Raw genomic sequence first — 57,671 nt, 5'->3', positions numbered from 1 at the left:
GAACCGCTAAAACGAACGGTTCTTCTAAATAGTCCTTCTATTTTGTTTTATTGGCGAATTTTACAATAATGTTTTCAAGCTCCTCGATATGGTGTTGTGCTGCTTTTTGTGCTTTTTCTGCATCCCTGTTGGCAATGGACTCAAGAATCTGTTGATGTTCTGAAAGAACTTCTTTTGATTGATTGTATTCTACAAAATAAGTGATTCTAAATCGTTGCACTTGCTCTTGTAATCCTTGTGAAATCTGAATAAGCTTTGCATTACGTGTAGAATAAAGAATCGCATCATGAAATTGCATATCCTTTTCGATCATCCCATCCGTATCTCCACTTTCTAGACATCTCTTAAAATGATAGGATATTAATTCTAGTTTCTCTAGTTCTTCTTCTGCCATCCTCTCAGCAGCTAAAGAAGCTGCCAGACCTTCTAGCACACTTCTTACTTCTAGTACATCTAAAATATCCTTTATAGATACATCTGCCACATAAGCACCTTTTCTTGCAACCATAATCACAAGACCTTCTAATTCTAATTTCCTAATGGCTTCTCTAACAGGTGTTCTACTTACTCCTAGCTGCTCTGCAATTTGAACTTCCATCAATCTCTCACTTGGTTTTAAATCTCCATTTAATATGGCATTTCTCAAATTTTCAAAAACTACATCTCGAAGGGGTCGATAATTTTGTAGATTCAATTCACTCAACCTATTCATTAGCATATCCGTCCTTTCCATCATAAGTTTTGACAAGATAGATTTGATTATATACCTTACTCAAATTTTCATAAGCATTTTTCGCTTTGGTATAATCCTTATATATACCAAATACAGTAGGGCCACTGCCACTCATTAAACTTCCTAAAGCATGATAGGCTACCATTTTTCTTTTGATATCTCGTACGATAGGATGCATCCCCTCCGTCACAGGTTCTAAAACATTACATAAATTTTCTACAACTGTTTGCACATCTTTATTTTCTAATGCTTTTAATATTTTATCTGTTTCTGGATGCTTCTCAATATGATTTACATCTAAAGCTTTGTATACACTTGCTGTAGAAACACTTATATTAGGTTTACAAAGCACCACCCATTGATCAAGACCTTCTATCGATGTTAATTTTTCACCAATCCCTTCTGCAAGCGCAGCGCCTTCCAATATACAAAATGGAACATCTGCGCCTAATTGTATGCTTAAATCCATTAATTCTTTTTTTGTAGCACCAATTTTCCATAATTTATTTAATCCTATCATTACAGCTGCTGCATCTGTACTTCCACCTGCAAGACCTGCTGCGACAGGAATATTTTTATGGATATATATTTGTATTCCTTTATCTATATGAAAAGTATCCATCATGAGCTTCGCTGCCTTATATGCAATATTCCCTTCATTGTTTGGAATAAATTCGCAGTTCGTTTCTAATAGGATTCCATTTTCTCTACTTTCTAATAGTATTTCATCATATAAATCTATCTGTTGCATAATCATCTTCACTTCATGATATCCGTCTTCTTTTCTTCTTAAAACATCTAATGAAAGATTTATCTTCGCTCTCCCTCGTACTTTTATTTCATTCATTTGTTTCACCCCTTGTCTTTCTTTCATTATATTTTATCATTTTTGGTTATATAATTGTGTACAATGTATTATATTAATTTAAGAAAAAAGTCAGTGGTTTCCCACAGACTCTCTTTCTTAAAACTTATATTCAAATGTTTTTTGAATAATAATCTGATCCCCTGATGTAAGCTTATCTGGATTTTGTATGGTATTTGTTTCAACCAGATTGGCTACAGTCGTATGATATCTTTTTGCAATCTTCCAAAGGGTATCTCCTGGTTGAACATAATAGATTGTAATACTTGGTCGTCCACTCAAATCTACCGCTTCATCCAATTCTTCTGCATCTACCAAAACTTCCATTTCTATTTTTTTACTTGCATTACAGTTCGCTCCTACATTTACCTTAATCTCTACTTGCTCAGGATTAATCAAGCTATAATCTACATCATTTATATGTAAATCTACGTCTGTCTTCATGCCCTCTCTTACCCCATCAATCTCTACAAAATGTCTAAATGGTATTTCTTGATGGAAACTGTGTGCTTGCTGATCCTTATCTTTAGATAAATATAATACATCCGCTTCAATAACTCCCTCTATAATAGTTTTATCTTCAACCAAACTCGCATCTGTAATGATTGGTTTTGCATTTACACTAAATATTTTGAAAATCTGCGGCTGATTCGAGGGAATATCTACCATTTCCTTTACCACCATATTTGATGTATTTCTCCCCACTCCTTTATAAAAGGCTACTACTTTTTTATCCATCTTTAATCCGTGACTTGGTGAATATGCATCTACCACAACATTTTTCTCTTCTACATCACTTACAGTTGCATCTATTTTTACCATTGCCTCTATTTCAAATATTTTCCGATCTCCATCTATATTTTCTTTCACATCCGTATATACTTCATCTGCTTTGAGCGTTACCTTGCTGTCCATATCCTTCATAGTCCCTATAATTTCAACAAAGTGCGTAAAAGGAATTTCATGTTTCAATAAAAATAAAGAATTCCGATCATCATCTGCTACATAAAGGGTATTTGTTTTAACAATACCATTTATAATAACTTTTCCATCTGTTACCTGCTTTTCTTTTTCCACTGCAAAGGCATCACATTTTAAGATTTCAGCAATTTCTGGAAGGTTTTCGTCTATTTCAAAACTTTCTCTTATAATGGTTTCAGATTTATTGCTTCCTACAATATCATTATAGTAGATACTGTTTGTTAAAACCTGAAGATCTTCTAATCCTTCTACCGCTCTTAATACCTCTATTTTTGAGACATCCCTACTCTTTCCGCTAAGATTTACTACTGTTTTTACTGAAATTTTTCTCTCATTTATAATATCAAAGTCAATATGTTCTATATCTGTTCCTACATCAATGTCCATATTCGGAACAGTACCAGCTATATCAATATTTTGACTAAATCCTGCACTCGCATTCATACTATAAATTGGATAATCTCCTACCTCTGATACATATAATATCTTGAAATTTACTACACCATCCACAACGATTTTATCCGATACAGCTTCTTTGCTCGTAATGTTTATATTCCCATCTACAGATAGTATTCTTGAAATATCCGGCTTAACATCAGGTACAAGAATTTCACCTTCTACAAGTGCTTGGGTATCCCCTTCTCCTATAATTTGATCTATCTTCAGTAAGTCTCTCATTACCTCAACGGCCATTGACTTTCCTCCTCCTCTTTTTTCGTCAGCCAATCCAATTTATTTTCATCTAGTTTCCTATCTCTTATTTAATCTCAAGATCATAAACTAGATAAATGCTTTCTACTATCCAGTGACAAAATATATGCTCCATGGATTCAAATTTGACTTATATATATTTATGCCGTAATACATAAAAAAAGAAGTGAAAAATATTTTTTTCACTTCTTTTTTTATTCATATAAAACCAAAACATTATTTGTACTTTTATGTCTTTAAGCAATGGTAGCAACCATTATTGCTTTTATGGTATGCAATCTATTTTCAGCTTGGTCAAAGACTACGGAATATTTGCTCTTAAATACTTCATCCGTTACTTCCATTTCCTTTAATCCAAATTTTTCAAATACTGCTTTTCCTGCCTTCGTTTCTAAATCATGAAAGGCTGGTAAACAGTGCATAAAAATCATATCTGGATTATTTGTTTTATGGATCATATCCATATTCACTTGATAGGGAAGGAGTTGTTTAATCCTTGCTTCAAATTGTTCTTCTTCTCCCATAGATACCCATACATCTGTATAAACTATATCTGCACCCTCTACGCCTTCTATATCTTCTGTCAACGTAATAGTAGCACCTGTTTCTTTTGCAACTATTTTCATCTCTTCTACTAATTTTTCTTCTGGGAATAATTCCTTCGGTGCTAATGCAACAAAATTCATTCCCATCTTAGCAGCGCCAATCATCAAAGAATTACCCATATTATTTCTTGCATCTCCAACATATACAAATTTTATTTTATTAAGGGGTTTATCTACATGTTCCATCATTGTTAAGAAATCTGCTAATATTTGTGTTGGATGATATGCATCTGTAAGTCCATTCCATACAGGTACCCCTGCATATTTCGCCAAATCTTCTACTGTTTCTTGCTTAAAACCTCTAAACTCTATCCCATCATACATACGACCCAATACTTTTGCCGTATCCTCTATAGATTCTTTTTTCCCTATATGACTATCATTCATTCCTAAAAATGTAGCCCCTGCACCTTCATCCATTGCTCCAACTTCAAAAGAACATCTTGTTCTTGTAGATTCTTTTTCAAATAGTAATAAAACATTTTTTCCTTGTAATAATTTTTCCTTTCCCCCTATTCTTTTTTTATTCTTTAAATCCTTCGATAGGGTTAAAAGATACTGTATTTCCTTTTGTGTAAAATCTTTTAATGTCAAAAAGTTTCTCCCTTTTAGATTGATTGCCATATATACACCTCCTTGTATGGGTTTAAATATTTAAAAAATCCTTTGCCGATTTAATCATCTTTTCAATACTTCCTTTAGCTGTAGATCCTTGTGATATTTTCGATGCAATACAACTTTCTATCTTTATTGCATCCAGGATATCTTCAGTGAGTATATTCGAAAAAATTTTGAACTCCTCTAGTGTTAAATCATCAATTCCTTTACCTTTTTGAATACAATAAAGGACCATTTTTCCCACTACTTCATGGGCACTTCTAAAAGCCATCCCTTTTTTCACAAGATAATCCGCCACATCCGTAGCATTCATGAATCCTTCTTTCGTTGCTTTTTTCATATTTTCTTTCTTTATTTTCATTGTCTTTACCATCTCATTGAAAATCTCTAAACAAACCTTTACATTTTCAACTGTATCAAATAGAGGGGGTTTATCCTCCTGCATATCTTTGTTATAAGCCAACGGTAAACCTTTCATAAGGGTAAGTATATTAAAAAGATTTCCATAGATTCTTCCTGTTTTCCCACGAATCAATTCTGCTACATCTGGATTTTTCTTTTGAGGCATAATGCTACTTCCTGTACTATAGCTATCATCCATTTCAATAAAATTAAATTCAGCAGAATTCCAAAGAATCAATTCTTCACAAAATCGACTTAAATGCATCATAATCATAGATGCGCCACTGATAAATTCAATCACAAAATCCCGATCACTTACTGCATCTAAAGAATTTTCGCAGATTTCAGAAAAACCTAATGTTTCTTTTAAAAATTCTCTATCTGTAGCATAAGTGGTTCCTGCTAAAGCCCCTGCCCCTAGCGGCATTACATTTACTCTTTTATAGCAATCCTCAAGTCTATCATAATCTCTTTTAAACATTTGAAAATAAGCCATTATGTGATATCCTAAAGTAATTGGCTGTGCTCTTTGAAGGTGTGTATATCCTGGCATAACCGTTTCTATATGCGCTTCAGAAATCACTACAAAAGTTCCTAACAACGTCTTTAATTTTTCACAAATTTCCTTTATTTCGTCACGAAGAAAAAGTCTTATATCTACTGCTATCTGATCATTTCTACTTCTTGCTGTATGCAGCTTTTTCCCTACTTCTCCAATTCTATCTGTGAGCAATTTTTCAATATTCATATGAATATCTTCTAAGCCTATTTCAAATGCTACTTTTCCATCTTCAATATCTTTTAAAATCTCAATAAGTCCTTGTATAATCTTTTGACTTTCTTCTTTTGTAATAATATTAGATTGACCAAGCATTTTTGCATGAGCAATGCTGCCCATGATATCATGCTTATAAAGTTTTTGATCAAATACAATAGACGCATTGAATTGGTCTACAATCGATGCTGTGCTTTTTTCAAAACGCCCTCCCCATAGCTTCATATTGTATCTTGCTCCTTCTTTGCTTTTTTCTCATTCATAATTGCACGAATGGTTAATGGCAATGCAAACAAATTGATAAATCCTTCTGCATCTTTTTGATTATACACATCATCTTCTCCAAATGTAACAAATTCTTCGTTATATAATGAGAATGGTGAATCTGTTGCAACAGCTGTACAATTTCCTTTATAAAGTTTCATTTTCACTTTTCCTGTTACACATTCTTGAGTGCTGTCTACAAATTTAGAAAGCGCCTCTCTAAGTGGTGTATACCATAATCCATCATAAACTAATTGGGCATATTTTTGCGCTACTGTCTTTTTAAAGCTTAACGTATCTCTATCTAATGTTAATTTTTCTAAGGAATTATGTGCTTTAAAAAGTATTGTTCCTCCTGGCGTTTCATAAATACCACGTGATTTCATTCCCACTAATCTATTTTCAATAATGTCAATGGTACCCACACCATTTTTTCCAGCCAATTTGTTTAATAAATTTACCATTTCTACTGGATTATATTCTTCCCCGTTTACCTTTACGGGTATTCCTTTTTCAAATTCGATTTCAACAAATTCTGGCATATCTGGTGCATTTTTAGGTGAAACACTCATCATATATATGCTCTCATCATGTTCATTCCATGGATCTTCAAGATTTCCACCCTCATGACTAATATGCCAGATATTTTGATCTCTACTATAAATCTTTTCTTTTGTAACCGCTATTGGAATATTATGTTTCTTCGCATATTCAATACAATCTTCTCTAGATTTTAAATCCCATATTCTCCAGGGTGCAATAATCTTTAAATGTGGATTTAATGCTTTAATGGTTGCTTCAAAACGTACTTGATCGTTTCCTTTGCCTGTAGCACCATGCGCAATACCAACAGCCCCTTCTTTTTCTGCTATTTCTACCAATTTTTTTGCAATTAACGGTCTAGCAAAAGATGTTCCTAATAGATAATCGTCTTCGTATACAGCAGATGCTTTAAGCGTTGGAAAAACATAATCTGTGATAAATTCTTCTACTACATCAACAACATAAGCGCTTGTAGCTCCCGTAGCTAGTGCTTTCTTTTTCACTTCATCATAATCTTCTTCTTGACCAACATTCACACATACTGCAATAACCTCTACCCCATAAGTTTCTTTTAACCATGTAAGAATCACAGAGGTATCTAATCCTCCAGAATATGCTAATACTACTTTTTCTTTTTTCATTTCCTTATCCTCCTCTGAATTATTATTATAAATATATTATAACAGGATTTTATATTTATTCAACATATTTATTCTTTTTTTTAAATATTTATTCATAGTATTTTGTTTTTATTTCCTTGTTTTTTTAGTTTTTCACTCTTTTAATGATATCAAGTGGGAACTTTTTCTTTTTCGTTTACTAATCATAAATACGTGGAATATTTTCTTTGAGTTTTTATTATATTTATGCATTTTTCTTATTGTATCATTTGCATATGTATTCATATTTGCGCAAATATATTTATTTTAATTGCTCAAAAAAGCATAAGTTTTAATCTATGTATAATTGCATACGCAGTTACACAAAAGACTAAAACTTATGCTTTATTTCTTTTTTATTATCTGAACTATTTTTTCTTATGCCTAGATTTTAAATCTACTTATTTCATTGTTTAATTTTAAAGCAAGATCATTTAGTTTATTAGATGCATTTGCAACTTCTTCAACAGCCATAGATTGCTGCTGCATGGATGCACTTACTTCTTCGGATGCTGCAGCCGTTTCTTCTGATACAGCTGATATATTTTCAATGGCGCCTACAATCGCGTCCTTATCCTTGTTCAATTCATTCACATATTCACTAATAGATTCAATTTTTCCTGCAATATGATCTATAGATTTAGAGATTGTATCAAAAGAAACATTTACCTCATTCACTGCATAGGCTTGTTCTCTTGATCTTTCCTTCACTTCTCCCATAGCCTGCACAGTATTATTACTATCATTTTGAATATTTATAACAATTTCCTTAATTTCATCCGCTGCTTCTCTTGAGCCTTCTGCAAGCTTTCTTATCTCATCAGCAACAACAGCAAATCCTTTTCCATGTTCTCCAGCTCGAGCTGCTTCTATGGATGCGTTTAACGCCAGTAAATTTGTTTGTTCTGCGATTGAAGCAATGGTATCTAATATACCACCTATATATTTGGTTTTGCTATCTAGTTCTGTTATTGCACCTTCAATCTTTTCCGTAGCATCACTATTTAATTTTGTTTTATTCTTCAAATCTCCAATCACTTTTATCCCATCTAAATTTGCTTCCATTACTTCATTTGCTGAGCTTAACATCTCTTTCGTATTGTTGTTTAGTTCAACAAATTTATTTGAAAGCCTAGCGGTAAGCATCGCTCCCTTTTCTGCATCAGCTGCTTGCTCCGTTGCACCTTTTGCAATTTCTTCAACTGTCTTAGCCACTTCTTCAGCCGATGCACTTGTTTCTTCAGAAGTTGCTGCTAAATTCTCAGCTGATGCACTAACTTCTCTCGAAGCTGTTTGTACATTCTTCACAAGCTTGCCAACCTCATCAATCATAGCATTGAAGCCTTCTCCTAATTTTCCTATCTCATCCTTTGATTTGATATCAGAAAGTATCGTAAGGTCTCCATCTTTTATTCTCTCCATATCTACTAGGAGTAGTTTTATATGTTTCGTTAATCCTTTAGAAAATAGGTATGAAATAAATAAGGCAATTAATAACGAAATTATTCCTATGAGTAAAGTATTCCAAAGCAAACCATCTAAATCTTCTTTAATTTCATCTACATAGATAGCTGAAAAAACCGTCCATCCTAATTTCTCTAATTTTGTAAATGCCGCAAACTTCTGTTCCATTTTCCCATTTTCTTCTCTTTTATAATCTATAACCCCTTCATTTTTTTCTTTTACTGCTTCATCTAGTTCTTTAACACCTGTCGGTTTTCCAATAAGTTCTTTATTTTTATGGGTCATGATATTTAAACTTCTATCTAAAACAACAGGATAACCTCTTTTTCCAATTTGAATAGCATTTACCTTTTCTGCTAAAGTTTCCAAAGAAATATCTACAGCTAAAACGCCTACAAATTCATTTCCATTAAAAGAATTATATACGGGTTTCGCCACTGTTATAATTTGTTTTCCTGTAGTAGCATCTATGTACGGATCTGTCCATATTAAATCATTTTTCCCCACAGCATCCTGATACCATGGTCTCTGTGTAGGGTCATACCCCTCATCAAATTGTGCATTAGGAAAAATAAACATATCTTTATTTTCCGTTCCCAAATAAATAGATTCCGCATCTGGATGTGCTTTTATAAAGCTTTGAAAACTTTTCATCATCCACTGCACGCTATCTTCTGTTGCTATTGCTTGCTGCACATTTGCTTCGTCAGACATTTGTATCGTACTTTCTTCAAATCCTTTCATCAAATTGTTAATAGAATCTTTTATCTCATACGTCAATTGAAGGGATGATGTTTTTAAGTTGGTTTCCATAATTTTAACAGATTTTTCATAGGAACTAATACCTAATACACATAGCGGAATAGCTATTAATAAAATAAAGGCTATGGCTAATTTTGCTCCTATTCCCATTTTAATTTTTTCATGTTTTTTCAATTTTGACCGCCTCCTTATAATTTTTAAAAGTTTTAACATTTTTCTTCTTATTTCGACATTTTTCCCTATCAATCCTCTTTTTTTGTTTATGGAATATACTTCTATTTCAACCTGCATAAATATTTAGCGTGTCTTTTTCTTCTTTTTTAAAAAAACAACCACTTAGCGGATGCTATGTGGTTACAAATCTAACTAGCTTGGATTTTCTTTTCATTATCACACAAAGTAATTTCAACTGTTTCTGTAAGTATATCTGAATAGCTGTAGGATACTCTTCTTACCGTATTGTATCCCCCGTCAATGCATACCACAAAGATGTTAGGGTAAGTTTTTTCAAGAATACCTTCCTTCACGGATATCTTCTTTCTTCCTTTGTTGGCTTTTAATCTAACCTTTTCTCCAACAAGGTGTTCCACATCTCTTCTGATTTGAGCTAAATCATTATTTTTAGCCACTGAATCACCTTCTTTCAAAGTATACACCCTAATCATACCACATAGTAAAACAATTGTCAAATATATGACCTATTATTATACAATGTATATACAATCTTGTCAATAAATCTTGAAAAATCCACAAGGAAAACATTTGCATATAAATTTTTCTATTGTCTATCCATAACGATAGTATCTTATCAATGCATTTGCAATAGCTTCTGTTGCTTGATCTTTAAATTTTTCATCTCTCAATTTTTCCTCTTCATCAGGATTCGTGATATAAGCAACTTCAATCTGCAACACACTACTTCTTACTTCTCTAAACAAATAGAAATTTGCAACTTTTGTACCTCTTCGAGCAGTCCCTAATGCATTCCATAATTCTTCTAAAATAATATTTGCTAAGTTTTCACCTTCTTTATCTCCTCTATAATGATAAATCTCACTTCCTGATATGTTTGGATTTGAAAAGAAATTTTGATGTATGCTTAAGAAGAAATGGGGTTTTACTTCATGCGCTAAATTTGCTCTTTTGCTAAGGGAAACATACGTATCTTTTGTTCTTGTTTCATAAACTTGCGCGCCAGCATTTCGTAAAAGTTGTGCTAATTTTAAAGATATAGATAGATTTACATCTTTCTCTCTGAGCCCAGTAGGTCCTGTTGCATCTTCTGTATTATTACCACCATGCCCTGCATCAATTACTATTATTTTCCCCGCTAAAGGCTTTTTTATACTAGGTCTATCAAATTCTTTAATTTGTATCCCTGTAAAATAATAATTCAAAATTTCTTCCGCATTTTTTCCTTCTAAAGCCATGGTATTCGCGCCATATTGGCAAAGTCCTAAACCTTCCCCTTTTCCCTGCATTTCAATTTGAAATGTAATAGGCTTCCATCCAAATCTTGTTGAGTTTAACCCCAATAATTTCATTATTTCTGTTCCTTTTAATTTTTTTCCACCTATTTTCACACTAACGATTCTTCCTTCATCATCCCTTTCAACATCTTCTATAATTCCGTCAATATCAGGTCCTTTTAGCGGAGATGATTCAAGGATTTTAATATTCAATTTTTCTTCTATTTCTTCCAATGTCATTTTCAAAGAATGTTTATAATAGGGAGAATTTCTACAATACTCACACAGTACTTTTCTTAGGTACAAGGTTTTATTTCCCTCTATATTTTCAGAATTTTCCGTAGCGCCTCCACAAGTATGATGGAATCTCGCATCTATGGGTTTATTCTTCATTGTAATAATCTTTCCTTCTGTTTCATTTACAGCTTTGTCAAGTTTTTCCCAATTCTTTTTAAATTCAGATCTCCATTTTTTCTGAAACACTTCTTCGGTCATAAATTTCCCACAATGTCCATCTGTGCATATATCTGCCTCCGGATGTACTGAACATCCTTTTCCTCCAAAGAATTTCATATTTCTAATGATAAAGGTTCTTGCTATAATACTTTGCGCCTTTAAAGCTTCTATTTCAAAAGATATAGGTATTTGAGACGCAACCATCCTTTTAATTAATTGTGGCATTGGTTCTAAAACAACCTTATTTGCAATATGATCATATATTTTAACATAAATTAATATATTTCCATCATCCAATTTGTTACCCTCCTTTAACAAAACATTTTTTGTCTCTCTAGGCAGTTTTTTTCTTTCTTAGCGAATTTATATCCCAAATCAAGTATTTACTCAAAACTTATTGATAAGGTGACTTTGGAAATCCACGTCTATATTTCCCTCTTGTTTGTAATCCCCCTACTCCTTGAATTCCTGTGATAGTGTTTTCGAAAATTTCTTCAACAGGCACGTATTGCGCTATATTTGTATAAGCAATTTTTTCGCATATAAATACAGGGTCTAAACAATGGATTAGTATAGAGTGTAGAGAATGGAACAAATAAAAAAAGATGTTGATTTTTCTTCAACACCTCACATTCCTTCTTTAAATAATTGTCTTCAATTTTTCCATTACTTCCTTAAGTGTCTCACTCACTCCCTGTTCTATATATTCTCTCATTATTTGTATTCTTAATTTTCCTGCTTCTTCTATATCAAAAGCTGTATAAACAAACCATGATACCAATCCTGTATCTAAAAAATCTTCTGTAATTAACCCCCTCATAAAAAAAGCTGATTCCATAGTAAATATACTATCAATCATTGTTTGTCTTTGAAATCTAGTCATTTTCTTATTTACTTCAAAATTTTTGCAATAGTCAATTTTATGATCTACCACTTCTTTTGGTAAAAGGATCTTATACTTATTTTTGAAGAATTTCATGTTTTGGATATTTTGACTTAAAACCCTTTTATAGTTTTCTTCATATTCATCTTCTGTTAAGTGTCCAAAACTCCTACACACAAGAGGTCTATAATTATAAATGCTACACATGCCTTCATCATCCAAAAATGGACAATGATTTTTTTTGACCATTTCCAAAAAATAATAGCCTATGATCTTAGGAAATAATTTTTCATATAACGCTCTTTCGTTCGTCATATGCTGAAATATATTCAAAAACTCAATGAAGTGCGTAGGTACTGATTCCACACAACATCTTGTACATCCTAAACACTTTCCTTGTGGAATCGTTTCATATATTCTATATAGATCATCAAAGTAGCCATTGCGTTGCGCAGTTTTTATGCCGTTATCTATACTTTTTAAATTTAACTTTTTCATAGTATACTCCTTAAATTGTTATTATTCTTATAGTATTATAGCACGAAGTGTTGTAAATATTTAGAAATAAAAAGTTAGATTTTATCAATCTAGCTTTTTACTCCTTTTCGCTTGTTTTTCCTTTGCTTTTATTTCATCACTAGTCATTTCTACTAATAAACTTTCTACATTCACGTCTGCTCCTTCTTCTACATATATCTTAGATATTTTGCCTGGTATTTTACTATTAATACTTATTTCCTTAGCTTCTATCATTCCTTGAACAACCAATCCATCCTCTTCATTAAATAACTTTACTGCCTTCTCACTTTCACACCTAATCATATTAGCTAAGACTAACATGATAAATATCATGGTCACCACTACTTTTCTATCGACCAACCCAGTAACATTTGCTTTTGTTACAAGCATTCATTCCCCTACTTCAGATAACATAATTCCATTTCTTTGCTCTTCATATAAAATTACGAGTAAATTGAATTTCGTATTAGATATACCGTATTGCTGAAAGAACATATTGTCTTAAAAATAAAAAATAGGATACTTAAAGTATCCTATTTTTGTAGTTGTTTTATCTATTTTCTTTTAACAATTACAGATGTTCCCATTCCTCCGCCAATACATAGCGTTGCTAACCCATGTTTTGCATCTCTTTTTTCCATTTCATGTAGCAGGGTCACTAAAATTCTCGCACCACTCGCACCAATCGGATGTCCTATGGCAATTGCTCCACCATTTACATTTACTTTTTCCATATCAAAGTTAAGATCTCTTGCTACTGCAATAGATTGCGCTGCAAAAGCTTCATTTGCTTCAATTAAATCCATATCTTCGATTGTAAGATTTGCTTTTTCTAAAGCTTTTTTAGAAGCTGGAATAGGTCCTATTCCCATGATAGAAGGTTCCACCCCTGCTGTTGCATAAGATACGATCGTAGCTAGTGGTTCAATACCTAGTTCTTCTGCTTTTTCTTTAGACATAATAATTAATGCTGCTGCACCATCATTAATCCCTGACGCATTTCCTGCTGTTACCGTACCGTCCTTTTTAAATGCTGGTCTTAATTTTCCAATAGCTTCTGCTGTTACACCATCTCTAATAAATTCATCTTCTTCAAAAACAATTGTTCCTTTTTTTGATTTTATTTCTACAGGGACAATTTCATCTTTAAATCTTCCTTCTTTTTTTGCTTTTTCTGCTTTGTTTTGACTAGCAGCTGCAAATATGTCTTGTTCTTCTCTGGTAAGACCATATTTTTGCGCAACATTTTCAGCTGTCATACCCATATGATAATCATTAAACACTTCCCACAATCCATCTCTAATCATAGTATCCACAATTTTTCCGTCACCCATTCTATGTCCCCATCTTGCCTTCTCAAGAACATATGGTGTCGCACTCATTACTTCTGTTCCTCCTGCAACTACAATGTCATTATCTCCTGATAGAATTGTTTGCGCTGCAAGAGATACTGTTCTTAGTCCAGAACCACAAATAATATTGATTGTTGCAGCTGGAACTTCTACAGGAATACCTGCTTTTACTGCTGCTTGTCTTGCAACCCCTTGCCCTTGTCCAGCTTGTAATACACAACCAAATAGTACTTCATCTACTTGCTCAGGCTTAATTTTCGCTCTATTCATCGCTTCCTTCATAACAATTGTTCCTAATTCTGCTGCTTTAAAACCTTTTAAAGTACCTCCATAACTACCCACGGCTGTTCTCACCGCACTTGCTATTACTACTTCTCTCATACATCTTCCTCCTTATATTATTTAAGTATTTAATAGATTAAAAAATAACACAATCGTTAGATCTTCAATTTTTTTAAATTGAAAACTTTTGGGTTTTACAATTCCTCACACAACTGTATTGCATGCAAATATTAAGCCAACCTTGTACAAACTGATCAATTATTCTTGTATACGTCTTATATAGCCCTTTCCCTATTTGTTATACGCTATTTTGTTATCTATATTAAAAAAATGATTGTTTACTTTCTTGTACAAATTTGACAAATTTTTAACAAGTACCATTTTAAGGTATTCTCATTTATATATCTCAATCCTTGCATTGTCTAAAGTTCATATGTACGATCTAAATTGTTTGCTTTTCCACACGCACTGTATTATTTTGTGTACAGTTTTAATAACCTCTTCACAACACGCAATTCATCATTCTATTCCAAATATATACGTTATGATGCCCTCCCGATTTCTAAATATTTCAATTTTTTTGACCAATTTATTTAAGGTCATACGATCCAAAGTTTCAAACTTAAGTATTTCTTCTATAACTTCCTTGTAATGTCCTTCATTTTCTTTTAATTCTTTTGAGATTTTTTCCTTAGTTTCTCCTAATAATCTTTTTTGTCCATTTATTTCTTGTATTTTTCTTAAATAAAGTTTTTCCTCTACCCGATCATCTATGCACATATCTAAAAGTCTACTTTTTTTTTGATCCAATTTTATAATCAATTTTTCTATTTTTTTTATTTTTTCCTTTCCATTATAATTTTCCATCCCTTCTTCGACTTCCTTTACAATCGTATTGCTACAGATCTTCTCATAGATGATTTTCCTTAATTCGTTACAAACAACTTCTTTCAATACACTTTCTTTAATATACGTTCCTTTACAATAATTTTTCCCCATTTTATTTAACTTGCCACAGATATAAGCTTCTTTTTCTTTTTTATAATGCATCTTACTACCACATTCTCCACAAACCAAAATATTAGAAAAAAGATGTTTTTGATTCCCAGTCCTTTTCTTTTTCTTTTCACTTAGTATTCTTTGGACCTCTTCAAAAGTTATTAGATCTATGATTGGCTCATGGGTGTTTTTTACACATACGATTTCTTCTTTATTCACTTTTCGTTCTCCAGTAATTGCATTTACTGTACTACTTTTATTTTGAATCATATCTCCTACATAAAATCTATTGGAAAGTATTTTTCGAATGGTGCTTTGATGCCAAATAAAACTACTATTTTTTTTCTCTGCTACTTGGCTCGGTGTTGGATAACCGTTCTCATTTAATTCTTTTGCCATTTTATACAATCCTTTTCCCTCTAAGTACATAGAAAATATTTTTTTAACAACATACGTCGAAATATCTTCAGATGAAATAATTTTATACTTATCAATTTTTTTGTAACCATAGGGTGGATTGCTCCCATTGTAGTAGCCCCCTTTTGCTCTACATAATTTGCCAAATTTAATACGCTCACTCATTTTTTCAGATTCTTTCTGTGCAATAGAAAGGAGTAATGTAAACATAAATTCATCGTATTCTTTTGAATCAAATCCATCCTCGATTGTGGTAAATCTTATGTTTCTAGCTCTGAAATCTCTAATAATCGTTAAACCTTCTAATGTATTTCTGGCAAAACGAGAAATACTTTTTGTAAGAATACTGTCAAACTGATCCTTTTTACTATCTTCGATTAACGCTTGTAACCCTTCTCTTTTCTTTATACTTGTTCCACTTTCAATATCTTGGTAAACTTTAACCAATGTCCATCCTCTATCTTTAATGTATTTCTCAAAGAAAATTCTCTGATGTGCAATACTCGTCTTTTGGGTTTCCATATCTGTAGAAACTCTAACATATACAGCACACCTCACTTAAAACCCTCCTATTTGTTTTTTAACTGCAATAGAACCAATTCCTTCAAAATAGCTTTTAAATTTTTTTCTCCTACGAATTTATTTGTTATTTTAATTATATTCTTCATCAAATCCCCCCTTAAAGCTAATCCAAATAAGTTCACTAATCTTTCAAGTTATTTTTTTTGTTATCTCTTATTATATATGTAAATTTAATAATAAGTATTCATACTATCCACTCCATTAGTACCCTGTGTGGTGAACTTGCAAAGTTTGCTCCGGCGTTGAGTATTTCTTCATAATAAGATTGACATCCCCCAGCAAAAATTACAAGGTCATCCATACTGGGCTCATACTTTCTGGCTTGTTTTACAGTTTCTATAAAATGCCGAGAATTTTTATAATTATCCGCATTTTTAAAGTCTTTATGCCCCTTTAAAAAACCATCATGACCTGTTATAACCAATATATCTGGTCCATATGTTTGCAACAACTCTAATACAGCTTTTGGTTGTTCTTCCTCTCCGATCTGTTTACCAACAACATCTATCTCTAATTGTTTATAGACTTTTAGGCAAACATCTAGGTATTCCTTATCTCCATCTAAATGAAGTACTTTTCCTGATTTTATGAAATAATCCTTTTTTTCATCTTTTTCATTTCTCTTCTTCATAATTTTATCTATTGTTTTTTCAATTTTTTTTTCAAATGATCTTGTAAAACTATCTATTTTTTTTAGAGATATTCGATATAAATCCTTTTCAGGAGAATCTGCTATAATTCTTAAATCTACACCTTTTAATATGACAATTTTCTCTTTATGAAAAGTTTCTATCATATCAATAATCTTAAATAATATATCAAAACCATATGATCTTCTAGCTACCAGATCTCCTATTCTTAAATTCATCATACACTATGTCCTCCTATAAGCAATTCACCAAAACTAAGCACAGTATACAATCATATAACTTCTAACGAATTTGCCTCGTATGATAGAATCTACTGTAATACATAATATGTATTGTTCATACCCCTTGTGCATAATCATTTTTAACGGATATGAAAATTGATGAGGCATACGCTTCACCAATTTTTTATAGAAACTTTATTTATTGTTTTATTTATGCTTTCTAAAGAAGGATTGTTTCTTTTGAAGGAATATTGCAAATCGTGATGCATCAATAGGTTTACTAAATAAATATCCTTGCCCCATATCACATTTATTTTCTTGCAAGAACCTCAATTGATCCTCTGTTTCTATACCTTCTGCCACTACTTCCAAGTTCAAACGTTTTGCCATCGCTATAATCGCAGCAGTAATGGCCGTATGGTTTATCTCTTTATGAATATCCTTTACAAAAATTTTATCAATCTTTAATTTGCTAATAGGCAATATCTTTAATTGTCCTAAAGATGAATAACCTGTACCAAAATCATCAATAGATAATGTCACGCCTAAATCATTTAATTTTTTAAATGCATTTCCTATATTATGGATATTTTCTGCAGAAATGCTTTCTGTTATTTCTAGTTCTAAATACTTAGGATCAAGGCCCGTTTCATTCAATATATTTTCAATCCTATTTATAAAATCTTTTTGTTCTAATTGTCTAACAGATATATTCACTGCTAAATATATCGGCATATATCCAGTCTCTTGCCATTGTTTATTTTGTCTGCATGCAGTTTTTAACACCCATTCTCCAAGAGGTACAATCAATCCATTCCTTTCTGCAATGGGTATAAACTTATCTGGTGGGATAAACCCTAATTTTTCAGTCTTCCATCTTAGTAAACTTTCAGCACCCATCATTTTTCCTGTTTTCATATTGATAATCGGTTGATAATAAAGTGAAAATTCATCCCTCGCCAATGCATCCTTAAGAAGATTTTCTATTACAAATCGTTCTTTTTCTTTTTCATTTAAAATATCAGAAAATCTTTCTACTTTATTTCCTTTACTCTCTTTCGCTTTATACATCGCCATATCTGCATGAATCATTAATGTGTCTGCAGTTTTGCCATCATCAGGATATATGGCAATACCTATACTAATATCTACATATAATTTATTCTCATTTACATAAAATGGTTTCTCAAAACCATCCACAATCCTTTTTGCAATATACATAGGATTTTCTACATCCTCCATTTGGGAAAGTAATAGCACAAATTCATCTCCTCCAATTCGTGCAACAATATCACTTTCTCGAACACATTGCTTGATTCTTTTTGCTACTTTTTGTAGTAATTGATCTCCTGCTGCATGGCCTAAATGATCATTAATATTTTTGAATCCATCCAAATCTATAAAAAGAATACCTATCTTTTCTTTTTTACTACAGGCATTCACCAGTGTATAATTTAACTTTCTAATAAAGAATGCACGATTATATAATCCTGTCAAAAAATCTCTAAAAGCCAGATAATTAATTTTTTCTTCTTTACTTTTACAATCCGTAATCTCTGTAAAAGCATGATTCGTCCATACAATTTTCCGCTGTCTATCCCCAACCAATACGCCTTCTGTATTATTTTCAAAAACTTTCCCAAATAACTTAAATTTTTTTTCAGCTTCTTCACACCTATTTTCATCCACAATATCATAAACAATAGAAAGGATAACCCTTCTATTAAATAATGTCAGCCGATACATATACACTATAACACACATCTCTATCCCATTTTTTGATACTTGTACCATTTGATTTATACTATATCCCTTTTCTAAAATTTCTTCTTTAAATTTTGATGTTTTATTCAAAGTTAGTTGTGCCATCACATCTTTCAGTGTCATCATTTGCAATTCTGCTTTCGTATAACCAAGTTTTTCACATGCCATATCATTCACTTCGATAATTTTACCAAATAGTTCCTCATTTTTATATTCAGATAGAAAAATACGTTGGTTCACATTTTTACCTCCTAATAAAAAATGTTCTTCCCATAATCAGTATATGCATTGAGTGTCCTATGTGTAAAAAAACGTATCCTTCTATCTTACCCAATCATTTCGCCAACGAAATTTCTTGAAAAATATTTTATAATAAAAAGTGACCTACAATACAGTAGATCACTTTCTATAAATCCTGTTTTTATTTTGATTGCATATAAGCAACTAATTTTCTAATCATCGACTGTTCTCCTTCAATAATTAAATAAGCAGATGGAATAATGTATAATGTAAGTAATGATGAAACCAACATACCAAATATAATAGCCGATGCCATTGGTGCCCAAAGAAGTCCTCCCGAAAGCCCTAATGGGATCAATGAAATCACGGTTGTAATCATACCAATCATAATAGGTCTAATTCTTGTAGCACAAGCTTCTATAATTGCTTCTGTTAAAATTTCATGTTCTTCTTTCAACAATTTTATATAATCCAACAGAACAATTCCATTATTTACAACAACGCCCATCAAACTAATGGCGCCAAGCAATGCCATAAACCCTATTGGATATCCTGTGAGTTTCAATCCCCATATGATTCCTATAAAGGATAGCGGAATAGTCCCCATAATAATAAGTGGTTCTCTTAAATCTCCAAATTGCATTACTAATACTAGGTAAATTATAGCTACTGCAATAACAGAAGGAATTTTCATAGAGGTAAAAGCATCATTTCTTTCTTCACTTGCTCCACCAATCTCCATCGTATATCCTTTTGGCCATTGATAATCCTTTATAGCTTCTTCGATTTTTTTCTGAACATTTTCCGTATTATATCCTTCTTTTACAAACAATCCTATTGTAATAGTTCTTTTTGTATTTCTTCTTATAATTTTATTCAAAGCAAATTCATTATCTATCGTAGCAATTTGGTCGATTGCTACATTTTTTCCTGTAATAGAGGATGTAAAGAATAGATCTTCTAATATTTCCTTGTTGTGTTTATCTTCTTCTGGAATCTTCATAATCACAGAAAGATCATCATCATCAATATGGTCTTGCTTTAATTTTGTAACATCATAGCCATTGATCGCCATTCTGACAGTAGCAGCAATATCCTGATTACTAAGCCCTACAAGATTTGCTTTTTCTTCATTTACGTTTATTTTCAATTTGTAAGAATCATATCCAAATGTATCTTGAACATTTTTTCCTCCTGGAATTTCTTCTACAATTTCTTTCACATCATTCGCCATTCTTTTTAATTCTTTAATATCTTCTCCTGATATTCTTACCTCAATTGGAAAGTCAACAGGCATCGCATTTTCAAGCTTTGTTACATTGATTCTCGCTCCAGGCACTTTACGATCTAGCATTTCCTGTACATGTTGGATATCCTTTTGTTTTCCATTCACAATAATTTGCGCTTTATTACTCGCAGCATTGTTCGCTGTAAAGGTTACATAATATTTTAGTGGACCATCTCCAACCTTTGCTAAAAATGAATCTACTGATGAATCTTCTAAAAGGACATTTCCAATTTTATCTACAATCTCTCCTGTTCGCTCCGCTGTACTTCCCTCTTTTACTGCTACATCAATAACATATTGATCTCTTTCTACTGGCGGGAACAATTGTACACCAAGACTTGGTACAATGGCTAAGCTTACAACAAGCGCCCCTACTGCAATGCCAATAATAAATTTAGGTCTTTTGAGTCCCATGCCTAAACTCTGTTTGTATTTTTCGAGAATCAATTTTGAAATCTTATCAATGTTTACAAACTGTTCCAGTTTTCTTTGTAGTATATTTTTCTTTTTTCCTTCTCCCTTTACCTTTAAAAAAGTATATCCCATTGCTGGTACCATTGTAAGGGATGTAAGATAAGAACTAAAAAGTGCAATTGAAACAAGGATGGGTAAACTTTTTACAAACTTTCCTGCGGTTCCTTGCATCATCGCAAGTGGTAAAAAAGAAGCAATACTCGTAAGGGTTGATGTAAGTATGGCAATTTTCACTTCATTTACCCCTTTGATACAAGCTGTCTCTCGGTCAAATCCTTTTTCCATATAAAGATACATACTATCGTTTGCAACAATTCCATTTGCAACCAACAAACTTAAAGAAATGATTAAAGATGCAATGGATACCTGATGTAGTTGCATCCCTTGCAATTTCATATATACAAAAACACTCATGATAATTAATGGAATAGAACTAGATACAACCAATGCACTTCTTGAACCCATAGCAAGAAGAACGACTAAAACCACAAGAATAATTGCTGAAATCAAATTACTTTGAAATAGCTTTATGGCAGTATTTACATAATCTGCTTGGTCTGTAAATATAGTGAGGTTCATCCCTTCATAAAGTTCCTCTTTGAAATCATCTAGTATCACATCTAACCTTTTTCCTATTTCAACCATATTTTTTCCTTCAGCATATTTTACGCCTACTACAAGGGCTTTTTCATTGTTTAAAGTGTTAAATACCTCTTTCTTTTCCTCAATTTTTACAACCTCTGCAATTTCTTTTAAGTAGATTGGATTTCCACTTTCAGAGACACCTATCACCGTATTTTTTAATTCATCCATATTTTCGTACTCTCCAGAAGTTTGAACTGGCACCTTTATATGTCCCATTTCTAAGTTTCCACCTGGAATATTTACATTGTGTGCTTTGATCAATTTTGCAATAGTACTTGGTGCAATCTTATACTGTTCTAATTTCACCATATCTAGATTAATATGTATTTGTTCATCAATCTCCCCATCAAGATCTACTGCCTTAACCCCTGGATCTTCTTCTAATCTATCTTTCAATGCTTCTGCTACTTCTTTTAAATCTTGATAGCTATATTGATTTCCTGTCAACGCAACAAGGAGTCCATAAGTCTCTGTAAAATCTGTTTCAACTTCTGGTTCCCATGCTTGTTCTGGTAGATCTTTTTTTACCTCATCTACATCATCTTTTAAATCATCCCAAATATTATCGATTTTCGCATCACTTAAATCCTTTAGCGTGATTTTTATAACACCTATACTATCCATTGAAAAACTCTCTAGTTTTTTAATTTCTGAAATTTCATTGATTTTTGTTTCTAATGGCTTTACAATCAACTTTTCAATATCCTCAGGGCTTGCTCCTGGATAAATACATTTAACCATTGCTACAGGGGCAACAACATTTGGATTCTCTTGTCTTTCCATATCCCCATATATAAAAATCCCTGTAATAAAAACGAAGAAACAAATCAACATAACAATGCTTCTATGGTTTACACTCCATTTTACCATTATTTGATCGCCTCCACGTTGATTTTGTCATTGTCTTTTAACTTAAACTGACCCTCTATAACGATTTTGTCTCCGATCTTTAATCCTTCCTTTACTTCTAATTTATCCTTTACAATTTCTCCTGGTGTAATCTTTTGTTCACGCACAACCCCATCTTTTTCTGAATAAATAAAAACGATTGGTCCTTCAGGCATATTCATAATGGCATCTATTGGAATTAATACTGCTTTTTTCTCCGATAAAGGAATATCCACTTTCCCTACCATCCCTGGCTTTAATTCATTTTCTTCATTTTCGATTACCACTTTTACCGGAAAAGTTCTCGTTTCTGTATCTGCCAAAGCACCTACCTCACTTACAATCCCTTCAAACTCTTTTTCTATTCCATATACATAAACCTTCGCCTTTTGTCCTTTTTTTATCTTATTAATACTACTATCAGAGGCACCTACTTCTATCTCTACTTTGTCTAATTGTCCTAGTACAATAACAGGATACCCCTGAGCTGCCGTTTCACCAATCTCAGCTATTTTTTTTAGTACAACCCCATCAATAGGACTCAAAAGTTTTGTCTCCTTAAGGTTTGATTGTGAAGCATCTCTTGCAGCCTCTGCTTGTTGCAGTTCTATATTTGTATATTCCTTTGCATCGAGCGCTTCTTGATACGTGTTTGTAGCTGCAATATACGTTGCCTCTATTTCATCCATTTTTGCCATTGGAACGGCTCCCTCTGCATAAAGGTTTTTCATTCTCTCATAATTTTTTGTCGTAACATCTAACGCAGCTTTTGCTTGATTGATTTTCGAAGGAATGCCACTCTCCATTTTAAGCTTAGAAGATTCCCACTTCGCTTGATCAGCTTGTAATTTCAATTCATAATCATACGCATCTAATTGCATCATTACATCATTTTTATTTACAGCATCTCCTTCTTTTACAAATATATTTTCAATAATTCCACCTGGAATCTTATAAGCAAGTTTTATCGTCTTTGTAGGTTTTATATTGCCACTTAAAGATATTTGATCGAAGTAGTTTTCTTCTTTTATTTCCTGTACAACAACTGGCTTTAAGCCTTGTGCCATCACTTCTTGTTCTTCCTGAAAACTACATCCTACAAGAATAGACTGCATAGCCAAAACAAAACCAAATAAAATTATTATTTTCTTTTTCATGTTGCATCCCCCTTATCATTTAACATATATCTATAAAGTATAAACTTTATTCATTAGTATTTTTCTTTCTTCCCTTTATATCAGCATATATGTTATTCCTACTATATAAATTTTAATTCTCTTTTTCACCCACCACTAATCCATATAAAATAATATCCACCATGCCATGCAGGGCTTCTCTCAATGTAATATCATTCTTCATCAAAAAGCTTCTATCTACTAGTGCCATCATGGATTCAATAATCATCTTTCGAAATACAATGCTATTTACTTTTTTAATCCTTCCACTTTTAATCCCTTCTTCAATTAACCCACTCTCTGGTTCCCAATCATTTAGCCATTTTTCTACTTTTATCCAGTGTTTTGGATAATACCTTTTCATTTCATAAAATCTACTAATATACATAAGCTTTGGATCATTGGGAAGAATCATTGCAATCGCCTTCAATTTTTCCAATGTATCTAAACTTTCATCTTTTAAAATCGTTTCTTCTTTTTTCTTTATCTCAGAAAAAAAATGTTCCACAATACCATCAATCAATTCTTCTTTTGCACTGAAATTTTCATAAAGGGTTCGTTTACTCATACCCAGTCTCCTTGCTAAATCGCTCATAGTAAATTTAATTCCCTTTTCTCCTGTTTCTTCAATCGCTCCTTGGATAATCCTTATACGCATCCGCATCACTTCTTTCTTTGTGTAACATAAAAACTATTTTAGTTTTTTTAGTACCAACGTCATTTTAACACGCGCTTTCATTCATGTCAAATCGGTTTTCTCTTCATTTTTCCAAAATAAAAATCACATTCCATCTATGAATGTGATTTTGGAACCCTATCTCAATAAATCTTTATAGGATACAGCTTTTTTATTCCCCTTAATATATTTTCTTCATGTTGATATTTTAATGTGTTGAATTTCCACAGATCTTTATATTGATAGATATCGCCTAAAATGACTGTCTCATCTTGATCTATATTTATCTTGTCGTGTATTGTAAACATGCGCATATTTGTCATTTTGTCTATCCCTTGAAAGGATAATTCTATATTTTTAGCCTCAGTAACATTTGCATCTTTATATATGGAACAGCCAAAAACTATTTTTTTAATAGGCTGTGGTATTTGATTTAAGTTTACTTCCACACTCTTTTTATTTTCATCACCATGATCATCTTCTCTATATACGATACTTTTACAAATACTACGCGGCTGATTATAAAAAATAATATTTTTTTTATTCACGCCATGATTTTCTTCTACCATAAAAACAAAAATATCTATATCGAATAAAAGATCAGCAGGATTTAAATAAGTTAGTTCTAAAACCAAATGATTTAATCCTTCATTTCTTTTTCCTATAACAATTTTTTCACCTTTTACGAGTAGTTTTTCCAATCTAATCTCCGCCTTCGAAATAAATTTCTAACTTTAAAAATAAAATAAAATGCTCCTGAGTAGCATAATCCATCAATCCATATATCGGAACTTTAGGATGATTATTCAAGTAAATAGATTTTGTATCTATTTTTATAAACGTATTTAAATAATCTTCACTATTTATAAAGCATAGATTATTTTTATACTGATCTGATAATATCTGAATTAAAAACATCTTCACTTCTTCTGAACATTTTCCATTTAATCGAATAAAATTTGTTATATATTTTTTTAATTTCTCTCTATTTAAAAAAATATTTTCTATTTCTTTCATGTCATATTTGGCAATGTCCATATATGTTTCTTTTTTAATTCGATCAAATTGGGTTTTAAAATCATTTTTTTGATGATTCTCCATCGTATTTTCAAGGTTTCCAGAAATTAAATATTTTTTTAACAAATCACTGTTTTGATAAACATAGTAGAAATAATACCCTAAATCAGTACAGATATTGCTAACATTTCCAAATATTTTTCTTGCTGTAGTGGATATGGGATGTATTTTAAAATACCCATTAAATAATCCTTCAAAGCTTTTAGATACATAATATATATCCAATATAATATCATCTTGAATATTCTTAGAAGCTACTCTAAGCATACGAATTTCATCTACTTCCTTAAATATTTCTCTATAGTAAAATATATGACTTTTTAATTTAAAATCTGGATTTTTAAATTTGTTTATGAAACTCTTTATATGAAAATACTGTTCAATTAATTTCAAACATTCTTTTTTATCCATTCAATCACCTTTTTCATTCACTATTCACTAGTATCTCTATTGATTTCTAAAATCTAATAGCTTTTGCTTTTGCGTATTTTCAAGTTCCATTAATTCTTTTTCAATGTTTACTCGTTTTACTCTACCTTCTTCATAAATTTTCATAGATCCTTCTATGGTTTCGATTAATTTCGCATGGGTTTCTTTTAATGTATCTATACTAATAATGCCTCTTTCACTTTCTTTTGCAATTTCTAATGTATTCATTTTTAAAAGCTCTGCATTTTGTTTTAGCATATTTTCCGTTGTATCTGAAACCTTTTTTTGAAGATCTAACGCATTTTTTTGTTTGTTTAAAGAAATGGTTAACGCAATTTGATTTTTCCAAATTGGAATCGTCGTTAAAATACTAGATTGAATTTTATTGGCTAAAATCTTATCATTATTTTGCATCAATCTTATTTGTGGAAGGGTTTGTATAGAAATTTCTCTACTTAATTTTAGATCATGCATTCTTTTTTCTATTTCATTTAAAACTTGCGAAAAATCATTATATTTTTGAATATCTAACATATCTTTTGTCTCGTTCGCTCTATTTTTTAATTCAACCAACATCGTCTCTTTTAGCTCTTTATATTTCACTTCCCCCGCTGCAATATAGATTTCTAAAAGGTGCAGATATTCTAAATTTTTATTATATAATGCATCTAATACATTTACATCTCGAATCAATTCTTTTCTCGCTGCATCTAATGCAACAACGATTCTATCTACTGTTTGTGTAACATTTTCTAATTGAGTTTTTGTATTCGCAATACTTTTCTTTATTTTGTTGAAAAATGGGATTTTGTGCGTAATTGATTTTTTTTCTTGAAGTTTTTCCATATCTACTTCTTGAATGGTTGACAAAAGCAGCGTTAAATTATCCCCAACAACACCTGTGTCTTTTGTTTTCATTCCATCTAATATACCATCTGCAAATTTCGCGATATTCCCTTGAATATCTGTACCAAAAGAAGCGATACTGTTTGTATTGGTAATATTTATTTCTTTTTTAAATTTATCTAACGTGGTTAAATCTTGTTGATTGAATTTAGATAAATCCACAGTTATTTCTTGTTCCTGTGAACCTTCCTGTATTTTATCTGTATTTTTTTCTAAAATTAATGCTTTTTTGGGTTCTAATTGGTTATTTTCTTTTCCTTCTACTTCATCTAATAAATCTTGAAAACTCATCTGCCTTCAAACTCCTTCCTCTGTTTTAAAAATCTGATTGAATTAAATCTTGTATCGTTTTTAAATCTATATTCAAATCTAATTCCTGCTGCTCTTTGATATTCTTTATTGTGTCGTACAATTTTTCATCGATATTAGAAAGCGTCTCCTTCAATTCTTGTTGTTGCAATTTTTCAGCATTATTTTCATCAAACCCGTCTAATATATCTTTAATCATAGGGATATATTTCAATAATAATAATTCTCTTACGGATAAAATACGTTCTATATTGTCTTTATAAAATCCTATGATAAAAGAATAATAAGCTGTAAAGAAAAGTAATCTTATAAAAAGTTGTCTGTCATTTATATGACAAACTTTTTCTTCTATCTCTCTTAAATTTGCTTCTGCATCCTCTAAAACATTCCTTGTTTCGTCTTTCTTTCCAACTTGCTCTAAAACGTTCCCTTCATTTTCTATTTCATTTTTCCCTTTAAACAGATGAAATATTTTTATCACATCCTTTTTCATGATGATTAAATAAACAGAATTTGTAATTTTATTATATCAAACACCTCTTCTCTTTCAAAGAGAAAGTATAATTTTTCCCTTTTCATTGAATCCTTTTAAAACCTATTATAAAATAATAGTAATATGAAATTTAGGAGTGACCTATATGACCATTCAGAACCAAATAGAACAAAAATTAAAAGATCATGGCTATAAGCTTACGCTTCAACGTAAAACAATTTTAGAAGTCTTATTAAAAAATAAAAATCATTTTCTATCTGCCGAAGAAATTTATTTGCAAACGAAAGAAAAATATGCCCAAACGAATTTTTCTACAATCTATCGAAATTTAGAAATCTTAGAAAATATAGAAATGATTCATAAAATTAATATCCATGGCGCTACCTCTCAATACGAATTTATTTCTCATAATTCTCACCATCATCATATCATATGTAAAGGATGTGGCAAGACAGAACTTATTGATTTTTGCCCTTTAGAAGAAATACTTGATAAACTCAATCATCCTGACTTTACTTTTACAGATCACAAATTCGAATTGTATGGATACTGTACAAGCTGTAAAGAAAAAACCTGTAAAAAATAAATACTTGATTACAGGTCTTTTTTTTTGATTTATTTACGCATTTTCGTTTCATTTATTAGAATTTTACAACTTTTTTGAAGTCTATTGCTCTTTTTTTTATTAGATGTTATCATCTATTCACACAGTTTATCTGTTGTTTTTTATCAACTAAATATTTTCGGATGAAGATAATAGGAGAGCGATCCACGGATCCACCGAAGAAGTTACGCTTTCAGGTAAAAGGGACTATTATTGGACGAACCTCTGGAGAGACTCAATATGAGCGCCGAAGGAGCAAGCCAATAGCAATTTTATTGGTGAAACTCTCAGGCAAAAGGACAGGGTATGCGTAAGCTTATCTAGAGGCCAAATCACTTGATTTGGCTTTTATTTATAATCCATGACAATTTTGCATTTTTTCTTTTTCTTATTGCTTGTTACAAATGGATTACAACAAAACCCTTCCTTAATATTTAATTTTTTAGACAAAATTTTATAACTAGGAGGAAGTAACATGGAAAAATTAACTGCTTTTCTAAGTCAAATGGATTCTTTTGTATGGGGTCCACCACTACTCATCTTATTAGTTGGTACAGGTATTTATCTTACAATCCGATTAGGACTTCTTCAAGTACTCAAATTACCTTTAGCGCTTAAGTATTTATTCACTAAAGACAACGATGACGCAGGTGAAGGTGATGTATCTAGTTTTGCAGCCCTTTGTACTGCACTAGCCGCAACCATTGGTACGGGTAATATTGTTGGTGTGGCAACTGCAATTAAAGCAGGAGGTCCTGGCGCCCTATTTTGGATGTGGATTGCAGCATTTTTCGGAATGGCAACAAAATACGCTGAAGGATTATTAGCAGTAAAATATAGAGTCGTAGATGAAAATGGCCAGATGTCAGGAGGCCCTATGTATTACTTAGAAAATGGTCTTGGTAATAAGTTTCTCGCAAAAATGTTTGCGCTTTTTGGTATTGGTGTAGCTTTCTTTGGCATTGGTACTTTTCCGCAAGTAAATGCCATTGCAAACGCAGCAAAACTCACACTGAATATACCCATTATTGTTACTTCCATCATTCTTACGATTCTAGTAGCACTTGTAACTTTGGGTGGTATTAAAAGTATTTCTAAAGTTTCTGAATTGATTGTCCCTTTTATGGCTGGATTTTATATTATTGGTTCTGTCATAATTCTTGCATTGAACGTAGCTTTAGTCCCACAAACAATTTCTTTAGTAATAAAAAGTGCATTTACACCAACAGCTGCTTCAGGAGGTTTTTTAGGAGCTACTGTAATGCTAGCTATTCGAAGTGGTATCGCAAGAGGCGTTTTCTCTAATGAATCTGGTTTAGGTAGTGCACCGATTGCCGCTGCCGCTGCAAGAACAAAATCGTGTGTACGTCAAGGTCTTGTATCTATGACAGGTACATTCTTCGATACTATCATTGTATGTACTATGACAGGTCTTGTATTAATCTTAACAGGTGCATGGCAAGGTGATTTAGCAGGAGCTGCTATGACAAATGCAGCATTCGGTAACGCGCTACCAGGATTCGGTCAATGGATTGTTACAATCGGTTTAATATTTTTCGCTTTCACAACCATATTAGGATGGAACTATTATGGGGAAAGATGTACAGAATATATCTTTGGTGTAAAAGGAATTAAGCCTTTTAAATATGCTTATATTTTTCTAGTAGCAATAGGTGCTTTCTTAAAATTAGACTTAATTTGGATTTTAGCTGATATTGTAAATGGTTTAATGGCGATTCCAAACCTTATTGGTCTTATCGGTTTAAGCGGTGTAATTGCATCTGAAACAAAAGCCTATTTTAAACTATTAGCGGATGAAAAAAATGGTGTACATAAAAAACAAGTTGCCTAAGTATAAAAATATTGGCATACTGCAATCGTAGTTGCTCAAATATGTTCGTTATCTATCATTTTAAAAAAACTATAATTGTTTAGTCAGTCAAAAAGCTATATACATTTTTTTACCATGTATATAGCTTTTTTATATTTCTAGATACATTTTCATTCATAAATAAATACATATAATATACATTTAAAATTATAAGATGCTTTCTATCATCTTGACAAAAATTTTCATTGCATTAGAATATAAAGAATTGAATATTATAATTGATAATATAATTTTTTTTGATTATACTTTCTATTCTTTGGGTATAAAAAAAACATTTCAGTACAAAATGAAGGAGATGCTTATGTTTAAAAATAAGATCACATTAGAAAATAAAGCTTTATTCGAAAAATATATCTATAGTTATCCTTACGAAACATCCGGTTTAACTTTTACAAGTCTATTTATGTGGAGAGAACTCAATGAATTTAAATATGAAATCATTCATGACTTTCTATGTATCTCTGGAATCAACCATTTAAATATAGAAGAAAAGGAACCTTTTGTTTTACCCCCTTTGACAGTAGGTATCTATGATTTAGAAAAACTTTCTTTAGCTATCGATGTCATAAAAGATAAATTTAATGAAGCAGGTTATCCTTTTAAAATCAAACTTTTACCCGAGTCTCTGATCAAAACATTTCAAGATGCAAAACCAAATCTATTATTACTTACTCCTGATCGAGACAATTATGACTATGTCTATTTGGCAGATGATTTAATGACATTAAAGGGTCGTAAATACCATGGCAAAAAAAATCACTTGAATTATTTTATGAAAAATACACCCCATGAATTTTTCCCCTTAACCCCCGAGCATATTGAAGGTTGCTTAAATTTAAATACACGCCTTTTGGAGTCAAGAGAATATACCCCTTTCGAGGCGCATCTTATAACGCTTGAACAAAACGCTGTATATGAAGCATTAAAAAACATGGAACGATTAAATTGCATTGGTGGTGCTATTTTCATTGATAATAAAATTGAGGCTTTTACCCTTGGGGCAAAGCTTAGTGAAAATACGATGGTTGTGCATATCGAAAAAGCAAACACAAAATTCAGAGGATTGTATCCAGCAATCAATAAACAATTTTGTCAGGCAGCATGTATAGATGTAGCCTATATAAATCGCGAGGAAGATATGGGTATTCCAAACTTAAGAAAATCAAAACTTTCTTATCATCCTGTAAAAATGATTGAAAAATATGACGTAACCTTAAACAAATATTTATAAAATTTTTTATTTTTACTATGCTACAAGGAGGGAACAGAATGACTATAAGATTATTAAAGAAAGAGGATACCCCTTCTGCTAAAGAATTGTGGGGGTATGCCTTCGAGACAGATGAACCCTTTTATACTTGGTATTTTGATAAAGTTTTTAAACCTGAGAATGCTGTTGGTATTTTTTTCGAAGATAATTTAGCATCCTATTTACAACTAAACCCTTATACCCTTCATTTAAACGGCAATTCTTTTGAAACCTCTTACATAGTAGGTGTCATTACTGCTCCAGAATATCGAAACAAGGGTTGTATGAAAACTTTGTTGTCCAAAGCGATTGAAGAAATGTATCATAGAAATCATTTTATTTCTATATTAATGCCCTTTGATACAACCTTTTATCGTTCCTATGGATGGGAATTGTGCTATAGTCAACAGAAATATGAAACCCCTATAGATGTTGTAGGACATTATAGTAATCATGAAAAAGGTTCCACTTTTTCTAAAGTCAATCTTGCTAAAGACTTTCCATCTTTAAATGATATATATAAAGTTTTCTTGAAAAATCATCAGGGTTATGTTGAAAGGAATAAAGAAAACTGGAATTATATTTTAAAGGATTTAGGATATTATGGCGGGCATACTCGCATCCTGAAAGATGAAAAAAATAATCCTGTTGGCTACATTCTTTATTTTATAAAAGATGGGAAATTTATTGCAAAAGAAATAGCCTACAAAAATCACCTAGCAAAAAAATCAATATTTGGCTTTATGTATAGTCATAAATCTCAAGCAATAACCGCCCAGTGGTCTGCCCCATACAATGACACTACACACCTTTTTTTAAAGGATACCATTCAACCTAAACCAACAAACACTGTAAACATCTATCCTTTCATGTGTGGTCGCATCATCCATTTTAAAAATGCTTTAGAACACTGTATTTTTGCTAAAAAGCTGAATTTTTCTTTTTCCATAAAGATCACCGACCCCTATGCCCTATGGAATAATGACACATTTGAAGTTACCATAAAATCTGGAAAACCTTCTGTACAGGAAGTAGTTCTAAGTGATGTAGATATGGTATGTAATATCAATATTTTTGCGCAACTATTTTTTGGTACTATTGATATTTACGATGCCATAGAAATAGATGGGGTGAAAATACATAATCCCTGTATTTTAGATAGTATATCTAAAATCTTTCATCGTAAAAATAATTATATCAACGAATTTTTTTAAAAACAAGAAAAAACAAATAAAGGACGAGCAGAAGTAAATAGCTATTTATTTCTGCTCGTCCTTGTTAAATTCTATAAAATTGTATTCATATTTTAATCTTTATCTTATAGATTTTCTATTCCCTTTTCTTTTAATTTTTCAAGCATATCCACTGTCATCTTTGCCAAATCATATTCAGCCCTAAAACCCCATTCTTCAATTGCCGCAGTTGGATCAATTGAATTGGGCCAGCTATTCGCAATTCCTTGTCTTATAGGATCTACGTCATAGTTCATTTTAAAATCTTTAATATGTTTTTTAATTTCAGCAGCAATTTCTTCTGGATCAAAACTCATAGCCGTTACATTAAATGCATTTCTATGCTGAAGTCTTGAAGGATCTGCTTCCATTAACTGAATGATTGCATTGATTGCATCTGGCATATACATCATATCCATATATGTTCCTCTATCTATATAAGAAGTATATTTACGACGCTTTAGTGCTTCATAGTAAATATCAACTGCATAGTCCGTTGTACCCCCCCCTGGAGGTGTTGTATATGAAATTAATCCTGGGAATCGAACGCCCCTCGTATCCACACCAAATTTATAAAAATAGTAATCACACAATAACTCTCCTGATACTTTATTTACACCATACATGGTCGTTGGTCTTTGTATTGTATCTTGTGGTGTATGATCTTTTGGTGTTGACGGTCCAAATGCACCGATTGAACTTGGTGTAAAGAACTGACAATTAAGCGCCCTTGCAACCTCTAATGCATTTACAAGACCACCCATATTTAAATTCCAAGCAAGTAATGGCTTTGCCTCTGCTGTTGCTGATAATAATGCAGCCATGTGAATCATCGTATCTGCTTCATATTTTTTTGCTAAAGTATGCATTTTTTCTGCATCTGTTACATCTAATATTTCAAATGGACCTGATTGTACAACAATATGTTCTTCAGGCTTTCTAATATCTGTTGCAATAACATTATCATTTCCATAGTTCGCTCTCATCTTCATGATCAGTTCTGATCCAATTTGCCCTAATGCACCCGTAACAAATATTTTTTTCATATCTATCCCTCCAAATTATAGGAATTATTTTAAAATTTAATTGTATGTTTTATTCAATAATACCCATGTCTTTACCAACTTTTCCATAAGCTGCTAATGCGTTATCTAGCATTTCCTTTGTATGAGCTGCTGATGGCATATTTCTTACTCTTCCTGTTCCTCTTGGTACCGTTGGGAACACGATAGATTTTGCATATACCCCTTCTTGGTTAAGTCTTTTGCTGAATTCTTGGGTTTTCGTTTCATCTCCTATAATGCATGGCGTAATAGGCGTTTCGCTTTCCCCTATATCAAATCCTAAACTTTTTAAACCTTTCTTTAAATAATTTCCATTTTCCCATAGTTTATCATGAAGCACTGTGCTTTCAGTGAGTATATGAATCGCTTCAATACATGCAGCAGCTGCACCAGGTGTTAAAGAAGTTGAAAACAAAAATGGTCTTGCGCGTACTTTTAACCAATCTATTAAATCTTTTCTCCCTGCAACATATCCTCCTACAACACCAATGGCCTTTGAAAGTGTTCCTATTTGGAAATCAATCTTATCCGATAATCCAAAATGTTTTACTGTTCCAGCCCCTTTTCCTAACACGCCTGAACCATGGGCATCATCAACATATGTTATTAAATCAAAATTTTCTGCAATTTCAACAATTTCAGGAAGCTTTGCAACATCTCCATCCATTGAAAATACTCCATCTGTAATAACCATTATTTTATTATACCGTCCTGATTCCTTTGCTTCTTTTGCTGTCCTCTTTAAATCATCCATATCAGAATGCTTATATGGAATAATTTTTGCCCTTGATAGTCTGCATCCGTCAATAATGGATGCATGATTTAATTCATCTGAAAGAATTGCATCATTTTTATCCATTACTGCTGCAATTGCTCCCATATTACAATTAAATCCTGATTGAAAAACAATGGCTGATTCAGTATGTTTAAAGGCTGCAAGTTTTTCTTCAAGCTCCACATGAATATCTAGCGTTCCATTGATCGTTCTAACCGCACCCGCACCAACACCATATTTTCTAGTAGCTTCAATACAAGTATTGATCAGTTTGTCGTTTGTAGCTAATCCTAAATAATTATTCGATGATAAATTAACAAGCTCTTTTCCTGCAATTTTTATAATTGGACCATTCGCTCCTTGTAGTGGATCTATCACGTTGTATAATCCTCTACTTTTTAAATCTCCTAAATTCTCTTCCAAAAAGTTTTCTAATTTTTTGCTTCCCATCCTACATACCTCCTTATTATTTTAGTACTCATTTCACGGACATTTGTTCGTCTATATAAAATAAATTCTTTTCTTGTCGAAATTTTCATTTCCTAAATACTCTTTTAAATTTCAACATCATAAAGATTTTTTTAAAAAGATTAATATGCAATTTACACAAAAAATTTTTCCGTGAACGACCGCACTCTACGGACAGTATAACATGACATTTATTTTATATCAATCATTTTTATTATTTTTTGAAAATTTAAAAAATATTTTTTTAACCGCGCTTCCTTGACACATTTTAAAAATCATGTTACCATTTATCCATAAAATTAAATAGCATCTTCGGGGCAGGGTGAAATTCCCTACCGGCGGTATAGCCCGCGAGCCACAATAGTGGTTGATTTGGTGTAATTCCAAAGCCGACAGTAAAGTCTGGATGGTAGAAGATCATGGAAATATGGATAAAATATGAAATTATAATTCATTACTTCTTAATTATAATGTGCTTATTTTTACATATTTAAACATATAAAAGCCAATCCCTGAAAATACTATTTTTAGGGATTTATTTTTATATAAAAACGGAGATGAAAAAATGGACACTATCTATATGAAAAAAGCATTAGAACTTGCAAAACTAGGCATTGGATATACAAGTCCTAATCCCTTAGTAGGTGCAGTCATCGTGAAAAATAATCGCATCATTGGCGAAGGATATCATGCGTATTATGGCAGTTCTCATGCAGAAATCAATGCTTTTGATCATGCTAAAGAAGATGTATCTAATGCTACCATGTACGTAACATTAGAGCCATGCTCTCATTATGGTAAAACACCTCCATGTGCCCACGCGATTGTGAAAAAAAATATTAAAAAAGTTGTTATTGCTACAACGGATCCAAATCCTTTGGTTTCTGGGAAAGGCATACAGATTCTACAAGATCACGGGATAGAAGTCATTACAGGTGTATTAGAAGAAGAATCAAAAAAAATGAATGAGATTTTTATAAAATATATTACAACAAAGCGTCCATTTTTTATACTAAAAACAGCTATGACATTAGATGGCAAAATCGCTTCCTATACAGGAAATTCAAGGTGGATTAGTAATGAAAGCTCCAGAAAATTTGTGCATCAATTGAGGCATCTTGTATCTGGCATTATGGTTGGTATCGGTACAGTTCTTAAGGATGATCCTTTGCTCACTACTCGATTGGATACGAAAAAAAGCTTAAATCCAACAAGAATTATTGTAGATACGCATGGACGAACCCCTCTAGATTCAAAAATAATGCAAACCAGTAAAGATGTAAAAACGATTATTGCTACGACAAATCTTTCAGATCATAAAAAATTAAAAGCTATGGAAAATATGGGGGCAACTATAATTATCACCCCTATTAAGGAAGGTAAAGTTGATTTACCTTATCTCTTAGATATTTTAGGTGAAAGAAAAATCGATAGTATTTTGTTAGAAGGTGGTAGCACCCTAAACTATTCAGCTTTAAATGAAAAAGTCGTAGACAAAATCATTTCTTTTATTGCGCCTAAAATAATCGGTGGCAGCACGGCAAAAACGCCTATAGGTGGAGAAGGTATCCCATGTATGAAAGATGCCATTCTTTTAAAAAATCTACAGGTATCTTCCTTTGAAGATGACCTTATGATAGAAGCCTATGTGAGAAAGGGGACTTAGTATGTTTACTGGTCTTATAGAAGAAATAGGTATCGTACAATCAATCTTAAAAGGTAGCAAATCAGCAAAAATTGTTATAAAAGCACAAAAAGTTTTAGAGGATGTAAAGTTAGGCGATAGTATTGCTGCAAATGGGGTCTGCCTTACAGTCACAGGTTTTTCGAATTCTACCTTCTCAGTGGATGTGATGGCTGAAACCATTCGTGACACAAATTTAAAAACCTTAACCCCTGGCGCTAAAGTAAACTTAGAGAGAGCTTTAAGCCTAGGAGATCGTCTTGGAGGCCATTTGGTAAGCGGTCATGTAGATGGCGTGGGAATCATCAAAGATTTTAAAAGAGAAGATAATGCGATTTGGGTATCTATCGCACCTTCTTCTCCTATTTTAAAATACATCATGCATAAAGGCTCCGTTGCCATTGATGGTATCAGTCTAACCGTTGCCTATGTAGATGATGTACTCTTTAAGGTCTCTATTATTCCGCACACGAAAGATTTAACCACACTCTTAAGTAAAGAGATTGGCAATATCGTAAATCTTGAATGCGATATGATCGGAAAATATATTGAAAGATTTTTATCTTTTAAAGAACCTACAGCCACCAAAACTAATATGGACATAAATTTTTTAAGTGAACATGGTTTTATTTAGAGATAACAAAAAATTAATCTAATGAGGTGATCTATAAATGCATAAATTTAACACAATCGAAGAAGCCATAGAAGACATCAAAAATGGAAAAATCATCGTCGTTGTAGATGATGAAGATCGAGAAAATGAAGGAGACTTGCTAATGGCTGCCGAGTGCGTAACACCTGAAGCAATCAATTTCATGGCAAAGTACGGACGTGGTCTAATCTGTATGCCGATTATAGGCGAAAGATTAAAAGAACTTGATATGCCACAAATGGTTACAAATAATACAGATAACCATGAAACAGCTTTTACGGTATCTATAGATGCATCGGAAACAACTACTGGAATCTCTGCTCATGAAAGATCTTTCACCATAAAAAAAATATTAGATAAAGCTTCACGCCCTAGCGATTTTAGAAGACCTGGTCATATATTTCCATTAGCAGCAAAAGAAGGTGGTGTTTTAAAAAGATCAGGACATACCGAAGCTTCAGTGGATTTGGCAAGATTTGCAGGTTTTTATCCTGCTGGTGTCATCTGTGAGATTATGAATGAAGATGGCACGATGGCAAGAGTTTCTGAATTGATGCCATATGTGAAAAAACATAATTTAAAAATTATTACCATTGCTGATTTGATAACATATAGAAGAAAAAATGAATTACTCGTAAAGCAGATAACTAGTGCAAGTATGCCTACAAAATATGGCGATTTTAAAATTATTGGTTATGAAAACAAATTAAACGGTGAACATCATGTTGCTTTAGTAAAGGGAGATGTTACAGATGGTGAACCTGTTTTGATTCGTGTCCATTCAGAATGTTTAACAGGCGATGCTTTCGGGTCCATCCGTTGTGATTGTGGCCAGCAATATGCAGATGCAATGAAACGTATTGAAAAAGAAGGTAGAGGCGTCCTTCTATATATGCGTCAAGAGGGTAGAGGCATCGGTCTTATGAATAAACTAAAAGCTTACGCGCTTCAAGATCAAGGAATGGATACAGTAGAGGCCAACTTAGCTTTAGGTTTTCCTGAAGATCTAAGAGATTATGGCATAGGTGCGCAGATTCTTTCTGACTTAGGTATTAAAAAAATAAAACTAATGACCAATAATCCAAAAAAAATTTTTGGTCTTTCAGGTTATGGTCTAGAAATTGTAGAAAGGGTTCCTATTCAAATGAATCACAATGAAAAAAATATGTTTTATTTAAAAACAAAAAAACAAAAAATGGGACATATGCTAAAATTCGAGGAGGAATAAATATGAAAATCTATGAAGGTAAATTAATTGCTGAAAGTTTAAAATTTGGTATTGTTGTAGGAAGATTTAATGAATTTATTGGCGGAAAGCTATTATCTGGCGCAATAGATGGGCTAAAGCGTCACGGCGTGGATGAAGAAAACATCGAAATCACTTGGGTTCCAGGTGCTTTTGAAATTCCTTTAGTAGCAAAAAAATTAGCTAAATCTAAAAAATATGATGGGGTTATTTGCCTAGGTGCTGTGATCAGAGGCGCTACACCACACTTTGATTATGTATCTGGTGAAGTTACAAAAGGTATCGCCAGTGTATCCTTAGAAACAGAGATTCCTGTCATATTTGGTGTACTTACAACAGATACCATCGAACAAGCCATTGAACGTGCTGGTACAAAGGCTGGAAATAAAGGCTACGATGCAGCTGTAACAGCTATTGAAATGGCAAATTTATTAAAACAAATTTAATTGCAAAAACAATTGGAATAATAATCAAGATTAGAAAATTTATTTTGAAATCATTTTTTAGAAAAGACGGGTATTTCCCCGTCTTTTATTTGATTATTCGATCGATGGTCTTTAAAAATTCATCAATAACTTGCTCATCATCAGATTTAATTCTATCTATAATGCAGGTATGCATGTGACTTTCTAACAATAGTCTACTCACACCCTTCATAGCAGATTGGACTGCAGCAATCTGTATTAAAACATCATCACAATAAACCCCTTTTTGAATCATTCCTTTAATCCCTCTTACTTGTCCTTCAATTCTATTAAGTCTTTTAATCAATGCATTGTTTACTTTCTCCGGGCGGTCCACATGCCTTTTATCTGTCATTTCTCCAGAACAGCATAGCTCTTGTTCATCCATATAATCCCCTCCACTATAAAAAAAGCCTTAGACAGGGTTTATCTCTATCTAAGACTTTTTTGTTTTAGATTTCTTCCATTTCTACTACCTCATATCCTGCTTCCTCAACAGCTTCTTTCAATACCTTATGATCTCCATCTTGACTTAATTCTATCACAGCATTTTTCCGTTGTAAATCTACTTCTACAGTCTTCACACCAGTAATTTCCTCTAGTGCATTTTTTACATGGTTTACACAATGGTTACAACTCATCCCTTCAATTTTCATTATTATTTTCATTGTTTTATTTCCTCCTTATTATGTGTTAATTTTCTCTAATATTCAGTTTAAATGTTCACCCTTCACTAAATCTATTTTAACTTTTATAGGGTTTAAACTTCTTTAATCTTAAGGCATTCGTAACAACAGATACGGAGCTTAAAGACATAGCTGCGCCCGCAAACATTGGATTTAATTTTGGACCTCCTAGTGCATAAAATACACCCGCGGCAAGTGGAATCCCCAAGGAATTGTAAAAAAATGCCCAAAATAGATTTTGCTTTATATTTTTGATAGTACGCTTACTTAGTTTGATTGCAGTAGGTACATCCATCAAATCACTTTTCATGAGCACAATATCTGCTGATTCTATCGCTACATCGGTTCCTGATCCTATGGCAATACCAATATCTGCCCTAGCTAGTGCTGGTGCATCATTTATACCATCGCCTACCATCGCCACTACTTTTCCTTCTTTTTGTATCTTTTCCACTTCATTTGCTTTATCCTGTGGAAGCACTTCCGCAAGAACACGATCTATTCCTACTTGCTTTGCAATGGCTCTTGCTGTTAGTTTATTATCTCCTGTAATCATTATGGCTTCTATACCCATATCATGAATCTTTCTTATAGCTTCTTTACTATTTTCCTTCATAACATCCGCTACCCCTATAATACCTGCAATTTTTCCATTGATCGCTATATACATAGGGGTTTTCCCTTCTGTTGCCAATTGATTTGATGTTTCTTCTAGTGTTAACAAATCTATATTTTTATCTTGCATCAGTTTTCTATTTCCTAATAATACAGTTTTCTCTTCAAGGATGACTTCAATACCCGATCCTACAATGGCTTCAAACTTATCTATTTTTATCATCTGAAGGTTTTCTTTTTCAGAAGCTTTTACAATTGCTTCTGCTAAAGGATGCTCTGAACCTTTTTCTGCTGAAGCAGCAATTTGAAGAAGTTTCATCTCATCGATCGTATCCATCGTTATAATATCCGTTACTTCTGGTCTTCCTTCAGTGATTGTGCCTGTTTTATCAAACACGACTGTCTGAATCTTATGTGCGCGTTCTAACGCTTCTCCACCTTTGATTAAAACCCCGTATTCTGCACCTTTTCCTGTGCCTACCATAATTGCTGTGGGTGTTGCCAAACCTAATGCACACGGGCAAGCAATTACCATCACTGCAATAAAAATTGTTAATGAAAAAACCCCACTTTCACCACTTATATACCAAGTCATAGATGATAATGTAGCAATGATAAATACGATTGGCACAAAATAGGCTGAAACAATATCTGCCATTTTTGCAATGGGCGCCTTTGATCCCTGGGCTTCTTCTACCAATTTTATAATCTGAGCAAGTGCAGTATCTTTCCCTACTTTCGTTGCTCTAAATTTAATAAATCCTTGTTTATTAATGCTTCCTGCCACGACTTGATCTCCTACTCCTTTCTCTACTGGAATGCTTTCTCCCGTTAACATAGATTCATCAATAAAGGTGGTTCCTTCTATCACTTTGCCATCTACAGGAATTTTACTTCCTGGTTTTATAATAATTACATCTTCTACTTCTACTTCTTCTATAGGAATTTCTATTTCTTTTTCTTCTTGTAAAACAATTGCTGTTTTTGATCCTAATTCCATCAGCTTCTTTATAGCTTCTGATGTTTTTCCTTTACTTACAGCTTCTAAATATTTCCCTAGCAATATTAATGTAATAATTACACCTGCAGATTCAAAATATAAATCATGTGCATACATTACATCTCCAATAGCAATTCGATAGGTTGCATAAAATCCATACAAAACAGCTGCTCCTGTACCCATTGCTACGAGAGAATCCATATTAGGACTTCTTCGGAAGATTGCAAGGAATCCTTTCGTATAAAAATTATTTCCTGCAAATAATACAGGCAGTACAAAAACGATTTGAATCATTGCAAAATTGAGGGGATTTTCTAAATGATCTATAATCTTTGGTAATGCAAGTCCAATCATAGGTCCCATAGCAATATATAAAAGCGGTATTGCAAATATTGCTGATAAAATGACTTTTCTCTTAAATTGATTCATTTCTTTTTCTTTTTTTTCTCGATCATAATCCTTTTCATTATTTTTCTCAATTTCAAGAGGAACATATCCTGCTTTTTTAATTGCTCCTTTAATTTCTGAAATTCTTACCCTGTGTGTATCATAAACTACTGTAGCTTTATTTGTAGCTATATTTACGTTTACAGATACGATTCCTTCTAATTTGTTGATCGCACGATCAACTGCTCTAGCGCAAGCTGCGCAGGTCATCCCTTCTATAGGAATAGTTATCTCATTATTATCCTCCTCAACCACTTCATATCCTGCCTTTTTCACAGCAGCTCTTATATCTTCTCGTTTTGTTTTTGTATCATCATATGTTAAGGACATTTTCTCTGTAGCAAAATTCACATGAACTTCTGCAACACCCGCTAATTTCTTTACAACTCTTTCCGATGCTTTTGCACAAGCTGCACAACTCATTCCATTTATTTTAAGTATCTCTGATTTCATTCTATCTCTCCTCTCAGAATACCCCCTAGGGGTATATATTGTTTATAGAATATATCTTTATCTCTTCGTTGTCAAGTATACTTATTCATATATTTCCCTATATTGTACCGTTAAAACCATTTATTTTTTCTTTTATATCATATATAATACTAAAACTTAGTATTTTTAAAAGAAATACTTTAAAAGAGATTTATTAAAAAAACAAGCTATGATTCAATTTGAATCATAGCTTGTTTCTTATTTATCTGCTACCTCAATTTCCACAACCTGATTATCTAATACTTTTATTTCCACTTTATGCCCAATTTCATCAAATAGCGCTATGAAACCTTCTTGACCCTCATCTATTTGAACTTCTACATCTTCATCTACTACAAACGTCTTTGTTTCATTATCTACTTCAATCGTTATTTTATTTTGTAATCCCGATTCTATTTTCATTAATCTTCCTTCATATGTATGTTCTGTTGTTTGTACTAACACTTTCACTTTTTTATCGTCTTCAACAAATACTTCCACCATCATACCTTTCTCTAAATCCTTTAATTCTACTTTATTACCATCTATTTCTATAATTGTATCCTTATTGAGTTTAAATACTTTTGCTGTTGCCTCATTTTTCACGATGATTTCTTCATTGTCTCTATCAATCACATATATTTTTCCTTCAAAAGTTGTATCTTCTATTAAAACTTCTGGATTCCATCTTATTATTTTCACTTGATTATTTTCTAATTTCAACTTTATGGTTTCATTTTCTTTTAAATCCTCTAATTCCTTTAAACGTCCCTGAATATATACTTTTACATCATCCGCTAGCATATACGCATTGGTCGCATCATTTACTTTCAAAACAATTTCATCTTCGTTCTTAATGTCTAATAATTTTCCTGTAACAAATTGCCCTTTATTTTCATTTGTTACATCAATTTCCACTATTCCTTTTAGCTCATCTGTTTCAACACTTATTTCATCTCCAACTTGAATATCTTCTAAATCACCACTTGCACCATTAATTTTAATTTCTGTATCATTTACTATTTCTAATGTAATACGCATTGTATTCATTTGAACTTTTAATATGTTTTTTCCTACTTCTTTTACAGTTCCCTTTAATAGGTTTCTTTCAATCGTATGCGCTTCTTCATATTCGTTTATATCGCCAATTCCTTTATCCCATCCAGGGGGAAGCTGCTCTTTTTTTACTAATCCTGGAGGTAATCCTCCTTTTTTTGCCAAACCAGGTGGTGTAAACGCTTTTGCGCCATAGGCATAACTTGATATGACTGACATAGATAATAACAATGTAAATACTAAAATAGAACGCATTATTTTTTTCATTTTGCTCTCCTCCATATTCATTATTCTAATATAGGTTACGTAATCTATTTCCTTTTTAGGTACCTTCACTTATATTTTTATTTGTTTTATAGTCTTTTTTTTTATGTGTCACTATCCTCCCTATGCGCATATGCTATAACTAGGAGAATTACTTACTCTAAAATTTATTTCAAGGGGGAAATATAATGCCTATGCATGAAGATTACATGAAAGATTATGGTATGGACTGTGGCGAATATCCAATGTATCCACAAATGCCTGGTATGGGTGGCATGCCTACACCTTATCCAATGATGGGTATGCCTGGTATGCCTGGTATGCCTGGTATGCCTGGTATGGGTGGTATGCCTATGTGTCCTCAAATGCCTATGATGTGTGAAGAAGATCCGAAAGAGTTATGTTACATGGAACATATGCATCAATATATGGCTGCTATGTGTCAAGCAGAAGCTTGCAGAATGCGCGCTATGCAGTGTATGTGTAAGTAATAAATTTAAAAAAGGTTTCTCAATAAATCAAGAAACCTTTTTTTTATTAAAATAAGTCTCTTATTCTATCAATAAAATCTCTTACAGGTTTTCCGCTAGTTATATCTCTCGTGTAACCTCTTAATTTTTCTACACGATCTCTTTCTGTTGTAATGGATACTGTTTTTATGTTTGGCATTCTATCCTTAATCATATTTGCAACATTTGTTTGCATTGCTTTCGTATTCATATTTTTTGCTGCATCTGTTTCGATTCCTACATAAGCAGTAGTATTATCTACAACAACAACTGCATCTTTTACGCCTGATATTTTTTCAATTTCTCTCTCTAATACGAGATTATTTCCCAAATTATTTGGAGTATTATCATAAGTCAAATTCTGATCTTCATATCCGTCTGGAACGTTTTGATTATTATAGAGATCTTCTCTTGTTCCATTTAACCCATAATTATTACCTTCTCTTTGCGTAATTTGTTTATCATACATATCAATGTTTGTATCATTTGGATTATAATCATTTTGTCTTGGAACAGGTTTTTGTGCAGGTGCACATCCTATGGCTAAAAAAGATGCAAAGATTAAAAAAGTAACAACAATAGAAATTTGTTTTATTTTCTTTTTCAAAATAATTCTCCTTTCTTTATTTAGTTTACATTATTATTCTCTGTCATTTTTCTTAAATATATTGATTGAAACTTTAGCTAACATTTGTATTATTTCTCATTTTACAATCCCTATATTTCATAGCCACAAAGTGAAAAAGCAAGGGAATTCCCTTGCTTTTTATCTCTGATGATTGTGTTGTACCATGTCTACCGTTCCAAGTAAAATATGTGCCAATCCGAAACCTACAATTCCTGCAGCAATCATCGGTGCCACATCCTTTCTTTTCATGATTGCTCCTGTAACTGTAACAGCCGATCCTAAAGCTGCAGGTATTAATCCTTCACGAATCTCCATGAAAATCCCTCCTTCATTTTTTGGAACCCACTATTAGGTTGCTACCTTTTTTATCTTTATATCCGTTCCAAAAGATCTCAAATGTGGCAAAATAAAATTAAAAAAAGCTAGTATTCAAATTGACTTTTTCCTATTTTTGAGGTATTTTCTGTAACTTCATTTTTAGTGTTTTTTCTTCTTCATTTCTTAAAATTTTAATAGTTAAATCATCTTCTGGTCTATATTTATATAACGCTCTTATCAATTGTGTCATACTTGTGATTTCCTTATTATCTACACCAATAATAATATCCCCTGTTCTTAAATTGGCTTTTGCAGCTGGAGAATTTTTTGACACTTCTGCTACATATATCCCTTTATCAGCAGATAAATCAATCCCTGTATATCTTTCAAACACATTCACATCCATACCCTTAATCCCCATATAGACTTTTCTAAACTCTCCTTTTTCAATAAACTGATCTACAATAGGTTTTGCTATATTAATAGGTATTGCAAATCCTAATCCTTCTCCTGATTGAATTTTTGCTGTATTAATACCAATCACTTCGCCTTTTGCATTTAAAAGTGGCCCCCCACTGTTGCCTGGATTAATAGAAGCATCTGTTTGAATTAAATCTTCAATAGTCTCATTTTGATTAACTGCTACACTTCTTTCAAGTCCACTAACAATCCCTGATGTAACCGTTTTTTGGAACTCCATTCCTAAAGGATTTCCTATTGCAATGGCAACTTCCCCTACTTCTAAATTATCAGAGTTGCCTAAATCTGCTGGTATTACATTTACGCCGTCCACTTGAATAATTGCTAAATCTAGGGCTGGGTCATTCCAAAGTATTTTTGCATCTTTTTTCGTTCCATCATCAAACAGTACATTTAACTCTTCCACGTCTCCGTTATTTACCACATGTGCATTTGTCAGTATATATCCTCTCTTATCTACTATAACCCCTGTTCCTAATCCCTTAGACGTTTGCTTTCCAAAGAAAAAATCTGTCTGGATACTTTTAGTCGTAATACCTACAACAGACGGCATTGCTTTTTTAGCCACAGCAGATACTAAAAATTCTGTGTTTTGTGGTTTTACATTAATGATTTGTTTGATGTCTTGACCAAAATAATTCTTTGGATAAGGGATCAGTTTTCCAAAAACATAAACAGGCATGGCATAGCTTGATATGACACCACCCATCAAAGCGGAAATTAAAATAATAACAATAAGCGTTATATTTTTCATTCTTCTTTTTGGCTTTTTTTGTTGATTATTTTCTACATAATCACTACGTGGTATATCAATAATTGCTCTTTGTTCTGCTTCACTGATTTTCCTTTGTTCTTGTTGACTATATGGATCCTTTTCGTATTCCATAAAAATGGTCACCTCTTTCCTATTTAATAACTTTATTTTAAAAAAAGGTTATGAACAAAATATGAACAAATCATGAACAAAAAATTTATTTTATAAATAGTTAGCTTGGTTGGATAGGTGTTTTAAGCTTTCTCTTTGCAGAATCAATCGGTAATGAAAAAATAAAAGTTGTTCCTTTTCCTTTTTCACTTACTACTTTTATTTCTTCTTTATGCCGATCTATGATTTTTTTAACAATATAAAGACCTAAGCCTGTTCCCATCTTATTACGATCTCTAGATTTATCTACTTTATAAAATCGATCCCATATTTTATTTTGTTCTTCTTTATCTATCCCTATCCCATTGTCTTGAATTTCTACCCATATCTTGTCCTGTGCATATTCACTTTTTATTTGTAGTCTGCCACTCTCCTTCATAAACTTCATGGCATTTTCTAAAAGATTTATAAGTACCTGTTCGTAAGCGTCTTTATCTGCCCAAACGAATGTCCTATTTTCTGAGAGTTTAATATCTATTTGGATATTTTTTTTATCTATGTCTTCCTCATATTTCATTAGCGTCCTAACAATTAGCTCATTCATATCAAATGCTTGTGGATATATAGGGTATTGATCAGACTCCATTTTTTGTATATCCAATAGATTAGCAATTAATTTGGTCAGTCGTTTTGTTTCTCCTAGCATAATATTTAGATATTTGTCATTATCTTCTTCCTCTACCGTTCCATCTACCATTCCCTGTACAAATCCTTGAATCAAGGTCAACGGTGATCTAAGTTCATGGGCAACAGCTGATATAAAACTTCTTCTATTTTCTTCGATTTTTTCTAGTCTATCTGCCATATCATTAAAGGTTCTTGTTACTTTTCCTACCTCATCTTCTATATGTGTAGAAAATTGTACGCGCTGACTAAAGTCCCCTTGTGCTAATTTTCCTGCAACTTGACCCATTTCGCTAATGGGGGAAGATACCTTTTTCGAGACAATATACAATATAATGAAAGAGATAAAAAATGAAATACTCATCGCTGTCCATATAATTTTATGCACTTCTTTGATCGCCTTTGTAATACCATATAAAGGTGAATGCATAATAATCGCATTATCTACCTGTCCATTTATAAATATAGGCATCCCCACTGTTACCATAGGTGTTTTTCCTATTTCTTCGTAAATCCCCTTTTTGACAATAATGTTTCCTTCTAATACTTCTAACATATCCTTTGTTGTAATTTGTTTTCCAATCCATTTTTTCTCATCACTAGAAACCCCATAGATGATTCCGCTCTTATCTATTACCCATATTCTTGTATCCAAAAACCTTTCTACTGCCTGTAATTCTAAATTTAATCGTTCTCGACTAATATCTCTATTTAAGTAACCGATCACCAACTGGTTGATTTTCTCTCCTTCTTCAAGTAATACGCTCTCATGCCTACTAAAAAAATAATTCTCAAATAATTGGGAAAATAACAATCCCAAGATAAGAAAAGATACAAAAATAATTACAAAATAAATACTTAGTAGCTTTTTAAATACCGTGTTGAACATCTTTTTTCACCTCAAATTTATATCCCACACCCCAGACCGTCTTAATTGCGTATTGATCCTTTAAGGCTTCTAACTTTTCTCTCAACCTTTTTATATGCACATCTATCGTGCGGGTATCTCCGTCAAAATCAAATCCCCAAATATTTTCTATTAATTGATCTCTACTAAAAACTCTATTTTGATTCTTTGCTAGAAAATATAAAAGTTCCATTTCCTTCGGTGGAAGTGTATAGGTCTTATCTTGTATTTTCACAATATACAAATCCATATCTATAAGTAGATTTGGCATAATCATACTCCTTGTAGGTAAAGATTTTCCAGATGTTCTTCTTAATACTGCTTCTACCCTTGCCACAAGCTCTCTTGGCTCAAAAGGCTTTACAACATAATCATCTGCACCCAGCTTCAGTCCTAAAACCTTATCAAAGATATCGCCTTTTGCACTAATCATAATAATCGGTACATTGCTTATTTTTTTTAGTTCTCTGCAAACATCCCATCCATCCATTTTAGGAAGCATAATATCTAAAATTACAAGATCCGGTGTTTCTTCCTTGAAAGCTTCTATTGCACGAATGCCATCGTAAACACATATTACATGGTATCCTTCTTTTTTTATATAAAGTCCAATGAGTTCACAAATATTCACATCATCATCTACCACAAGGATTTTTCGATCCATCGTTTTCCCCTCCTCGTCCACTCATTTTCATTATAATATATATTTCGAAGTTCTTTATTTTTAAATTTTTTATCCCTTTTGAATCTATTCTTATTTGCATTGTATCAAATTATATTTATTTTTAAACCTAAAAAAGCGCAAAGTTTCTATCCTATCTAGAAACTTTTTTTATTTACGCTTATTCCAAAGCTTATTTTCATATGTTACACTTATAGTACAGCAATTAGTTTGTCTTTTGTCAAATCATTATTAATTTCATAGATACTTAAAAATTGATTTAAGGAGCTGATTTTATGCGTGAAAATTTTAAATTCAATCAAAACAGTAAATGTGAGTATTTCCCCTGTCATAAAGTAGCGGATCAAGAAAATTTTAATTGCTTATTTTGTTTCTGTCCATTATACATGTTAAAAGACAAGTGTGGTGGAAACTTCACTTATAACAATGGTGTAAAAGATTGCAGTGGTTGTACCATTCCTCACGGTAAAGGGGCTTATGACTATGTCATGTCCAAAATGAATGAAGTGATTCGCATAGGGAGTGAAAGAGAATAAGAAAAACAGGTAGATCCTTGTTATCTACCTGTTATCCATCTTTTTCATTGATCATATACGCATCTAATATTTCCATGATTTCATCCATACATTCATCTGCACTTTCCGAATCTAGTCTTAGTGACCATTCGTCATAATTGCAAGCAAGAATAATTGTAGCATTTGTTGTTTCTTTTAAATTTTGCGTATTTACAATAATAATTTTTTTATGTTTGGGGCTTGTATAAAATTTCTCAAAAACAGCATTTCCAAATCCCCGTTCTCCTTCTATTTCATGATATTCATAATGTATCAAATCTCCATCCATTTCCCCTATTAGAAGTTCTAACACTTCTTTAGCCCTTATAGATAAAGATATGATTCTAATACACATATTTAAACCTCCTTGACCTCTTTATTTTATCTATATTCAATAAATCAAAAAAATATCTATGAAATTTTAATCGTTTGGTATAATAATTGAGAAGGAGATTCACTTCTATAGCGTAAAGGGATTGATCTATTACATTAAAGACCCTCTAAAAATTTTGAGAGGGTATTTTTCATTACATTCGCGCTTTATAAAGTACTTCTGCTTCCTTTTCAATATAATCATTTCTTTTTTGTATCGTTTTATTAAAATATTGCTTCATCTTATCATCTTCTATTTCAATGATTTCTCTCATATTATCAAAGTTTCCCATCAACGCAAGACCCATTTCTAAATAAGCTTTTGCCATATCTAATTGACACCAATTGTATAGCATGTCATCATCTTCCTCATATTCATTGATAATTTTTTGATAAATATCTATCGATTGAAGATAATCTTTCATTCCTGCATATCCTACAACATCACCTAAATGCTTTAATGCCCAAAAATATATTTTTTTATTATCCTCAGCCTTTTCCATAATTCCTTTATAATGTTCTATGGCTTCAGAGATCATTCGATCACTTACCAATTGTTCCCCTTGTTTAAAAAGTTCATCCCAGTTCATGTTTATTCCTCCTCAAATCTATTTACATAATCTATTCTATTTATCATGCCAAAGTCCTTCTATTTCATTTTTGTCTTTTCCAGTTATTTCATGTCGTATTTTGTCGTATATAGTCTTGTAGTCCTATTGTTAGATACTATACCAACTTATATAATTGAACCAAGAATCAGGTGCAACAAAATCTCGATAATGGCAAAACTGGTGAAAACTAGTGACGCAAAGCTATAGGGGCTAATGTGTAACACTTACACAATGCCAGCCAGTTACCGAAGGACGATAGGCACTTTTTATTTGTAGCCCTATATCCCTGTCTTTCCTTTCGGTAAAGGCAGGGTTAATTTATATTATAGGGGGTGAACTTTCATTGAAGTTAATCAATCTGGATACTGGTAAAACTTTAGCAAAAAAAGTCCATATAGCCAACACTTTTTATAAAAGGCTAAAAGGTCTTATGTTTACAAAAAATTTACCTTCAGATTGTGGGCTTTACATACAACCCTGCCATGGTATTCACACCTTTTTCATGAATTACAATATTGATGTGTTACATCTAGATTCTGATAATCAAATTGTAGCAATGGAAGAAAATCTAGCGACTGGCCAAATAGGAAATGTCCATCCTCATACAGTAGCCGTTGTAGAACTTCCAGCTGGAAAAATTCGTACAACCCAAACAAAGGTTGGACATCAAATTCAATTTGAATAAAAGAATCTACAAAAAATTAAAAGGAGTGATACACATGTTAAAAAAATTAAAAGGTTTAATCGTTGAAGAACAAGGTCAAGGTATGACAGAATATGGTCTTATATTAGGCGCAATCGCCGTAGCAGTTATTGCAATTATCGCTTTATTTGGTCCTAGAATAACCGCAATGTTTACAGATACATTAGATTCAATTGATCCTCCTGCTGGTTCATAATAAAGTCAAGGGTATAGGATTCTAAAAAGAGGCCCTACATTTAATGTGTAGGGCCTTTTTAAATATAATCCCAGGAGGGGAGTGCTATGTGGTTCAATCTGATCTTAATCATTGTTTTAATCATTTGTGTTCTTACAGATATAAAGGAAAGAAGAATTTATAACAAAGTCATATTTCCTAGTCTTTTACTCGCTTTTTTATCCCATCTAAACTTAGGGGGATGGCAAAACTTATATACCTCTCTCATTGGTTTTGGGGTTGGTTTTGGTTTGCTTTTCATTCCTTATTTCTTAGGAGGAATAGGCGCAGGAGATGTAAAATTATTGGCTTTGATTGGTGCATTAAAAGGTCCTTCTTTTGTATTTTATACAAGTTTATATATGGCAATTGCAGGAGGTATCATTGCATTTATTCTCCTTTTTCTTCAAAAAAGACTCCATATCACCCTCCAAGGATTATTTTTTTATCTGTACAGCTTAAAGCACGGTATAAAAGTTCCTTCGTTTATAGACAATCATGATCTTTCTAATACCTATCCTTATGGCATCGCAATCGCAATAGGTGCTTTTGTAAGTTTGGTATTTGAAAGGGGGCTTTAACAAATGCTTAAAAACGAGCGTGGGCAATCTCTTGTGGAATTTGCATTAATTTTACCTATGCTACTCCTTTTAATCTGTGCCACCTTTGATTTTGGCAGGGTCATCTATACGTATATGCATCTCAATCTACTTACCCAAGAAGCCGTAAGATTAGGCAGTTTCGGGGAAACAGATGAAAACATTTCTGAGTTTACACGAAACAATTTACATGTTGGCGATGCTGATTTACTCCAAGTAGAAATCTCGCCCAGTCAATCCATGAGAAAATCAGGAGATTATGTGACCGTTACTTTAGAATACCCTGTTACATATGTTACCCCCTTTATTTCACTCATATTTCCATCTCCCTACGGAGTTATTACAGATTCTACCATTCGTATAGAATAAGGAGTGGTTAAATGATGCATAAAATAAAAAATTTCATGGATAATCAAAGTGGAAGTACGCTTATCCTTTTCTCTTTTCTATTGGTTGGATTACTTGGAATGATTGGACTCGTTATGGATGGAGGCACCTTATTTGTATCAAAAACCCATTTACAAAAAACAGCAAACGCAGCTGTCTTATCTGGCGGACAAGCGCTTTTTAGTGAAGAACAGACCGTCAATGATATTGTAACTAAAATTCTAAATGCACATAATGAAAATACAAGTCTCAATGCCCTAACCATTGAAATGGGTAATAAGATCACAGTAAATTTAAGGAAAGAAGTTCCTTTATCCTTTCTTCCACTGTTTGGTTTTAGTAAAGTACCTGTAGAGGCTACCGCAACATCTTTAGTAGTTCCAATGGGTAGTGGAAGAGGTGTTGCCCCTTTAGGCATTGATGAAGGGATTCCTTTAGTCTTTTATCAATCCTACAAATTAAAGGTAGATCAAACAGAAGTAAGCGCTGGTAATTTTGGTATTTTAGCTTTAGAAGGTCCAGGAGCTAAAACTTACGAAGATAATCTAAGAAGTGGTTATAGTGGAGAAATTCAAATAGGCGATATTATCGAAACACAAACAGGTAATATTGCAGGAAAAACAAGAACCGTCATTGATGAACGAATAAATGCATGTTCGTATCCAGGAGATATTGATCATAGCGATTGTTCTAGAATCTTGTTAGTTCCAATCTATCAACCCTATAATTATACTTCCAACCAATTAAAAGAAGTTAAGATTACTGGATTTGCCTATTTTTATATTCTAGAACCTATGCATATCAACGATACATCCATTACAGGGATGTTTATTAAAAGAGTAGGAACAGGCTTTGGAGATGAAAATAGTATAAATGGTGGCGCGTATACCATTAGACTAACAAAGTAGGTGAAAAAATGAAATCAAAATTCATATTATTACTAGCGATTATAATGGGACTCATTACAACTTTTTTATTCTATAACTATATGGAAAAACTAAATCAAGATAAAATATCTAATAGCAATATGACAAATATTCTAGTTGCTCAAAAAAACATTCGAAAAGATCAAAAAATCTCAAAAACAATGGTCACAACTTCACAAATTCTTAAAAAAAATGTACACCCTCAGTCAGTAAAAAGTTTTTCAGAAATAGAAGGCTCCTTTGCAACTTCTGATATTATAGCAGGAGAACCTATTTTAAAACATCGTCTTCAAAAAGAAGCACTCGAAAAAACATTTATCTCTAGAAAAATAAAAAAAGGGTATCGCGCTGTATCTGTTGGCGTGAATATTGTTCAGTCCGTTACAAATTTCATTGAACCTAACGATTTAGTAGATGTTGTATTTAGTGAAGAAATAGAAGCCAATGGGCAAAAATTTATAAAAACAGATCTTATATTACAACAAGTACGTGTTTTAGCTGTCGGTAGAAGAATGATTCCTTCACTGTCTGAAGACCCTTATGTGGAATATACTTCTGTCACCTTAGAATTAGCACAAAATGATGCAGTTTTATTAGTAAATGCGCAAGAAAGAGGAAACATACATTTCATGCTGCATAGTAAAATCATTCCTTAAAGGAGGTGTAAATCCATGATAAAAAATCCAAATAATCAAGGTCACGCTAGTAAAATGATTGTCATTTGCAGTGCAAAGGGAGGCATTGGCAGGACTGTACTCTCAGTCAACCTTGCCGTTGCTTTATCCAATAAAAAATATAAAACAACCCTTTTGGATGCCTGCTTTCAGTTTGGAAACATTCACTTGGTTATGGATTTACAACCTATGTTTACCATAAAAGATGCAGTAGAACAAATAGATACCCTAGATGAAAATCTTCTTACTTCTTATCTTAGCCATCATGAAAGCGGTGTATCGCTTTTATCTTCACCACATAAACCTGAATATGCTGATTTAATTACCATTCATGCCCTTGATCAAATATGTACTCTCTTACTGAAGGGTTCCGATTATCTAGTTGTAGATACAAATGCAGGACTTCCTGACCATAACTTATATTTTATGGAAAGAGCAGACCATATTCTCGTTATGACCGATTTAGAAATGACATCCCTAAAAAACACCAAATCTATACTAGCTGTACTAGATACTTTAGGTCTACGTGCAAAAGTAAAGATTGTTGTCAATCGTTCTACGATGAAAAGCCTACTACAGCCAAAAAATATTCCTCAAATTTTAGAAGAAACTTCTTTATTGTATATTCCAAATCATTTTGAGGTTGTATCAAAATCTATCAATATAGGGGTGCCTTTTATCACCTATTCTCGAAGAACGGATATCACCAAATCCATTTTTCACATTGCTGATCTGCTTTCGAAAGATTCATAAGGGAGGGATGAAAAATGAGTCTTCTACAAAGAATACAAAATAAAAATCAAGATACTGCTACCCCTTCTACCATAAGATCTTCCGTAGAAAATAGCGAAAAAAAAATCATTCCCAATAATCCTTTGTCAAGTTCACAAACTACAAATCATTCAAGTCTTACACAAAATAATCTCTCTGCTATTAATCATCAGAACGAAACATTTAAAAAGAAACTGCATAGCCAAATTCTAAAAGCAATCAAAAAAGATTCTATAGAAAATATCATTCATAGAATTGATGAGACCGTTGTTGAAATTATAAAAGAAGATGAATCCTTTTTAAATGTAGATAGAAAAAAAATAGTAAATGCATTAATCAACAATCTTACAGGATATGGTCCTATCAACCCCTTATTATTAGACCCTGACGTAAGTGAAGTTATGGTCAATGGTCCTTATCGCGTATATGCAGAAAGAAATGGTAAATTAGAACAAACCGATATAAAATTTGAAGATAACGAACATGTGATGCATATTATCGAAAAAATTGTTGCTCCTCTTGGTCGTAGAATAGATGAAAGCAGTCCTATGGTAGATGCTAGACTTCCTGATGGTTCTCGTGTAAATGCTATTATTCCTCCTTTGGCTTTAAATGGTCCTACCATCACCATTCGAAAATTTTCAAAAGATCCTTTTACAATAGAAAATTTAATTCATTTTAGTACCTTGACACGAGAAATGGCTGTATTTTTAGAAGCTTGTGTAAAAGCAAGATTAAATATCTTTATTAGTGGAGGAACAGGATCAGGAAAAACAACAACCTTAAATGTGCTTTCTTCCTTTATCCCAAATAATGAAAGAATTATTACGATAGAAGATGCAGCAGAACTCCAATTATTACAAGATCATGTCATATCACTAGAATCTCGTCCTCCTAATATTGAAGGGAAAGGAGCGATTACCATTCGCGATCTTGTTCGAAATTCCCTTCGTATGCGCCCTGAAAGAATTGTTGTTGGAGAAGTTCGGGGAGGAGAAGCACTCGATATGTTACAGGCTATGAACACAGGTCACGACGGCTCATTGGCTACGGGACATTCTAACAGCCCAAGAGATATGATCGCCCGTTTAGAAACCATGGTTTTAATGGCTGGAATGGAACTACCTATAAAAGCTATAAGAGAACAGATTGGTAGTGCCATACACTTAATCGTTCAACAATCACGTTTAAAAGACGGCTCAAGAAAAATCACACATATTACAGAGGTTCAAGGCCTTGAGGGAGATGTTATTGTCCTTCAAGATATCTTTGTATTCAAGCAAAAGGGTCTCAATGCAAATGGGAAGATTGTAGGCAATTTATCCCCCACAGGTATTCGTCCTAAATTTTATGAACAATTAATTGACAGTGGCATTCACATCCCCACTGCAGTATTTATGGGAGAGGAGGATTGGGGTATATGAAATGGTTAATACTGCTTCTCTTTCTCCTATCCGCTTTTCTTTTTTTTACACTTATGCTAAACCGATTGTTTTTTTCTCACAGAAGATTTGAAAAGAGAGTTCAATCTTATTTGTTGGAGAATAATGAAAATGTTTTAGAAAAGAAGCGCTTTAATCTATTGGTACAAATACAAATGGCAAATAAAAAAATCAGAAAACAACTGCCTTCCATAAAATCTACTGAAAAATTAGAAAATATCTTAAATAAAGCTGGAATTGCCCTAAAGCCTGAAGAATTCATTATATTTCGATGGATGAGTACAATTTTTATGGGAAGTTTATTGTATATTTTTTCAAAAAATATTTTATTTTTTTCTATCGGTAGTCTTTTGGGGTATATTTTTCCAAAGCTATTGATAAAAAATAAAATAAAGAGACGTATTTTAAAATTTAACGAAGGGCTTCCTGATATGATTACCCTCATTGTAGGTTCTTTAAGAGCAGGTTTTAGTTTCCCTCAATCTTTAAAATCTGTTGCAGAAGAATCTGATTCTCCTATAAAAGATGAAATCAGCGTTGTATTAAAAGAAATGCAATATGGTGCAAATTTAGAAGAAACGCTACATCACCTACAAGAAAGAATGCCTAGTAGTGATTTAGAATTAATGATTCAAGCAATATTGATTCAGCGTCAAGTAGGTGGAAATCTAGCTACTGTATTAGACATTATTGTACAGACCATTCGTGATCGCAACACCATTCAAAGGCAAGTTATGACCCTCACTGCACAAGGAAAATTATCGGGTATGATTATAGGCTTTCTTCCAATCATACTTAGTTTTGTAATTTATTTTATTAATCCTGATTACATAACTATTCTATTTACCCATAAGATTGGATTGTTTATGGTCAGTATTGGTATATTCTCAGCAATTATTGGTTTTATCCTTATACAAAAAATCACAACAATCGAGGTGTAAAGGATGATCTATATTACTTTTTTCTTTACGATTACCCTACTCATGCTTCTATTTTTTTCTATTATCTGTAAAAATAACAAACCGAAACCAATTTCTTTAGATAAACATATACAAAACGAGAAAAAAATTTCCTTTATCCAAAGAATTTTGTATCCAAGTTTTAAAAATTACAAACGAAGTATACGAAAGAAATTTTCAGGAGAAAAGCATAATAAATTGGAAATAAAAATTCTTCAAGCAGGCAGTCCTTTTGACATGACTCCTGTTGATTTTCGATTAATTCAAATTATATCTATGTTTTTATTTCCTATATTATTTGGAATTTATGGTACCCTATTGGATCTTTCCTTTCAATGGATGGTTTTATTGATTCTATTTGGACTAATGGTTGGAAATTTTTTCCCTGTTTTTTATTTGTCGAAAAGAGCAAATCAACGTATCACACATGCATTAAAAGAATTACCTGACATTGTCGATCTTCTTACTGTTAGCCTAGAAGCAGGATTAGGATTTGATTTAGCCCTTCACAAATTAATCTCTAGAAATAATGGTATCGTCGCTAGTGAATTTCATCGCGCCCTAGAAGAAATTCGCTTAGGCAAACCGCGACGCGAAGCATTAAAAGAAATTACTGAAAGACTAGTTTTAGATGAAATGAATACTTTTATCAGCAGTATTCTACAAGCTGAAAAATTAGGCATCAGCATGGTACATATCCTTCGCATTCAATCTACTGAAATACGCAATAAAAGAAAACAAAGAGCAGAAGAACAGGCAATGAAAGCACCTATTAAAATGCTCTTTCCCCTCGTATTCTTCATTTTTCCTAGTTTATTTATCGTGCTCCTTGGTCCCGCAGTCATTCAATTTATCAATACATTAAAATAATAACCTAAAATAGTGTATAAATAGCTACTGAATCCATTCGGTAGCTTATTATACAATTACATTCATTTCTCT

At 32.4% G+C, this 57,671-nt stretch carries 57 protein-coding genes and 4 riboswitches (1 of these 61 only partly in view); of the genes, 20 read left to right on the top strand and 37 right to left on the bottom strand.

The window, feature by feature from the left end:
- Positions 1–37: 37 nt before the first annotated feature.
- The 23 genes from EV214_RS04825 to EV214_RS04715 form a co-directional block, all read right to left on the bottom strand.
- The gene (locus EV214_RS04825; RefSeq protein WP_132243272.1) at positions 38–712 is read right to left on the bottom strand and encodes a GntR family transcriptional regulator; all 675 of its coding nucleotides are present in this window, start codon (positions 710–712) and stop codon (positions 38–40) included.
- Positions 705–1,580 carry a 4-(cytidine 5'-diphospho)-2-C-methyl-D-erythritol kinase gene (gene ispE / locus EV214_RS04820; protein ID WP_132243270.1) on the bottom strand — a complete coding sequence of 292 codons (876 nt, stop codon included), beginning with the start codon at positions 1,578–1,580 and terminating at the stop codon, positions 705–707. The genes EV214_RS04825 and ispE overlap by 8 nt, the downstream gene beginning before the upstream one ends.
- 117 nt (positions 1,581–1,697) lie before the next feature.
- Positions 1,698–3,272 (bottom strand): DUF3794 and LysM peptidoglycan-binding domain-containing protein, encoded by a 1,575-nt coding sequence (locus tag EV214_RS04815; RefSeq protein WP_132243268.1) that lies wholly within the window; start codon positions 3,270–3,272, stop codon positions 1,698–1,700.
- Positions 3,273–3,526: 254 nt separating this feature from the next.
- A complete protein-coding gene (argF, locus tag EV214_RS04810; protein WP_132243266.1) occupies positions 3,527–4,519 on the bottom strand; it encodes an ornithine carbamoyltransferase in 993 nt (330 codons plus the stop codon).
- A gap of 22 nt (positions 4,520–4,541) precedes the next feature.
- Complete coding sequence (gene argH, locus EV214_RS04805; RefSeq protein ID WP_132243264.1) at positions 4,542–5,915, bottom strand: argininosuccinate lyase; 1,374 nt, start codon at positions 5,913–5,915, stop codon at positions 4,542–4,544.
- Positions 5,912–7,138 (bottom strand): argininosuccinate synthase, encoded by a 1,227-nt coding sequence (locus EV214_RS04800; protein ID WP_132243262.1) that lies wholly within the window; start codon positions 7,136–7,138, stop codon positions 5,912–5,914. The genes argH and EV214_RS04800 overlap by 4 nt, the downstream gene beginning before the upstream one ends.
- A 402-nt stretch (positions 7,139–7,540) precedes the next feature.
- Positions 7,541–9,556, bottom strand: coding sequence for a methyl-accepting chemotaxis protein (locus tag EV214_RS04795; RefSeq protein ID WP_165916242.1), 2,016 nt, complete (start codon positions 9,554–9,556; stop codon positions 7,541–7,543).
- A gap of 188 nt (positions 9,557–9,744) precedes the next feature.
- A complete protein-coding gene (locus EV214_RS04790; protein WP_330571256.1) occupies positions 9,745–10,029 on the bottom strand; it encodes a Veg family protein in 285 nt (94 codons plus the stop codon).
- Between the two features lie 138 nt (positions 10,030–10,167).
- Positions 10,168–11,604 carry a stage II sporulation protein D gene (gene spoIID / locus EV214_RS04785; RefSeq protein ID WP_132243258.1) on the bottom strand — a complete coding sequence of 479 codons (1,437 nt, stop codon included), beginning with the start codon at positions 11,602–11,604 and terminating at the stop codon, positions 10,168–10,170.
- 97 nt (positions 11,605–11,701) lie between these two features.
- A complete protein-coding gene (locus tag EV214_RS19540) occupies positions 11,702–11,902 on the bottom strand; it encodes a sporulation peptidase YabG (protein WP_334295676.1) in 201 nt (66 codons plus the stop codon).
- Positions 11,903–11,947: 45 nt separating this feature from the next.
- Entirely contained in the window at positions 11,948–12,688 is a 741-nt protein-coding gene (locus EV214_RS04775; RefSeq protein WP_132243256.1) for a YkgJ family cysteine cluster protein, read from the bottom strand.
- A gap of 84 nt (positions 12,689–12,772) precedes the next feature.
- Positions 12,773–13,099 carry an HlyD family secretion protein gene (locus tag EV214_RS04770; RefSeq protein ID WP_132243254.1) on the bottom strand — a complete coding sequence of 109 codons (327 nt, stop codon included), beginning with the start codon at positions 13,097–13,099 and terminating at the stop codon, positions 12,773–12,775.
- A 164-nt stretch (positions 13,100–13,263) separates the two neighbouring features.
- Positions 13,264–14,442 (bottom strand): acetyl-CoA C-acetyltransferase, encoded by a 1,179-nt coding sequence (locus EV214_RS04765; protein ID WP_132243252.1) that lies wholly within the window; start codon positions 14,440–14,442, stop codon positions 13,264–13,266.
- A gap of 420 nt (positions 14,443–14,862) precedes the next feature.
- On the bottom strand, positions 14,863–16,317 hold the full coding sequence (locus EV214_RS04760; RefSeq protein ID WP_132243250.1) for a recombinase family protein: 1,455 nt from the start codon (positions 16,315–16,317) through the stop codon (positions 14,863–14,865).
- Between the two features lie 208 nt (positions 16,318–16,525).
- Positions 16,526–17,212 (bottom strand): sporulation peptidase YabG, encoded by a 687-nt coding sequence (gene yabG / locus EV214_RS04755; RefSeq protein WP_132243248.1) that lies wholly within the window; start codon positions 17,210–17,212, stop codon positions 16,526–16,528.
- A gap of 207 nt (positions 17,213–17,419) precedes the next feature.
- Positions 17,420–19,216: a sensor domain-containing protein gene (locus EV214_RS04750; protein ID WP_132243246.1), complete on the bottom strand. Its 1,797-nt coding sequence runs from the start codon at positions 19,214–19,216 to the stop codon at positions 17,420–17,422.
- Positions 19,217–19,397: 181 nt separating this feature from the next.
- The gene (locus EV214_RS04745; protein WP_132243244.1) at positions 19,398–22,493 is read right to left on the bottom strand and encodes an efflux RND transporter permease subunit; all 3,096 of its coding nucleotides are present in this window, start codon (positions 22,491–22,493) and stop codon (positions 19,398–19,400) included.
- Entirely contained in the window at positions 22,493–23,668 is a 1,176-nt protein-coding gene (locus tag EV214_RS04740) for an efflux RND transporter periplasmic adaptor subunit (protein ID WP_132243242.1), read from the bottom strand. The genes EV214_RS04745 and EV214_RS04740 overlap by 1 nt, the downstream gene beginning before the upstream one ends.
- A gap of 112 nt (positions 23,669–23,780) precedes the next feature.
- Positions 23,781–24,344, bottom strand: a complete 564-nt coding sequence (locus EV214_RS04735; protein WP_165916241.1) for a TetR/AcrR family transcriptional regulator — start codon at positions 24,342–24,344, stop codon at positions 23,781–23,783.
- Positions 24,345–24,505: 161 nt separating this feature from the next.
- On the bottom strand, positions 24,506–25,063 hold the full coding sequence (locus EV214_RS04730; RefSeq protein ID WP_165916240.1) for a TerD family protein: 558 nt from the start codon (positions 25,061–25,063) through the stop codon (positions 24,506–24,508).
- 1 nt (position 25,064) lies between these two features.
- Complete coding sequence (locus tag EV214_RS04725; RefSeq protein WP_132243236.1) at positions 25,065–25,850, bottom strand: hypothetical protein; 786 nt, start codon at positions 25,848–25,850, stop codon at positions 25,065–25,067.
- Positions 25,851–25,886: 36 nt separating this feature from the next.
- Entirely contained in the window at positions 25,887–27,065 is a 1,179-nt protein-coding gene (locus EV214_RS04720) for a toxic anion resistance protein (RefSeq protein ID WP_132243234.1), read from the bottom strand.
- A gap of 25 nt (positions 27,066–27,090) precedes the next feature.
- On the bottom strand, positions 27,091–27,564 hold the full coding sequence (locus tag EV214_RS04715; protein ID WP_165916239.1) for a hypothetical protein: 474 nt from the start codon (positions 27,562–27,564) through the stop codon (positions 27,091–27,093).
- Between the two features lie 157 nt (positions 27,565–27,721).
- Between EV214_RS04715 and EV214_RS04710 the strand changes: the two genes are divergently transcribed.
- From EV214_RS04710 to EV214_RS04695, 4 genes are all read left to right on the top strand, one after another.
- Positions 27,722–28,162: a Fur family transcriptional regulator gene (locus tag EV214_RS04710; RefSeq protein ID WP_132243230.1), complete on the top strand. Its 441-nt coding sequence runs from the start codon at positions 27,722–27,724 to the stop codon at positions 28,160–28,162.
- A 161-nt stretch (positions 28,163–28,323) separates the two neighbouring features.
- A riboswitch (glycine riboswitch) is annotated at positions 28,324–28,400 on the top strand.
- A gap of 3 nt (positions 28,401–28,403) precedes the next feature.
- Positions 28,404–28,485: riboswitch (glycine riboswitch) on the top strand.
- Between the two features lie 170 nt (positions 28,486–28,655).
- Positions 28,656–30,032, top strand: a complete 1,377-nt coding sequence (locus tag EV214_RS04705; protein WP_132243228.1) for an alanine/glycine:cation symporter family protein — start codon at positions 28,656–28,658, stop codon at positions 30,030–30,032.
- 340 nt (positions 30,033–30,372) lie between these two features.
- On the top strand, positions 30,373–31,302 hold the full coding sequence (locus EV214_RS04700) for a DUF2156 domain-containing protein (RefSeq protein WP_165916238.1): 930 nt from the start codon (positions 30,373–30,375) through the stop codon (positions 31,300–31,302).
- A gap of 38 nt (positions 31,303–31,340) precedes the next feature.
- Positions 31,341–32,534 carry a GNAT family N-acetyltransferase gene (locus tag EV214_RS04695; protein ID WP_165916237.1) on the top strand — a complete coding sequence of 398 codons (1,194 nt, stop codon included), beginning with the start codon at positions 31,341–31,343 and terminating at the stop codon, positions 32,532–32,534.
- A gap of 104 nt (positions 32,535–32,638) precedes the next feature.
- Here EV214_RS04695 and EV214_RS04690 read toward each other — a convergent pair whose 3' ends face one another.
- Together EV214_RS04690 and EV214_RS04685 are read right to left on the bottom strand one after the other, a co-directional pair.
- The gene (locus EV214_RS04690; protein WP_132243222.1) at positions 32,639–33,598 is read right to left on the bottom strand and encodes an L-threonine 3-dehydrogenase; all 960 of its coding nucleotides are present in this window, start codon (positions 33,596–33,598) and stop codon (positions 32,639–32,641) included.
- A 49-nt stretch (positions 33,599–33,647) separates the two neighbouring features.
- Positions 33,648–34,841: a glycine C-acetyltransferase gene (locus tag EV214_RS04685; RefSeq protein WP_132243220.1), complete on the bottom strand. Its 1,194-nt coding sequence runs from the start codon at positions 34,839–34,841 to the stop codon at positions 33,648–33,650.
- 322 nt (positions 34,842–35,163) lie between these two features.
- Positions 35,164–35,281, top strand: a riboswitch (FMN riboswitch).
- Positions 35,282–35,424: 143 nt separating this feature from the next.
- On the opposite strand from EV214_RS04685, the gene ribD reads away from it, so the two are divergent.
- Genes ribD through ribH form a run of 4 tightly spaced genes read left to right on the top strand, consistent with a single transcriptional unit; the run spans position 35,425 to position 38,887 of the window.
- Entirely contained in the window at positions 35,425–36,525 is a 1,101-nt protein-coding gene (gene ribD, locus EV214_RS04680) for a bifunctional diaminohydroxyphosphoribosylaminopyrimidine deaminase/5-amino-6-(5-phosphoribosylamino)uracil reductase RibD (protein WP_132243218.1), read from the top strand.
- A gap of 1 nt (position 36,526) precedes the next feature.
- Positions 36,527–37,177, top strand: coding sequence for a riboflavin synthase (locus tag EV214_RS04675; protein ID WP_132243215.1), 651 nt, complete (start codon positions 36,527–36,529; stop codon positions 37,175–37,177).
- 37 nt (positions 37,178–37,214) lie between these two features.
- Positions 37,215–38,423, top strand: coding sequence for a bifunctional 3,4-dihydroxy-2-butanone-4-phosphate synthase/GTP cyclohydrolase II (locus EV214_RS04670; protein ID WP_132243213.1), 1,209 nt, complete (start codon positions 37,215–37,217; stop codon positions 38,421–38,423).
- 2 nt (positions 38,424–38,425) lie between these two features.
- Entirely contained in the window at positions 38,426–38,887 is a 462-nt protein-coding gene (ribH, locus tag EV214_RS04665) for a 6,7-dimethyl-8-ribityllumazine synthase (RefSeq protein WP_132243211.1), read from the top strand.
- Between the two features lie 85 nt (positions 38,888–38,972).
- Here ribH and EV214_RS04660 read toward each other — a convergent pair whose 3' ends face one another.
- The 4 genes from EV214_RS04660 to EV214_RS04645 form a co-directional block, all read right to left on the bottom strand.
- Entirely contained in the window at positions 38,973–39,293 is a 321-nt protein-coding gene (locus tag EV214_RS04660; protein ID WP_132243209.1) for a metal-sensitive transcriptional regulator, read from the bottom strand.
- 64 nt (positions 39,294–39,357) lie between these two features.
- Positions 39,358–39,573: a heavy-metal-associated domain-containing protein gene (locus EV214_RS04655; protein ID WP_132243207.1), complete on the bottom strand. Its 216-nt coding sequence runs from the start codon at positions 39,571–39,573 to the stop codon at positions 39,358–39,360.
- Between the two features lie 76 nt (positions 39,574–39,649).
- Positions 39,650–42,106, bottom strand: a complete 2,457-nt coding sequence (locus EV214_RS04650) for a heavy metal translocating P-type ATPase (RefSeq protein ID WP_132243205.1) — start codon at positions 42,104–42,106, stop codon at positions 39,650–39,652.
- A gap of 237 nt (positions 42,107–42,343) precedes the next feature.
- On the bottom strand, positions 42,344–43,447 hold the full coding sequence (locus tag EV214_RS04645) for a hypothetical protein (RefSeq protein ID WP_132243203.1): 1,104 nt from the start codon (positions 43,445–43,447) through the stop codon (positions 42,344–42,346).
- A 185-nt stretch (positions 43,448–43,632) separates the two neighbouring features.
- Here EV214_RS04645 and EV214_RS18930 point away from each other — a divergent pair, with 185 nt between their 5' ends.
- On the top strand, positions 43,633–43,935 hold the full coding sequence (locus EV214_RS18930) for a hypothetical protein (RefSeq protein WP_207669623.1): 303 nt from the start codon (positions 43,633–43,635) through the stop codon (positions 43,933–43,935).
- 46 nt (positions 43,936–43,981) lie between these two features.
- Here the strand turns inward: EV214_RS18930 and EV214_RS04635 are convergent, their stop codons facing one another.
- The 5 genes from EV214_RS04635 to EV214_RS04615 form a co-directional block, all read right to left on the bottom strand.
- Positions 43,982–44,560, bottom strand: a complete 579-nt coding sequence (locus EV214_RS04635; protein ID WP_165916236.1) for a YhcN/YlaJ family sporulation lipoprotein — start codon at positions 44,558–44,560, stop codon at positions 43,982–43,984.
- A 159-nt stretch (positions 44,561–44,719) separates the two neighbouring features.
- Entirely contained in the window at positions 44,720–44,896 is a 177-nt protein-coding gene (locus EV214_RS04630; protein WP_132243199.1) for an asparagine synthase, read from the bottom strand.
- A gap of 130 nt (positions 44,897–45,026) precedes the next feature.
- Positions 45,027–46,265 carry a serine protease HtrA gene (htrA, locus tag EV214_RS04625; protein ID WP_132243197.1) on the bottom strand — a complete coding sequence of 413 codons (1,239 nt, stop codon included), beginning with the start codon at positions 46,263–46,265 and terminating at the stop codon, positions 45,027–45,029.
- A 100-nt stretch (positions 46,266–46,365) separates the two neighbouring features.
- Positions 46,366–47,817: a sensor histidine kinase gene (locus EV214_RS04620; protein ID WP_132243195.1), complete on the bottom strand. Its 1,452-nt coding sequence runs from the start codon at positions 47,815–47,817 to the stop codon at positions 46,366–46,368.
- A complete protein-coding gene (locus EV214_RS04615; RefSeq protein WP_132243193.1) occupies positions 47,798–48,499 on the bottom strand; it encodes a response regulator transcription factor in 702 nt (233 codons plus the stop codon). Before EV214_RS04615 ends, EV214_RS04620 begins: the two co-directional genes overlap by 20 nt.
- Before the next feature lie 293 nt (positions 48,500–48,792).
- Between EV214_RS04615 and EV214_RS04610 the strand changes: the two genes are divergently transcribed.
- Complete coding sequence (locus EV214_RS04610; protein ID WP_132243191.1) at positions 48,793–49,053, top strand: cysteine-rich small domain-containing protein; 261 nt, start codon at positions 48,793–48,795, stop codon at positions 49,051–49,053.
- Between the two features lie 31 nt (positions 49,054–49,084).
- Here the strand turns inward: EV214_RS04610 and EV214_RS04605 are convergent, their stop codons facing one another.
- Complete coding sequence (locus EV214_RS04605) at positions 49,085–49,426, bottom strand: hypothetical protein (protein WP_132243189.1); 342 nt, start codon at positions 49,424–49,426, stop codon at positions 49,085–49,087.
- Between the two features lie 172 nt (positions 49,427–49,598).
- Positions 49,599–50,033 carry a hypothetical protein gene (locus tag EV214_RS04600; RefSeq protein WP_132243187.1) on the bottom strand — a complete coding sequence of 145 codons (435 nt, stop codon included), beginning with the start codon at positions 50,031–50,033 and terminating at the stop codon, positions 49,599–49,601.
- Between the two features lie 181 nt (positions 50,034–50,214).
- Positions 50,215–50,304: riboswitch (cyclic di-GMP riboswitch) on the top strand.
- A gap of 93 nt (positions 50,305–50,397) precedes the next feature.
- Here EV214_RS04600 and EV214_RS04595 point away from each other — a divergent pair.
- From EV214_RS04595 to EV214_RS04550, 10 genes are all read left to right on the top strand, one after another.
- The gene (locus tag EV214_RS04595; RefSeq protein WP_132243185.1) at positions 50,398–50,739 is read left to right on the top strand and encodes a DUF192 domain-containing protein; all 342 of its coding nucleotides are present in this window, start codon (positions 50,398–50,400) and stop codon (positions 50,737–50,739) included.
- 34 nt (positions 50,740–50,773) lie between these two features.
- Positions 50,774–50,953 carry a Flp family type IVb pilin gene (locus EV214_RS04590; RefSeq protein ID WP_132243183.1) on the top strand — a complete coding sequence of 60 codons (180 nt, stop codon included), beginning with the start codon at positions 50,774–50,776 and terminating at the stop codon, positions 50,951–50,953.
- An 86-nt stretch (positions 50,954–51,039) separates the two neighbouring features.
- The gene (locus EV214_RS04585; protein WP_132243181.1) at positions 51,040–51,552 is read left to right on the top strand and encodes an A24 family peptidase; all 513 of its coding nucleotides are present in this window, start codon (positions 51,040–51,042) and stop codon (positions 51,550–51,552) included.
- A 3-nt stretch (positions 51,553–51,555) separates the two neighbouring features.
- Positions 51,556–51,939: a TadE/TadG family type IV pilus assembly protein gene (locus EV214_RS04580; RefSeq protein WP_132243179.1), complete on the top strand. Its 384-nt coding sequence runs from the start codon at positions 51,556–51,558 to the stop codon at positions 51,937–51,939.
- Positions 51,940–51,953: 14 nt separating this feature from the next.
- Entirely contained in the window at positions 51,954–52,865 is a 912-nt protein-coding gene (locus tag EV214_RS04575; RefSeq protein WP_132243177.1) for a TadE/TadG family type IV pilus assembly protein, read from the top strand.
- 8 nt (positions 52,866–52,873) lie between these two features.
- Positions 52,874–53,539: a Flp pilus assembly protein CpaB gene (gene cpaB, locus EV214_RS04570; RefSeq protein ID WP_132243175.1), complete on the top strand. Its 666-nt coding sequence runs from the start codon at positions 52,874–52,876 to the stop codon at positions 53,537–53,539.
- A 15-nt stretch (positions 53,540–53,554) separates the two neighbouring features.
- Positions 53,555–54,310 carry an AAA family ATPase gene (locus EV214_RS04565; protein ID WP_132243173.1) on the top strand — a complete coding sequence of 252 codons (756 nt, stop codon included), beginning with the start codon at positions 53,555–53,557 and terminating at the stop codon, positions 54,308–54,310.
- A gap of 14 nt (positions 54,311–54,324) precedes the next feature.
- On the top strand, positions 54,325–55,752 hold the full coding sequence (locus tag EV214_RS04560; RefSeq protein WP_132243171.1) for a CpaF family protein: 1,428 nt from the start codon (positions 54,325–54,327) through the stop codon (positions 55,750–55,752).
- On the top strand, positions 55,749–56,711 hold the full coding sequence (locus EV214_RS04555; RefSeq protein WP_132243169.1) for a type II secretion system F family protein: 963 nt from the start codon (positions 55,749–55,751) through the stop codon (positions 56,709–56,711). Before EV214_RS04560 ends, EV214_RS04555 begins: the two co-directional genes overlap by 4 nt.
- Positions 56,712–56,927: 216 nt before the next feature.
- Entirely contained in the window at positions 56,928–57,599 is a 672-nt protein-coding gene (locus EV214_RS04550; protein ID WP_207669622.1) for a type II secretion system F family protein, read from the top strand.
- A 48-nt stretch (positions 57,600–57,647) separates the two neighbouring features.
- Here EV214_RS04550 and EV214_RS04545 read toward each other — a convergent pair whose 3' ends face one another.
- Positions 57,648–57,671, bottom strand: the 3' portion of a protein-coding gene (locus tag EV214_RS04545) for a cold-inducible protein YdjO-related protein (RefSeq protein WP_165916235.1). Its footprint extends 162 nt past the window's final position; only the last 24 of its 186 coding nucleotides appear in the window; its start codon lies beyond the right edge, outside the window; the stop codon is at positions 57,648–57,650.

Origin of the sequence: Marinisporobacter balticus (assembly GCF_004345705.1) — a bacterium.
In the GTDB taxonomy this organism is placed as follows: Bacteria; Bacillota; Clostridia; order Peptostreptococcales; family Thermotaleaceae; genus Marinisporobacter; species Marinisporobacter balticus.
Note: the sequence above shows the minus strand (reverse complement) of the source record. Positions and strands in the feature narration are given on the sequence as shown.

Coding starts and splice junctions, on each gene's coding strand:
- EV214_RS04735 (WP_165916241.1), bottom strand. CDS start 24,344: ATGCGTATAAGGATTATCCAAGGAGCGATTGAAGAAACAGGAGAAAAG.
- EV214_RS04770 (WP_132243254.1), bottom strand. CDS start 13,099: ATGCTTGTAACAAAAGCAAATGTTACTGGGTTGGTCGATAGAAAAGTA.
- EV214_RS04580 (WP_132243179.1), top strand. CDS start 51,556: ATGCTTAAAAACGAGCGTGGGCAATCTCTTGTGGAATTTGCATTAATT.
- EV214_RS04670 (WP_132243213.1), top strand. CDS start 37,215: ATGCATAAATTTAACACAATCGAAGAAGCCATAGAAGACATCAAAAAT.
- yabG (WP_132243248.1), bottom strand. CDS start 17,212: ATGATGAATTTAAGAATAGGAGATCTGGTAGCTAGAAGATCATATGGT.
- argH (WP_132243264.1), bottom strand. CDS start 5,915: ATGAAGCTATGGGGAGGGCGTTTTGAAAAAAGCACAGCATCGATTGTA.
- EV214_RS04660 (WP_132243209.1), bottom strand. CDS start 39,293: ATGGATGAACAAGAGCTATGCTGTTCTGGAGAAATGACAGATAAAAGG.
- EV214_RS04600 (WP_132243187.1), bottom strand. CDS start 50,033: ATGAACTGGGATGAACTTTTTAAACAAGGGGAACAATTGGTAAGTGAT.
- EV214_RS04765 (WP_132243252.1), bottom strand. CDS start 14,442: ATGAGAGAAGTAGTAATAGCAAGTGCGGTGAGAACAGCCGTGGGTAGT.
- EV214_RS04555 (WP_132243169.1), top strand. CDS start 55,749: ATGAAATGGTTAATACTGCTTCTCTTTCTCCTATCCGCTTTTCTTTTT.
- EV214_RS04605 (WP_132243189.1), bottom strand. CDS start 49,426: ATGTGTATTAGAATCATATCTTTATCTATAAGGGCTAAAGAAGTGTTA.
- EV214_RS04815 (WP_132243268.1), bottom strand. CDS start 3,272: ATGGCCGTTGAGGTAATGAGAGACTTACTGAAGATAGATCAAATTATA.
- EV214_RS04585 (WP_132243181.1), top strand. CDS start 51,040: ATGTGGTTCAATCTGATCTTAATCATTGTTTTAATCATTTGTGTTCTT.
- EV214_RS04560 (WP_132243171.1), top strand. CDS start 54,325: ATGAGTCTTCTACAAAGAATACAAAATAAAAATCAAGATACTGCTACC.
- EV214_RS04610 (WP_132243191.1), top strand. CDS start 48,793: ATGCGTGAAAATTTTAAATTCAATCAAAACAGTAAATGTGAGTATTTC.
- EV214_RS04575 (WP_132243177.1), top strand. CDS start 51,954: ATGCATAAAATAAAAAATTTCATGGATAATCAAAGTGGAAGTACGCTT.
- EV214_RS18930 (WP_207669623.1), top strand. CDS start 43,633: ATGCCTATGCATGAAGATTACATGAAAGATTATGGTATGGACTGTGGC.
- EV214_RS04705 (WP_132243228.1), top strand. CDS start 28,656: ATGGAAAAATTAACTGCTTTTCTAAGTCAAATGGATTCTTTTGTATGG.
- EV214_RS04725 (WP_132243236.1), bottom strand. CDS start 25,850: ATGGATAAAAAAGAATGTTTGAAATTAATTGAACAGTATTTTCATATA.
- EV214_RS04565 (WP_132243173.1), top strand. CDS start 53,555: ATGATAAAAAATCCAAATAATCAAGGTCACGCTAGTAAAATGATTGTC.
- EV214_RS04675 (WP_132243215.1), top strand. CDS start 36,527: ATGTTTACTGGTCTTATAGAAGAAATAGGTATCGTACAATCAATCTTA.
- ispE (WP_132243270.1), bottom strand. CDS start 1,580: ATGAATGAAATAAAAGTACGAGGGAGAGCGAAGATAAATCTTTCATTA.
- EV214_RS04615 (WP_132243193.1), bottom strand. CDS start 48,499: ATGGATCGAAAAATCCTTGTGGTAGATGATGATGTGAATATTTGTGAA.
- EV214_RS04745 (WP_132243244.1), bottom strand. CDS start 22,493: ATGGTAAAATGGAGTGTAAACCATAGAAGCATTGTTATGTTGATTTGT.
- EV214_RS04825 (WP_132243272.1), bottom strand. CDS start 712: ATGAATAGGTTGAGTGAATTGAATCTACAAAATTATCGACCCCTTCGA.
- ribD (WP_132243218.1), top strand. CDS start 35,425: ATGGACACTATCTATATGAAAAAAGCATTAGAACTTGCAAAACTAGGC.
- EV214_RS04700 (WP_165916238.1), top strand. CDS start 30,373: ATGTTTAAAAATAAGATCACATTAGAAAATAAAGCTTTATTCGAAAAA.
- ribH (WP_132243211.1), top strand. CDS start 38,426: ATGAAAATCTATGAAGGTAAATTAATTGCTGAAAGTTTAAAATTTGGT.
- EV214_RS04645 (WP_132243203.1), bottom strand. CDS start 43,447: ATGAAAAAAATAATGCGTTCTATTTTAGTATTTACATTGTTATTATCT.
- EV214_RS04710 (WP_132243230.1), top strand. CDS start 27,722: ATGACCATTCAGAACCAAATAGAACAAAAATTAAAAGATCATGGCTAT.
- argF (WP_132243266.1), bottom strand. CDS start 4,519: ATGGCAATCAATCTAAAAGGGAGAAACTTTTTGACATTAAAAGATTTT.
- EV214_RS04620 (WP_132243195.1), bottom strand. CDS start 47,817: ATGTTCAACACGGTATTTAAAAAGCTACTAAGTATTTATTTTGTAATT.
- EV214_RS04630 (WP_132243199.1), bottom strand. CDS start 44,896: ATGGAGATTCGTGAAGGATTAATACCTGCAGCTTTAGGATCGGCTGTT.
- EV214_RS04690 (WP_132243222.1), bottom strand. CDS start 33,598: ATGAAAAAAATATTTGTTACGGGTGCATTAGGGCAAATTGGATCAGAA.
- htrA (WP_132243197.1), bottom strand. CDS start 46,265: ATGGAATACGAAAAGGATCCATATAGTCAACAAGAACAAAGGAAAATC.
- EV214_RS04720 (WP_132243234.1), bottom strand. CDS start 27,065: ATGAGTTTTCAAGATTTATTAGATGAAGTAGAAGGAAAAGAAAATAAC.
- EV214_RS04775 (WP_132243256.1), bottom strand. CDS start 12,688: ATGAAAAAGTTAAATTTAAAAAGTATAGATAACGGCATAAAAACTGCG.
- EV214_RS04685 (WP_132243220.1), bottom strand. CDS start 34,841: ATGGGAAGCAAAAAATTAGAAAACTTTTTGGAAGAGAATTTAGGAGAT.
- EV214_RS04695 (WP_165916237.1), top strand. CDS start 31,341: ATGACTATAAGATTATTAAAGAAAGAGGATACCCCTTCTGCTAAAGAA.
- EV214_RS04800 (WP_132243262.1), bottom strand. CDS start 7,138: ATGAAAAAAGAAAAAGTAGTATTAGCATATTCTGGAGGATTAGATACC.
- EV214_RS04655 (WP_132243207.1), bottom strand. CDS start 39,573: ATGAAAATAATAATGAAAATTGAAGGGATGAGTTGTAACCATTGTGTA.
- EV214_RS04650 (WP_132243205.1), bottom strand. CDS start 42,106: ATGAAATCAGAGATACTTAAAATAAATGGAATGAGTTGTGCAGCTTGT.
- EV214_RS04590 (WP_132243183.1), top strand. CDS start 50,774: ATGTTAAAAAAATTAAAAGGTTTAATCGTTGAAGAACAAGGTCAAGGT.
- cpaB (WP_132243175.1), top strand. CDS start 52,874: ATGAAATCAAAATTCATATTATTACTAGCGATTATAATGGGACTCATT.
- EV214_RS04740 (WP_132243242.1), bottom strand. CDS start 23,668: ATGAAAAAGAAAATAATAATTTTATTTGGTTTTGTTTTGGCTATGCAG.